The sequence below is a fragment of the Salinimicrobium xinjiangense DSM 19287 genome (genome assembly GCF_000423585.1).
Taxonomy (GTDB): Bacteria; Bacteroidota; Bacteroidia; order Flavobacteriales; family Flavobacteriaceae; genus Salinimicrobium; species Salinimicrobium xinjiangense.
On sequence record NZ_KE384056.1, the window covers coordinates 103,516 to 161,186 of the forward strand.

54 protein-coding genes and 6 tRNA genes (1 of these 60 running past the window's edge) are annotated in these 57,671 nt (G+C 40.8%); 47 read left to right on the forward strand and 13 right to left on the reverse strand.

What is annotated here, in order from left to right:
• The 19 genes from G564_RS0115910 to G564_RS0116000 form a co-directional block, all read left to right on the forward strand.
• Positions 1-459, forward strand: the end of a protein-coding gene (locus G564_RS0115910) for an acyl-CoA dehydrogenase family protein (protein WP_029038528.1). The gene continues 711 nt to the left of window position 1, outside the view; 459 of the gene's 1,170 nt are visible here — the last part of the coding sequence; its start codon lies beyond the left edge, outside the window; the stop codon is at positions 457-459.
• A 228-nt stretch (positions 460-687) separates the two neighbouring features.
• Positions 688-882 carry a 30S ribosomal protein S21 gene (gene rpsU / locus G564_RS0115915; RefSeq protein WP_029035711.1) on the forward strand — a complete coding sequence of 65 codons (195 nt, stop codon included), beginning with the start codon at positions 688-690 and terminating at the stop codon, positions 880-882.
• Positions 883-971: 89 nt separating this feature from the next.
• The gene (locus tag G564_RS0115920; protein WP_029038529.1) at positions 972-1,880 is read left to right on the forward strand and encodes a tyrosine-type recombinase/integrase; all 909 of its coding nucleotides are present in this window, start codon (positions 972-974) and stop codon (positions 1,878-1,880) included.
• Positions 1,881-1,904: 24 nt separating this feature from the next.
• Entirely contained in the window at positions 1,905-2,210 is a 306-nt protein-coding gene (gene hpf, locus G564_RS0115925; RefSeq protein WP_029038530.1) for a ribosome hibernation-promoting factor, HPF/YfiA family, read from the forward strand.
• A 98-nt stretch (positions 2,211-2,308) separates the two neighbouring features.
• Positions 2,309-2,382: transfer RNA gene (locus G564_RS0115930), tRNA-Thr, on the forward strand.
• Between the two features lie 265 nt (positions 2,383-2,647).
• Positions 2,648-2,733, forward strand: a tRNA-Tyr gene (locus G564_RS0115935).
• Positions 2,734-2,810: 77 nt separating this feature from the next.
• Positions 2,811-2,883 (forward strand) — tRNA-Gly (locus tag G564_RS0115940).
• A gap of 169 nt (positions 2,884-3,052) precedes the next feature.
• Positions 3,053-3,124: transfer RNA gene (locus G564_RS0115945), tRNA-Thr, on the forward strand.
• A 58-nt stretch (positions 3,125-3,182) separates the two neighbouring features.
• The gene (tuf, locus tag G564_RS0115950; protein ID WP_029038531.1) at positions 3,183-4,370 is read left to right on the forward strand and encodes an elongation factor Tu; all 1,188 of its coding nucleotides are present in this window, start codon (positions 3,183-3,185) and stop codon (positions 4,368-4,370) included.
• A gap of 61 nt (positions 4,371-4,431) precedes the next feature.
• A tRNA-Trp gene (locus G564_RS0115955) sits at positions 4,432-4,504 on the forward strand.
• Between the two features lie 136 nt (positions 4,505-4,640).
• Entirely contained in the window at positions 4,641-4,838 is a 198-nt protein-coding gene (secE, locus tag G564_RS0115960; RefSeq protein ID WP_029038532.1) for a preprotein translocase subunit SecE, read from the forward strand.
• Between the two features lie 12 nt (positions 4,839-4,850).
• On the forward strand, positions 4,851-5,402 hold the full coding sequence (gene nusG / locus G564_RS0115965) for a transcription termination/antitermination protein NusG (RefSeq protein WP_029038533.1): 552 nt from the start codon (positions 4,851-4,853) through the stop codon (positions 5,400-5,402).
• A gap of 76 nt (positions 5,403-5,478) precedes the next feature.
• Positions 5,479-5,916 carry a 50S ribosomal protein L11 gene (rplK, locus tag G564_RS0115970; protein ID WP_029038534.1) on the forward strand — a complete coding sequence of 146 codons (438 nt, stop codon included), beginning with the start codon at positions 5,479-5,481 and terminating at the stop codon, positions 5,914-5,916.
• Positions 5,917-5,934: 18 nt separating this feature from the next.
• Positions 5,935-6,633: a 50S ribosomal protein L1 gene (gene rplA / locus G564_RS0115975; protein WP_029038535.1), complete on the forward strand. Its 699-nt coding sequence runs from the start codon at positions 5,935-5,937 to the stop codon at positions 6,631-6,633.
• A gap of 12 nt (positions 6,634-6,645) precedes the next feature.
• A complete protein-coding gene (gene rplJ / locus G564_RS0115980; RefSeq protein ID WP_029038536.1) occupies positions 6,646-7,167 on the forward strand; it encodes a 50S ribosomal protein L10 in 522 nt (173 codons plus the stop codon).
• Between the two features lie 57 nt (positions 7,168-7,224).
• Positions 7,225-7,602 carry a 50S ribosomal protein L7/L12 gene (rplL, locus tag G564_RS0115985; RefSeq protein WP_029038537.1) on the forward strand — a complete coding sequence of 126 codons (378 nt, stop codon included), beginning with the start codon at positions 7,225-7,227 and terminating at the stop codon, positions 7,600-7,602.
• A gap of 130 nt (positions 7,603-7,732) precedes the next feature.
• Positions 7,733-11,545 carry a DNA-directed RNA polymerase subunit beta gene (gene rpoB, locus G564_RS0115990; protein WP_029038538.1) on the forward strand — a complete coding sequence of 1,271 codons (3,813 nt, stop codon included), beginning with the start codon at positions 7,733-7,735 and terminating at the stop codon, positions 11,543-11,545.
• An 86-nt stretch (positions 11,546-11,631) separates the two neighbouring features.
• On the forward strand, positions 11,632-15,933 hold the full coding sequence (gene rpoC, locus G564_RS0115995; RefSeq protein WP_029038539.1) for a DNA-directed RNA polymerase subunit beta': 4,302 nt from the start codon (positions 11,632-11,634) through the stop codon (positions 15,931-15,933).
• Positions 15,934-16,026: 93 nt separating this feature from the next.
• Positions 16,027-16,353 (forward strand): DUF3467 domain-containing protein, encoded by a 327-nt coding sequence (locus tag G564_RS0116000; protein WP_029038540.1) that lies wholly within the window; start codon positions 16,027-16,029, stop codon positions 16,351-16,353.
• Positions 16,354-16,372: 19 nt separating this feature from the next.
• Here the strand turns inward: G564_RS0116000 and G564_RS20820 are convergent, their stop codons facing one another.
• Complete coding sequence (locus tag G564_RS20820; RefSeq protein WP_262504850.1) at positions 16,373-16,501, reverse strand: hypothetical protein; 129 nt, start codon at positions 16,499-16,501, stop codon at positions 16,373-16,375.
• Positions 16,502-16,546: 45 nt separating this feature from the next.
• Between G564_RS20820 and G564_RS0116010 the strand changes: the two genes are divergently transcribed.
• From G564_RS0116010 to G564_RS0116035, 6 genes are all read left to right on the forward strand, one after another.
• Complete coding sequence (locus G564_RS0116010) at positions 16,547-18,001, forward strand: Nramp family divalent metal transporter (protein WP_029038541.1); 1,455 nt, start codon at positions 16,547-16,549, stop codon at positions 17,999-18,001.
• A 143-nt stretch (positions 18,002-18,144) separates the two neighbouring features.
• The gene (locus G564_RS0116015) at positions 18,145-18,378 is read left to right on the forward strand and encodes a hypothetical protein (protein ID WP_029038542.1); all 234 of its coding nucleotides are present in this window, start codon (positions 18,145-18,147) and stop codon (positions 18,376-18,378) included.
• Between the two features lie 11 nt (positions 18,379-18,389).
• Entirely contained in the window at positions 18,390-18,575 is a 186-nt protein-coding gene (locus G564_RS0116020) for a hypothetical protein (protein WP_156879275.1), read from the forward strand.
• Positions 18,576-18,616: 41 nt separating this feature from the next.
• The gene (locus G564_RS0116025; RefSeq protein ID WP_029038544.1) at positions 18,617-19,165 is read left to right on the forward strand and encodes an RNA 2'-phosphotransferase; all 549 of its coding nucleotides are present in this window, start codon (positions 18,617-18,619) and stop codon (positions 19,163-19,165) included.
• Complete coding sequence (locus G564_RS0116030; RefSeq protein ID WP_029038545.1) at positions 19,162-19,623, forward strand: GNAT family N-acetyltransferase; 462 nt, start codon at positions 19,162-19,164, stop codon at positions 19,621-19,623. The genes G564_RS0116025 and G564_RS0116030 overlap by 4 nt, the downstream gene beginning before the upstream one ends.
• A gap of 10 nt (positions 19,624-19,633) precedes the next feature.
• On the forward strand, positions 19,634-19,954 hold the full coding sequence (locus G564_RS0116035) for a DUF962 domain-containing protein (protein WP_029038546.1): 321 nt from the start codon (positions 19,634-19,636) through the stop codon (positions 19,952-19,954).
• 74 nt (positions 19,955-20,028) lie between these two features.
• Here G564_RS0116035 and G564_RS0116040 read toward each other — a convergent pair whose 3' ends face one another.
• The gene (locus G564_RS0116040) at positions 20,029-21,618 is read right to left on the reverse strand and encodes a peptide chain release factor 3 (RefSeq protein ID WP_029038547.1); all 1,590 of its coding nucleotides are present in this window, start codon (positions 21,616-21,618) and stop codon (positions 20,029-20,031) included.
• 138 nt (positions 21,619-21,756) lie between these two features.
• Between G564_RS0116040 and idi the strand changes: the two genes are divergently transcribed.
• The 4 genes from idi (at position 21,757) to G564_RS0116060 (ending at position 23,106) form a co-directional block, all read left to right on the forward strand.
• Positions 21,757-22,275, forward strand: a complete 519-nt coding sequence (idi, locus tag G564_RS0116045) for an isopentenyl-diphosphate Delta-isomerase (RefSeq protein WP_029038548.1) — start codon at positions 21,757-21,759, stop codon at positions 22,273-22,275.
• Positions 22,272-22,682, forward strand: a complete 411-nt coding sequence (locus tag G564_RS0116050; protein ID WP_029038549.1) for a 6-pyruvoyl trahydropterin synthase family protein — start codon at positions 22,272-22,274, stop codon at positions 22,680-22,682. Before idi ends, G564_RS0116050 begins: the two co-directional genes overlap by 4 nt.
• A 70-nt stretch (positions 22,683-22,752) precedes the next feature.
• On the forward strand, positions 22,753-23,019 hold the full coding sequence (locus G564_RS0116055) for a hypothetical protein (RefSeq protein ID WP_029038550.1): 267 nt from the start codon (positions 22,753-22,755) through the stop codon (positions 23,017-23,019).
• 13 nt (positions 23,020-23,032) lie between these two features.
• Positions 23,033-23,106, forward strand: a tRNA-Thr gene (locus G564_RS0116060).
• A gap of 214 nt (positions 23,107-23,320) precedes the next feature.
• On the opposite strand, the gene mqo is transcribed toward G564_RS0116060, so the two are convergent.
• From mqo to G564_RS0116095, 6 genes are all read right to left on the reverse strand, one after another.
• The gene (gene mqo / locus G564_RS0116065) at positions 23,321-24,826 is read right to left on the reverse strand and encodes a malate dehydrogenase (quinone) (protein WP_029038551.1); all 1,506 of its coding nucleotides are present in this window, start codon (positions 24,824-24,826) and stop codon (positions 23,321-23,323) included.
• A 133-nt stretch (positions 24,827-24,959) separates the two neighbouring features.
• Complete coding sequence (locus G564_RS0116075; protein WP_029038552.1) at positions 24,960-25,697, reverse strand: DUF4369 domain-containing protein; 738 nt, start codon at positions 25,695-25,697, stop codon at positions 24,960-24,962.
• Between the two features lie 56 nt (positions 25,698-25,753).
• Positions 25,754-27,019 (reverse strand): DUF819 family protein, encoded by a 1,266-nt coding sequence (locus G564_RS0116080; protein ID WP_029038553.1) that lies wholly within the window; start codon positions 27,017-27,019, stop codon positions 25,754-25,756.
• Positions 27,020-27,079: 60 nt separating this feature from the next.
• Positions 27,080-27,892: a Cof-type HAD-IIB family hydrolase gene (locus G564_RS0116085; protein WP_029038554.1), complete on the reverse strand. Its 813-nt coding sequence runs from the start codon at positions 27,890-27,892 to the stop codon at positions 27,080-27,082.
• Complete coding sequence (locus G564_RS0116090) at positions 27,889-28,821, reverse strand: alpha/beta hydrolase family protein (RefSeq protein WP_029038555.1); 933 nt, start codon at positions 28,819-28,821, stop codon at positions 27,889-27,891. Before G564_RS0116090 ends, G564_RS0116085 begins: the two co-directional genes overlap by 4 nt.
• Positions 28,818-29,300, reverse strand: coding sequence for a hypothetical protein (locus tag G564_RS0116095; RefSeq protein WP_156879276.1), 483 nt, complete (start codon positions 29,298-29,300; stop codon positions 28,818-28,820). Before G564_RS0116095 ends, G564_RS0116090 begins: the two co-directional genes overlap by 4 nt.
• A 143-nt stretch (positions 29,301-29,443) precedes the next feature.
• On the opposite strand from G564_RS0116095, the gene G564_RS0116100 reads away from it, so the two are divergent.
• Together G564_RS0116100 and G564_RS0116110 are read left to right on the forward strand one after the other, a co-directional pair.
• A complete protein-coding gene (locus tag G564_RS0116100) occupies positions 29,444-30,223 on the forward strand; it encodes a S1/P1 nuclease (protein WP_029038557.1) in 780 nt (259 codons plus the stop codon).
• Between the two features lie 204 nt (positions 30,224-30,427).
• Entirely contained in the window at positions 30,428-32,629 is a 2,202-nt protein-coding gene (locus G564_RS0116110; protein ID WP_029038558.1) for a tetratricopeptide repeat-containing hybrid sensor histidine kinase/response regulator, read from the forward strand.
• 187 nt (positions 32,630-32,816) lie between these two features.
• Here the strand turns inward: G564_RS0116110 and htpG are convergent, their stop codons facing one another.
• Entirely contained in the window at positions 32,817-34,703 is a 1,887-nt protein-coding gene (gene htpG / locus G564_RS0116115; RefSeq protein ID WP_029038559.1) for a molecular chaperone HtpG, read from the reverse strand.
• A 222-nt stretch (positions 34,704-34,925) separates the two neighbouring features.
• Here htpG and G564_RS0116120 point away from each other — a divergent pair, with 222 nt between their 5' ends.
• The 3 genes from G564_RS0116120 (at position 34,926) to G564_RS0116130 (ending at position 37,705) form a co-directional block, all read left to right on the forward strand.
• Positions 34,926-35,597: a TetR family transcriptional regulator C-terminal domain-containing protein gene (locus G564_RS0116120; protein WP_029038560.1), complete on the forward strand. Its 672-nt coding sequence runs from the start codon at positions 34,926-34,928 to the stop codon at positions 35,595-35,597.
• An 83-nt stretch (positions 35,598-35,680) separates the two neighbouring features.
• Positions 35,681-36,988 carry an ABC1 kinase family protein gene (locus G564_RS0116125; protein WP_029038561.1) on the forward strand — a complete coding sequence of 436 codons (1,308 nt, stop codon included), beginning with the start codon at positions 35,681-35,683 and terminating at the stop codon, positions 36,986-36,988.
• Positions 36,989-37,168: 180 nt separating this feature from the next.
• Entirely contained in the window at positions 37,169-37,705 is a 537-nt protein-coding gene (locus G564_RS0116130) for an EF-hand domain-containing protein (protein WP_029038562.1), read from the forward strand.
• 71 nt (positions 37,706-37,776) lie between these two features.
• Here the strand turns inward: G564_RS0116130 and G564_RS0116135 are convergent, their stop codons facing one another.
• Complete coding sequence (locus G564_RS0116135; RefSeq protein ID WP_029038563.1) at positions 37,777-40,242, reverse strand: S9 family peptidase; 2,466 nt, start codon at positions 40,240-40,242, stop codon at positions 37,777-37,779.
• Positions 40,243-40,368: 126 nt separating this feature from the next.
• Here G564_RS0116135 and G564_RS0116140 point away from each other — a divergent pair, with 126 nt between their 5' ends.
• The gene (locus G564_RS0116140; RefSeq protein WP_029038564.1) at positions 40,369-41,379 is read left to right on the forward strand and encodes a 3-oxoacyl-ACP synthase III family protein; all 1,011 of its coding nucleotides are present in this window, start codon (positions 40,369-40,371) and stop codon (positions 41,377-41,379) included.
• 116 nt (positions 41,380-41,495) lie between these two features.
• On the opposite strand, the gene G564_RS0116145 is transcribed toward G564_RS0116140, so the two are convergent.
• The gene (locus tag G564_RS0116145) at positions 41,496-43,862 is read right to left on the reverse strand and encodes an outer membrane beta-barrel family protein (RefSeq protein WP_029038565.1); all 2,367 of its coding nucleotides are present in this window, start codon (positions 43,860-43,862) and stop codon (positions 41,496-41,498) included.
• 346 nt (positions 43,863-44,208) lie between these two features.
• Between G564_RS0116145 and G564_RS0116150 the strand changes: the two genes are divergently transcribed.
• On the forward strand, positions 44,209-44,571 hold the full coding sequence (locus tag G564_RS0116150) for a CoA-binding protein (protein ID WP_029038566.1): 363 nt from the start codon (positions 44,209-44,211) through the stop codon (positions 44,569-44,571).
• On the opposite strand, the gene G564_RS0116155 is transcribed toward G564_RS0116150, so the two are convergent.
• Complete coding sequence (locus tag G564_RS0116155) at positions 44,551-45,987, reverse strand: sodium:solute symporter (RefSeq protein ID WP_029038567.1); 1,437 nt, start codon at positions 45,985-45,987, stop codon at positions 44,551-44,553. The genes G564_RS0116150 and G564_RS0116155 overlap by 21 nt on opposite strands.
• Positions 45,988-46,092: 105 nt before the next feature.
• Here G564_RS0116155 and recR point away from each other — a divergent pair, with 105 nt between their 5' ends.
• The 3 genes from recR (at position 46,093) to G564_RS0116170 (ending at position 49,504) form a co-directional block, all read left to right on the forward strand.
• The gene (gene recR / locus G564_RS0116160) at positions 46,093-46,710 is read left to right on the forward strand and encodes a recombination mediator RecR (protein WP_029038568.1); all 618 of its coding nucleotides are present in this window, start codon (positions 46,093-46,095) and stop codon (positions 46,708-46,710) included.
• A 205-nt stretch (positions 46,711-46,915) separates the two neighbouring features.
• Complete coding sequence (locus tag G564_RS0116165) at positions 46,916-48,238, forward strand: dihydrolipoamide acetyltransferase family protein (protein ID WP_029038569.1); 1,323 nt, start codon at positions 46,916-46,918, stop codon at positions 48,236-48,238.
• Positions 48,239-48,724: 486 nt separating this feature from the next.
• Complete coding sequence (locus G564_RS0116170) at positions 48,725-49,504, forward strand: 3'-5' exonuclease (protein WP_029038570.1); 780 nt, start codon at positions 48,725-48,727, stop codon at positions 49,502-49,504.
• A 6-nt stretch (positions 49,505-49,510) separates the two neighbouring features.
• Here G564_RS0116170 and G564_RS0116175 read toward each other — a convergent pair whose 3' ends face one another.
• The gene (locus tag G564_RS0116175; protein ID WP_029038571.1) at positions 49,511-51,076 is read right to left on the reverse strand and encodes an Omp28-related outer membrane protein; all 1,566 of its coding nucleotides are present in this window, start codon (positions 51,074-51,076) and stop codon (positions 49,511-49,513) included.
• Between the two features lie 138 nt (positions 51,077-51,214).
• Between G564_RS0116175 and G564_RS0116180 the strand changes: the two genes are divergently transcribed.
• From G564_RS0116180 to G564_RS20220, 8 genes are all read left to right on the forward strand, one after another.
• Entirely contained in the window at positions 51,215-51,694 is a 480-nt protein-coding gene (locus G564_RS0116180) for a TlpA family protein disulfide reductase (RefSeq protein WP_029038572.1), read from the forward strand.
• An 18-nt stretch (positions 51,695-51,712) separates the two neighbouring features.
• Positions 51,713-53,362 (forward strand): DUF6029 family protein, encoded by a 1,650-nt coding sequence (locus G564_RS0116185; protein ID WP_029038573.1) that lies wholly within the window; start codon positions 51,713-51,715, stop codon positions 53,360-53,362.
• An 84-nt stretch (positions 53,363-53,446) separates the two neighbouring features.
• On the forward strand, positions 53,447-54,061 hold the full coding sequence (locus G564_RS0116190; RefSeq protein ID WP_029038574.1) for a fumarylacetoacetate hydrolase family protein: 615 nt from the start codon (positions 53,447-53,449) through the stop codon (positions 54,059-54,061).
• Positions 54,058-54,396: an Hpt domain-containing protein gene (locus G564_RS0116195; protein WP_029038575.1), complete on the forward strand. Its 339-nt coding sequence runs from the start codon at positions 54,058-54,060 to the stop codon at positions 54,394-54,396. The genes G564_RS0116190 and G564_RS0116195 overlap by 4 nt, the downstream gene beginning before the upstream one ends.
• Complete coding sequence (locus G564_RS0116200; RefSeq protein ID WP_029038576.1) at positions 54,396-55,646, forward strand: competence/damage-inducible protein A; 1,251 nt, start codon at positions 54,396-54,398, stop codon at positions 55,644-55,646. The genes G564_RS0116195 and G564_RS0116200 overlap by 1 nt, the downstream gene beginning before the upstream one ends.
• A gap of 1,310 nt (positions 55,647-56,956) precedes the next feature.
• A complete protein-coding gene (rpmB, locus tag G564_RS0116215) occupies positions 56,957-57,196 on the forward strand; it encodes a 50S ribosomal protein L28 (protein WP_029038579.1) in 240 nt (79 codons plus the stop codon).
• 27 nt (positions 57,197-57,223) lie between these two features.
• Entirely contained in the window at positions 57,224-57,406 is a 183-nt protein-coding gene (gene rpmG / locus G564_RS0116220) for a 50S ribosomal protein L33 (RefSeq protein WP_029038580.1), read from the forward strand.
• Between the two features lie 7 nt (positions 57,407-57,413).
• Positions 57,414-57,566 (forward strand): DUF4295 domain-containing protein, encoded by a 153-nt coding sequence (locus G564_RS20220; RefSeq protein WP_084625668.1) that lies wholly within the window; start codon positions 57,414-57,416, stop codon positions 57,564-57,566.
• Positions 57,567-57,671: the final 105 nt, after the last annotated feature.

Here is a 57,671-nt window from a genome sequence, read left to right on the forward strand (position 1 = left end):
CAGCACTTTGCTTTTGAAAGATTGATCATGGGAATAAATGCTCACGCGCGGGCCGAGTTTGCTCTTGATTATACACTACAATATATGAAGGAAAGAGAGGCTTTTGGAACTACCATAGATAAATTCCAGGCGCTTCGACATACCTATGCCGATATGGCCAGTGAGGTGGAGATGGCAAAGGAATTCAATTATTCCATTGCCGAAAGAATGCACCGCGGTGTATACGTGGTAAAGGAAGCCAGTATGTCTAAGCTGCTCTCTACTAAAATTGCAGACGAAGTGATCTATAAGTGTCTTCAGTTCCTTGGAGGTTATGGGTACATGGAAGATTATCCGTTGGCACGGCTTTTACGTGACAGTAGATTAGGGCCTATTGGAGGAGGAACTTCAGAGATCCTGAGGGAGATCATCGCTAAGATGCTTATAGACGGGAAAGAATATAAACCGGCAGCCAAGTAGGTTCAAAGTTTAAGGTTTTAGGTTGCGGGTTGCCAGTTGCGGGTTTCAGGTGGTGGTTATGTCCACTGTCCTCTGACCACTGACCTCTGATCACTGATCAATTGGTGCTTGGAATTTGGTGCTTGGAATTCGATTAGAACTTTTTTCAAAATAAATATTCGAATAATTGTGGGTTTGCAATAATGGATTATCTTTGCACCCTAATTTTTAAAGAAAGGAGGTGACACTATGTTAATTATACCAGTTAAAGACGGAGAAAATATTGATAGAGCGCTGAAGCGTTTCAAGCGTAAATTTGATCGTACAGGAACAATGCGTCAGTTGAGAGATCGTCAAGCATTCACAAAACCGTCAGTAGAACGTAGGGCTCAAATCCAAAAAGCTGCTTACATTCAGCATCTAAGAGATCAGGAAGAGATCTAAGATCAATTCCTAAGCCTGAGTTCTTAGGTATATAATATTAACTGTTGGTAGACTAAAGTTTAATAACTTTGTCTGTCAACAGTTTTTTTATGCCCCAAAACCAATTCGACCCTTTCTTCCAGTACCTGGAACTTGAAAAGCAAAATTCTGCTCATACGATCACTGCATACAAGGCCGATCTTTTAAGTTTTGCTGAATTCATTTCTGCTACTTACGGGCAGGAGGATCTAAAGGAGGTGAATTATCCGCAGGTGCGCAACTGGATCGTTCATTTGGTAGAACAGGGGTTATCCAACACCAGCATTAACCGTAAGACTTCATCTATTAAGGCGTATTACCGGTTCCTTCAAAAGTCCAGACAAATTGAAGTCTCTCCCCTGGCGAAACACCGGTCGCTGAAAACCTCCAGAAGTCTGCAGGTTCCCTTTTCTGAGACTGAAGTAGAGAATGCACTGCAGCAAATCCCGGCTGAGGGTTTTGAAGCCGTAAGAAATAAACTAATGGTCGAGCTATTCTATTCCACCGGAATAAGGCGCAGTGAATTAATCGGGATAAGATTGAAAGATGTGGATCTCTCCACAGGATTACTTAAAGTAAAAGGTAAGGGGAGCAAAGAGAGATTTATTCCTTTACTTGCCGGAGTGACGGGTACTGTAGAAGCATATCTTCAGGAAAGAAAAGGTGTCGAAAATGAGAATTCCGAAGGATATTTATTTTTGACTTCAGCAGGCGTTAAAATGTATGATTCCCTTGTCTACAGAACAATTAATAATTACTTTAGAGGTATCTCGAGTAAGTTAAAGAAGAGTCCGCACATCCTGCGGCATTCTTTTGCCACTCACTTGTTGAACCAGGGTGCTCATATAAATGCTGTTAAAGAACTTCTGGGACATTCCAGTCTTGCTGCCACTCAGGTATACACCCACAACAGCATGGCCGAGCTCAACAAGGTCTATAAAAACGCACACCCCCGGAACAATAAGAAGGGATCTGAGTAATTGTCTAATTAAAATTTAAATTTTATGAAAGTCAACGTCCAATCCGTAAACTTCCAGGCAGATCAAAAACTGATCAATTTCGTTCAAAAAAAGCTGGACAAGCTTGAAACCCATTTTGACAATGTAACGTTTGCTGAGGTATATCTCAAAGTGGAAAATACCAGCTTAAAAGAGAATAAAATTTCGGAAATTTTACTGAGTATCCCCGGGGATGAAATTATTTGTAAAAAGAAAGGCAGGAGATTTGAAATAGGTGTAGATGAATGTGTTAGTTCCCTGGAGCGGCAACTACAGAAGAGGAAGAGAAAATTTAATGTGCAGGTAGCCTAAAAAATATTTTCTCAAATGTTTTGAGAACAGAATTAAATTTATACATTTGCAGTCCGTTAGAAATAGCGGACTTTTTTTGTGAAAAAAGGCAGTATTAGGCCGATGTAGCTCAGCTGGCTAGAGCAGCTGATTTGTAATCAGCAGGTCGTGGGTTCGAGTCCCTCCATCGGCTCTGAAATATTGAAGAAAAAACGCGCGGGCGTAGCAAGATGAACAGCGTTCTGAAGAGCTACAGAGGGACGAGAAGTTTATCCCGAGCGAAAGTCGAGGGGAGTCCCTCCATCGGCTCTGAAATATTGAAAGAATATATTTTTTCGAGTTCTTGAAATTTTGAAAAAAAAGCTTTGTGTGGTAAATTAATTTTCTATTAATTTGCGGCTTCAAAAAAGTAACCATTCGAAGCGATGGTTCTCTGAAATATTGAAAAGGTAAAAATTGGGGAGATACTCAAGCGGCCAACGAGGACAGACTGTAAATCTGTTGTTTTTTAACTTCGCAGGTTCGAATCCTGCTCTCCCCACCACCAAGGTTCAAAGTTTCAGGTTTAAGGTTTCAGGTTTTTTTAACCTTGAACTTTAAACCTGGAACCAGGAACCAAATGCGGGAGTAGCTCAGTTGGTAGAGCGTCAGCCTTCCAAGCTGAATGTCGCCGGTTCGAACCCGGTCTCCCGCTCTAAGTTTTCTTTAGGGAAAACTTGAGTAAGAAAGAAGAATGCTTCTTTAAAACTTTAAGATTCTCACGCTACGGCGTGTTTTTCTGCTAGGAAAAAATAAGTATTTGTTCTTAAGACCTAATTAGTTGTCTCCCCAAAAAGAAAGCTTTGTCGGAGGTGACTTTTTTTGCCGACGTAGCTCAGGGGTAGAGCGTTTCCTTGGTAAGGAAGAGGTCACGGGTTCAATTCCCGTCGTTGGCTCAGAGATTTGTATAAAATTGAACACTAATATATAACTAAGATTAAATAAGTATTAATTATGGCAAAGGCAACTTACGATCGGTCCAAGCCGCACCTAAACATAGGTACGATTGGACACGTAGATCACGGAAAAACAACTTTAACAGCAGCGATTACTAAAGTAATGGCTGATGCCGGTTATTCAGAAGCTAGATCTTTTGATCAGATCGATAATGCTCCGGAAGAAAAAGAAAGAGGTATTACCATCAACTCTTCGCACGTTGAATATTCAACTGAGAGGCGTCACTATGCACACGTTGACTGTCCAGGTCACGCGGATTACGTGAAGAACATGGTTACTGGTGCTGCTCAAATGGACGGTGCTATTCTTGTGGTTGCGGCTACAGATGGTCCTATGCCACAAACACGTGAGCACATCCTTCTTGGACGCCAGGTTGGTATTCCAAGAATTGTTGTGTTCCTTAACAAAGTTGACCTTGTTGATGATGAGGAGCTTCTTGAGCTAGTTGAAATGGAAGTAAGAGATCTTCTTTCTTTCTACGAATATGATGGAGATAACGGACCTGTGATTTCAGGATCTGCTCTTGGTGCTCTTAACGGAGATGAGAAGTGGACAAAGACCGTTCTTGAATTGATGGAAGCTGTTGATAGCTGGATCGAAATGCCGGAACGTGATGTTGATAAGCCATTCCTTATGCCTATCGAAGATGTATTCTCTATTACTGGTCGTGGTACTGTTGCAACAGGACGTATCGAAACTGGTGTTGCTAACACTGGAGATCCTGTAGAGATCATTGGTATGGGTGCTGGAAAACTTACTTCTACTATTACAGGAGTTGAAATGTTCCGTAAGATCCTTGACAGAGGTGAGGCCGGTGACAACGTTGGTATCCTTCTAAGAGGTATTGAGAAAACCCAGATCTCAAGAGGTATGGTTATTACTAAGCCAGGATCTGTAACTCCACACGCTAAATTCAAAGCTGAGGTTTATATCCTTAAGAAAGAAGAAGGTGGACGTCACACTCCATTCCACAACAATTACCGTCCACAGTTCTACGTACGTACAACAGACGTTACAGGAACAATTTCTCTTCCGGAAGGAGTAGAGATGGTAATGCCAGGTGATAACTTAACTATTCACGTTGAATTGATCCAGCCTATCGCTATGAACGTAGGTCTTCGTTTCGCAATCCGTGAGGGTGGTAGAACCGTAGGTGCTGGTCAGGTAACTGAAATTTTAGACTAATTACTGGTTTATTATAAAGTTGAGGTTTCCCGTCCTGGGCGGGAAACCTTGACTTATATTTACGGGTTTAGCTCAGTTGGTAGAGCACTGGTCTCCAAAACCAGGTGTCGGGAGTTCGAGTCTCTCAACCCGTGCGCAAGAGTGGTCTTATAAAAACCTCTTTTTCAAAATATATTGATCAACTACAAGGCCACCGAATTCTTTCCGAAGAAAGGGGGTGAAGACGGAGCCGGCACTTAATTTCAGGTTAAGTGAGAAAAAAATTATACCATGGCAGGAATAGCAAATTACATTTCGGAGTCCTATAATGAATTGAAGAACCACGTAACCTGGCCAACCTGGGCAGAAGCTCAGAGACTAACGGTTTTGGTAGCGGTATTTTCTATCATTTTTGCATTGGCTATCTGGGGTGTAGATACTGTGTTCAGTGGGGTGATAGAGCAATATTTTGAGTGGATCAAATCATAAAAAATTATTGCAATGGCAGAGGTTAAAGATAAAAGCTGGTATGTAGTTCGTGCCGTAAGCGGACAGGAGAATAAAGTTAAGGATTATATTGAGCGGGAGATCGCTCATGAAGGCCTTGAAGATTTTGTTGAGCAGGTTCTTGTTCCAACAGAAAAAGTGATCCAGATTCGCAATGGGAAGAAAGTAAACAAAGAACGTGTTTACTTTCCGGGTTATGTAATGATACTTGCCAGTCTTGAAGGTGAGATTCCTCACATTATCAAATCTATTAACGGTGTTATCGGGTTTTTAGGAGAAACAAAAGGAGGAGATCCTGTGCCTTTAAGAAAATCTGAGGTTAACCGTATGCTTGGTAAAGTGGATGAGCTTTCTGTAAAAGCAGACAATGTTGCGATTCCATTTACTATTGGAGAAACTATCAAGGTAATTGACGGTCCTTTCAACGGATTTAACGGTACAGTTGAAAAGATCAATGAGGAGAAGCGTAAGCTTGAAGTGATGGTGAAGATTTTTGGTAGAAAGACACCGCTCGAGTTAAGCTATATGCAGGTAGAAAAAGTATAATAACTGTTACACTATATATTTTTGGGTAGTTTTAGTATGCTTCCACTAACAAAACTATCATCTTAAAATTAATAAAATGGCAAAAGAAGTAAGTAAGGTTGTTAAGTTACAAGTTCGCGGAGGTGCTGCTAACCCATCACCACCGGTTGGACCAGCTTTAGGTGCTGCCGGAGTAAATATCATGGAATTCTGTAAGCAGTTCAATGCCAGAACCCAGGATAAGCAGGGGAAAGTATTGCCTGTTGTGATCACAGTTTTTAAAGATAAGTCTTTTGACTTTGTGATCAAAACTCCACCGGCTGCAGTTCAGATTTTAGAAGCTGCGAAGGCTAAGAAAGGTTCTGGAGAACCAAACCGTAAGAAAGTAGCTAGTGTTTCTTGGGATCAGGTTAAAGCCATTGCTGAAGATAAAATGCAGGATCTAAATGCATTTACTCTGGAATCTGCAATGAAGATGGTGGCTGGTACAGCTAGATCTATGGGAGTTACTGTAAAAGGACAGGCACCTTTTTAATCCAAAAAGAAATTAAAAATGGCAAGATTGACTAAAAAGCAAAAGGAAGCACAGTCTAAAGTTGAAAAAGGTAAAACTTATTCGGTTGCAGAAGCTTCAGCTTTAATAAAAGAGATTTCTAACGTAAACTTTGATCCATCTGTGGATATCGCCGTTCGTTTGAACGTAGATCCCCGTAAGGCGAATCAAATGGTGCGTGGCGTTGTTACCCTACCACATGGTACCGGTAAAGACGTAAAGGTTTTGGCGCTTGTTACTCCAGATAAGGAAGCAGAAGCTAAGGAAGCCGGCGCAGATTACGTTGGTTTAGACGAGTACCTTGATAAGATCAAAGGTGGCTGGACAGATGTTGATGTGATCATCACTATGCCTAGTGTTATGGGTAAATTAGGACCCCTTGGACGTGTTCTTGGACCAAGAGGTTTGATGCCTAACCCTAAGACCGGAACTGTAACTATGGATGTTGCGAAAGCGGTATCTGATGTTAAAGCCGGTAAGATCGACTTCAAGGTAGATAAGACAGGTATTGTTCACGCTGGTATTGGAAAGGCTTCTTTTGAGGCAGATAAAATAGCAGGAAACGCAAGAGAATTATTAACTACCCTGGTAAAATTGAAACCTACGGCTGCTAAAGGTGTTTACATTAAGAGTATTCACATGTCTAGCACTATGAGTCCTAGTGTTGAGATCGATACTAAAAGGTTCACTGAGCAATAATATTATTGGATTATGACAAGAGAAGAAAAATCAAGAGTAATTGAAGATTTAACTGCCCAGTTAGCTGATAATACCACTATTTATTTAGCAGATATTTCAGGCTTGAACGCTTTGAACACAACAAACTTACGTAGAGCTTGTTTTAAAGCAAACGTAAAGCTTGCGGTAGTTAAGAATACACTTCTGGCTAAGGCTATGGAGAGTTCAGATAAGGATTTTGGAGAGCTTCCTTCAGTATTGAAAGGAAACACTTCAATCATGTTTTCTGAAACAGGAAATGGACCGGCTAAAGTAATTAAAGAATTCAGAAAAAAATCTGACCGCCCTTTACTAAAAGGCGCGTTTATTGAAGAGGCTATATTCATTGGAGATGATAAACTGGATACCCTGGTTAGCATCAAATCTAAAGAAGAAGTTATTGGAGATATTGTTGGATTACTACAATCACCTGCCAAAAATGTTATTTCGGCACTTAAATCTGGTGGTGGTAAGATCGCAGGAATTCTTAAGACCCTTTCTGAAAAAGAAGGATAAACAAGTACGCACTTTTTAACAAACATAAATTACATTACATTTTAAAAACGATAGAAAATGGCAGATTTAAAAGATTTCGCAGAACAATTGGTTAACTTGACAGTAAAAGAGGTTAATGAGTTAGCTGATATTTTGAAAAACGAATACGGGATTGAGCCTGCTGCTGCAGCTGTAGTTGCTGGTGGTGGCGCTGCTGCCGGTGGTGAAGAAGCCGCTGAAGAGCAGTCTGAATTTGACGTAATCCTTAAAGCTCCGGGTGGATCTAAACTAGCCGTAGTGAAATTAGTAAAAGAACTTACCGGTCTTGGCTTGAAAGATGCTAAAGAATTGGTAGACAGTGCTCCAAAACCTGTTAAAGAAGGAGTTTCTAAAGACGAAGCTGAAGCATTAAAAGCACAGTTAGAAGAAGCAGGAGCTGAGGTTGAGCTTAAGTAAGCTAAACCAACACACTATTATAGGTTTAGACCCCGGGATTTGGTTCCCGGAGGTCTAAACCATTTTGCGTATATAAATGTTTCCGTTTATTTCGCACCCATTTTTTAATATAACATAATTCCGTCCATTGATGTTAGCAACGCAAACTGAAAGATTGAGTTTCTCTTCTGTAAAGAACAGGCCTGCTTACCCCGACTTTCTGGATATCCAGATCAAGTCATTCCAGGACTTCTTTCAACTAGAGACAAAATCAGAAGAAAGAGGAAATGAAGGTTTATATAATACCTTCATGGAGAACTTTCCCATTACGGACACCCGTAACCAATTCGTACTAGAATTTTTAGACTATTTTGTGGACCCGCCGCGATACTCTCTTCAGGAATGTATTGAGCGTGGATTGACCTATAGTGTGCCGCTTAAAGCCCGGTTAAAGCTTTACTGTACAGATCCCGAACATGAAGATTTTGAAACTATTGTTCAGGATGTGTATCTGGGGACTATTCCTTACATGACCCCAAGTGGTACCTTTTGTATCAATGGAGCTGAGCGCGTAGTCGTTTCTCAGTTGCACCGGTCTCCCGGAGTATTCTTTGGACAATCCTTCCATGCCAACGGAACGAAACTTTATTCTGCCCGTGTGATCCCATTCAAAGGATCCTGGATTGAATTCGCTACCGATATCAACAACGTGATGTACGCGTATATCGATAGGAAGAAAAAATTACCTGTTACCACACTTTTCCGTGCCATTGGATTTGAGCGAGATAAAGACATTCTTGAGATCTTTGACCTTGCTGAAGAGGTAAAGGTTTCCAAGACTGGACTTAAGAAAGTGCTTGGTCGTAAACTCGCCGCCCGTGTATTGAATACCTGGTATGAAGATTTTGTAGATGAAGATACGGGAGAGGTAGTTTCTATTGAGCGAAATGAGATCATCTTAGATCGTGATACCGTTCTTGAAAAAGAACACATAGAAGAAATAGTAGAAACCGGCTCCAAGACCATTCTTCTTCACAAAGAAGATAATCAAACCGGGGATTATGCTATTATCCATAATACATTACAAAAAGATCCAACCAACTCCGAAAAGGAAGCGGTTGAGCATATATACCGTCAACTTCGTAATGCAGAACCGCCAGATGAGGAAACTGCACGCGGAATCATTGACAAACTCTTCTTCTCAGATCAGCGTTACAGCCTTGGAGAAGTAGGTCGTTACAGAATGAACAAAAAACTTGGTCTTGATGTGACCATGGATAAGCAGGTGCTTACCCGTGAGGATATCATCACCATTGTAAAATATCTTATAGAACTTATTAACTCCAAAGCTGAAGTTGATGATATCGATCACTTGTCTAACCGTCGTGTTCGAACAGTAGGAGAGCAGCTGTCTCAGCAGTTTGGAGTAGGTCTTGCCCGTATGGCGAGAACTATTCGTGAGCGTATGAACGTACGTGACAACGAGGTGTTTACCCCAATCGATTTGATCAACGCGAAGACACTTTCTTCTGTGATCAACTCTTTCTTTGGTACCAACCAGTTGTCTCAGTTCATGGACCAGACGAATCCACTTGCAGAGATCACTCACAAGAGAAGATTATCGGCTCTTGGGCCAGGTGGTCTTTCGCGTGAGCGTGCGGGATTCGAGGTACGTGACGTTCACTATACGCACTACGGAAGACTTTGTCCTATTGAAACTCCTGAAGGACCAAACATCGGTTTGATCTCTTCTCTTTCATCTTATGCGAAAGTGAATTCCATGGGATTCCTGGAAACTCCTTATCGTGAGGTGATAGATGGTAAAGTGAATACAAAAGATGCGCCTCGTTATCTAAGTGCTGAAGAAGAAGAAGGAAAATTGATCGCCCAGGCGAACATCCCTATTTCTGATGATGGTACTATTGAGCGCGAGAGGATTACTGCCCGTGAGGAAGGTGATTTCCCGCTGGTTGAGCCAACAAGTGTTCATTACATTGACGTTGCTCCAAACCAGATCGCTTCTATTTCTGCATCTCTTATTCCATTTTTGGAGCATGATGATGCGAACCGTGCCTTGATGGGATCGAACATGATGCGCCAGGCCGTGCCTCTGTTGAGAGTTGATTCTCCAATTGTAGGTACCGGACTGGAAAGACAGGTAGCTACAGATTCACGAGTATTGATCAATGCCGAAGGAGAAGGAACTGTAGAATATGTTGATGCTCAGAAGATCACTATTAAGTATGACAGAACCGAGGAAGAGCGCATGGTTAGCTTTGATTCGGATTCCAAGACTTATGAGCTGGTAAAATTCAGAAAAACCAACCAGGGTACCTCCATTAACCTGAAGCCGATCGTAAGAGTAGGAGACAGGGTAACTAAAGGTCAGGTACTTTGTCAGGGTTATGCTACCGAGGCAGGGGAACTTGCTCTTGGACGCAACATGAAGGTTGCTTTCATGCCATGGAAAGGTTACAACTTTGAGGATGCGATCGTGATCTCTGAAAAAGTGGTGAGAGATGATATCTTTACCTCTATTCACATTGATGAATACGCTCTTGAAGTTAGAGATACCAAACTTGGTAATGAAGAATTGACAAATGACATTCCAAACGTTTCAGAAGAGGCTACTAAGGACCTTGATGAGAATGGAATGATTAGAATAGGTGCCGAGGTTAAGCCGGGAGATATTCTTATTGGAAAGATCACTCCTAAAGGAGAAAGTGATCCTACTCCTGAAGAAAAACTTCTTAGAGCGATCTTTGGTGACAAGGCAGGTGACGTAAAAGATGCTTCTCTAAAAGCTTCTCCATCTTTGAGAGGTGTGGTAATTGATAAGAAATTATTTGCCCGCGCCATTAAGGATAAACGTAAGAGAGCACAGGATAAGGAAGATGTTGCTGCACTTGAGAAAAAATATGAAGCGAAATTTGCTATTTTAAAGGCAGAACTGGTTGACAAACTTTTCGCTATCATAGGTGGTAAAACTGCACAGGGTGTAATGAACGATCTTGGGGAAGAGATCCTTCCAAAAGGTAAGAAGTACACTCAGAAGATGCTGCATGCAGTTGATGATTACGCTCACCTTACTCAGGGAACCTGGACTACAGATGATCACCTTAACCAGTTAGTTGCAGATCTTCTGCACAACTACAGAATTAAGGAGAATGACATCCAGGGTAACCTTAGGAGAGAGAAATTCACCATCTCTGTTGGAGATGAACTTCCTGCAGGTATTCTTAAACTTGCCAAGATCTACATCGCTAAAAAGCGTAAGCTTAAGGTAGGAGATAAGATGGCTGGACGTCATGGTAACAAAGGTATTGTTGCCAAGATCGTTCGCCAGGAAGATATGCCGTTCCTTGAAGATGGTACACCTGTTGATATCGTGTTGAACCCACTGGGGGTACCTTCACGTATGAACATCGGGCAGATCTATGAAACTGTTCTTGGATGGGCCGGACAGAAGTTGGGTAGAAAATTTGCTACTCCGATTTTCGATGGTGCAACACTTGATCAGATCAATGAATTGACAGATGAGGCGGGCATTCCAAGATTTGGTCACACTTATCTTTATGATGGTGGTACCGGAGATCGTTTTGACCAGCCTGCGACTGTTGGGGTGATCTATATGCTTAAGCTTGGTCACATGATCGATGATAAGATGCACGCACGTTCAATCGGGCCGTACTCATTGATCACGCAGCAACCTCTTGGAGGTAAAGCTCAATTTGGTGGACAGCGTTTTGGAGAGATGGAAGTTTGGGCCCTTGAAGCATACGGTGCTTCGGCGACCCTTCGTGAAATCCTTACTGTGAAGTCTGATGATGTAATAGGAAGAGCCAAGACTTATGAAGCCATTGTAAAAGGTGAGCCAATGCCAGAACCAGGACTACCTGAATCTTTCAACGTGTTGATGCACGAACTGAAAGGTCTGGGATTAGATATTAGATTAGAAGAATAAAAAAGTCACCAGTAGGCAGTAAGCAGTATCCGGTACAATTTACTGAATACTGTTTACTGAAAACTGATTACTACATAAAAAGTATTATGGCTAGAAATAATGATAAGAATACAGTACAGAGGTTCAACAAGATCTCTATAGGTTTGGCTTCTCCTGAGTCGATTCTTGCCGAATCACGCGGGGAGGTCTTAAAGCCTGAAACTATCAATTATCGTACGCACAAGCCCGAGAGGGACGGTCTTTTCTGCGAGCGCATCTTTGGTCCTGTAAAGGATTATGAATGTGCATGTGGAAAATACAAAAGGATCCGTTACAAGGGAATTGTGTGTGACAGATGTGGTGTAGAGGTGACTGAAAAGAAAGTGCGTAGAGATCGTGTAGGGCATATCAACCTTGTGGTTCCTGTTGCACACATCTGGTACTTCCGTTCTTTACCTAACAAAATTGGTTACCTGCTTGGTCTTCCGTCTAAGAAATTAGACATGATCATTTACTACGAAAGATACGTGGTAATTCAGCCGGGTATTGCCAAGAATGAAGATGGGTCTCCGTTGAAGAAAATGGATTTCCTAACTGAAGAAGAGTACCTGAACATATTGGATACCCTTCCGCAGGAAAACCTTTACCTGGATGAAAACGATCCAAACAAATTTATCGCTAAAATGGGTGCAGAGTGTCTTATCGACATCCTGCAGCGTATTGATCTTGATGCACTTTCGTATGAATTAAGACATAAAGCGAACAACGAAACTTCAAAACAACGTAAAACTGAAGCTCTTAAAAGGCTTCAGGTTGTGGAAGCACTTCGTGATGCAAATAAAAACCGCGAGAACCGTCCGGAGTGGATGATTATGAAGGTAATTCCAATCATTCCGCCGGAATTGCGTCCATTGGTGCCGCTTGATGGAGGACGTTTCGCAACTTCAGACTTGAACGATCTTTACCGTCGTGTAATTATTCGTAACAACCGTTTGAAGCGTTTAATGGAGATCAAAGCTCCTGAAGTAATTCTTCGTAACGAAAAGCGTATGCTACAGGAATCTGTGGATTCGTTATTCGATAACACCAGAAAATCTTCAGCAGTAAAAACCGATTCCAACAGGCCGTTGAAATCCCTTTCAGATTCCTTAAAAGGAAAACAGGGACGTTTCCGTCAAAACCTGCTTGGTAAGCGTGTGGATTATTCGGCACGTTCGGTAATTGTTGTAGGACCGGAATTGAAGTTTTACGAGTGTGGTCTTCCAAAAGACATGGCAGCCGAGCTTTATAAACCTTTCGTGATAAGAAAACTTATCGAAAGAGGAATTGTAAAGACTGTGAAGTCTGCAAAGAAAATTATAGATAAGAAAGAACCTGTTGTTTGGGATATTCTCGAGAACGTGTTGAAAGGGCACCCTGTGTTGCTAAACCGGGCCCCAACCCTTCACAGACTTGGTATCCAGGCATTCCAGCCAAAACTTATTGAAGGTAAAGCGATCCAGTTGCACCCACTAGCGTGTACTGCATTCAACGCCGACTTTGATGGGGATCAAATGGCTGTTCACCTTCCGCTGGGACCAGAGGCTATTCTTGAGGCGCAGCTGTTGATGCTAGGTTCACATAACATTTTGAACCCTGCTAATGGTTCTCCTGTAACAGTACCTTCTCAGGATATGGTTTTGGGACTTTATTATATGACAAAGTCCAGAAAATCTACTCCCGAAGTGCCAATTAAAGGAGAAGGCCTTACTTTCTATTCAGCCGAAGAGGTAGTGATTGCCTATAACCAGAAAATGGTTGATCTTAACGCGATCATTAAAATTCGTGCTAAAGATTTCAACGAAGGAGGACATCTGGTAAATCAGATCATTGAGACTACAGTTGGTAGAGTTTTGTTTAACCAGGCCGTGCCGGAAAAAGCAGGTTTTGTGAACGAAGTTCTTACCAAGAAGTCTTTACGTGATATTATTGGAAATATCCTTAAGGTAACCAGTGTTCCTGAAACTGCCGAATTCCTTGATGCTATTAAGGAAATGGGATATGGTTTCGCTTTCCGTGGAGGATTATCTTTCAGTTTGGGAGATATTATTATTCCGGAGGAGAAGCAATCCATGATCGATGATGCTAATGAGCAGGTAGAATCCATTATTGGAAACTACAACATGGGTCTTATTACAAACAACGAACGTTACAACCAGGTTATTGATATCTGGACTTCTACGAACGCCGGCTTAACAGAATTAGCCATGAAGCGTATTCGTGAGGACCAGCAAGGATTTAACTCGGTGTACATGATGCTTGACTCGGGCGCGAGGGGATCTAAAGAACAGATCCGTCAGTTGACCGGAATGCGTGGTTTGATGGCGAAGCCTAAGAAATCAACCTCGGGTGGTGGTGAGATTATTGAGAACCCTATTCTTTCCAACTTTAAGGAAGGTCTTTCGATTCTTGAATACTTTATTTCTACTCACGGTGCACGTAAAGGTCTTGCCGATACGGCGCTTAAAACTGCCGATGCAGGTTACCTGACCCGTCGTCTTGTTGACGTTTCACAGGATGTGATCATCAACGAGGAAGACTGTGGAACATTAAGAGGTGTGGATGTTTCTCCATTGAAGAAGAACGAAGAGATCGTTGAATCTCTTGGTGAGCGAATTCTTGGTAGAACCGCACTTCATGATGTGTATAATCCATTGACTAACGAGCTGTTGGTAACTTCGGGGGTTGAGATTGACGAGGAGATCGTTAAAAAGATCACCGAGGCACCAATTGAGAGTGTTGAAGTAAGATCTGCGCTTACCTGTGAGGCGAAAAAAGGAATATGTGTGAAATGTTACGGCCGTAACCTGGCTACCAATAAAACGGTACAAAAAGGAGAAGCGGTTGGAGTTGTAGCTGCCCAGTCTATTGGAGAACCGGGAACACAGCTTACCCTTCGTACCTTCCACGTGGGTGGTATTGCAGGAAACATTTCTGAAGAAAATAAATTGATCGCGAAGTTCCCCGGAATTGCAGAGATCGAAGACCTTAAAACTGTTAAAGGAGAAGCTCCTGATGGTGGTGAGGCTGAGATCGTAATTTCCAGAACTTCCGAACTTAAACTGAAAGATGCCAAATCTGGAATTGTTCTTAGTACAAGTAACATTCCTTATGGATCGCAGATATTTATTAAGAACGGGGACAAGGTTGATAAAGACGAAGTGATTTGTCAGTGGGATCCTTATAACGGGGTGATCATCTCAGAATTTGCCGGTAAGATCAGGTATGAGAATATTGAGCAAGGGGTGACTTATCAGGTAGAGATCGATGAGCAAACAGGATTCCAGGAAAAAGTTATTTCTGAATCACGTAACAAGAAGCTTATCCCAACTCTTCAGATCCTTGGTAAAAAAGACGAGGTAATTCGTTCTTATAACCTTCCTGTTGGAGCTCACCTTATGGTGGATAATGAGGATAAGATCAAGGTAGGTAAGATCCTGGTTAAGATTCCACGTAAGTCTTCCAAGTCGGGAGATATTACAGGAGGTCTTCCAAGGGTAACCGAGCTTTTCGAAGCCCGTAACCCATCTAACCCTGCTGTTGTAAGTGAGATTGACGGAGTTGTTTCCTTCGGAAAGATAAAGCGTGGTAACCGTGAGATCATTATTGAATCGAAACTTGGAGAAGTTAAGAAGTATCTTGTGAAACTTTCTAACCAGATCCTTGTTCAGGAAAATGACTATGTACGTGCGGGAATGCCGCTATCTGACGGGTCTGTAACTCCCGAAGATATCCTTTCAATTAAAGGACCAAGCGCTGTACAACAGTATCTTGTAAACGAAGTACAGGAAGTGTACCGACTGCAAGGAGTGAAGATCAATGATAAGCACTTCGAGGTAGTTGTGAGACAGATGATGCGTAAGGTAAGAATCGTCGATCCGGGAGATACCATATTCCTTGAGAATCAACTGGTACACAAGGATGATTTCATTATGGAAAATGATGAGATCTTCGGAATGAAAGTGATTGAAGATGCTGGAGATTCAGAAAACCTGAAACCCGGGCAGCTTGTTAGTCCGCGTGAGTTGAGAGATGAGAACTCTATTCTTCGAAGAGAGGATAAGAATCTTGCAACTGCGAGAGACGTGACCCCTGCAACGGCTACACCTGTACTACAGGGTATCACCAGGGCATCGCTACAAACCAAGTCGTTTATTTCTGCGGCATCCTTCCAGGAAACTACGAAGGTACTCAATGAAGCAGCCGTAAGCGGTAAAGTGGATGAACTTGAAGGACTTAAAGAAAATGTTATTGTTGGACACAGAATCCCTGCCGGTACAGGTCTAAGGGAGTACGAACATATCATTGTTGGTTCTAAAGAAGAATTTGACGAAATGCTTGAAAAAAAGCAGGAAGTTAATTATAACTAGAAGGATGCAATAGCACCTTCCTATGAAGAGAAGAATCCCGACCATAACGGTCGGGATTTTTTTGTACTTTTAAATTGAATTAAAAACATAATAATGAGCGACGACAATAACAATCCTAAAAAGCAAAAAAAAGGACAGATCAATATAGAACTTGATGAAAAAGTAGCTGAAGGCACTTATTCGAACCTCGCAATAATCAATCATTCTGTATCGGAATTTGTAGTTGATTTTGTTAGCATTATGCCCGGAACACCCAAGAGTAAGGTGAAATCGCGTATTATTTTAACTCCGCAACATGCAAAGCGCTTATTAAAAGCTCTGGCAGATAATGTCAACAGGTTTGAAAAAGCACATGGTGAAATAAAGGAGTACGACCAGCCGAACATTCCCTTAAATTTTGGTCCCACCGGGCAGGCATAAATTCTCTGGGTTATTTTTTTTAAGAATTAGGATTAACGGGTATCTGGAAAAGAAAATCTCTTTTCGTGCCCGTTACTTTTTTGATGACCTCCCGTATTGCTTCTTTTTCAGAAAAGTTTAGTCTTAGTTTAAGATTATATAATTTCATATAAGACTTATTTTTAAGATTTTAAGAAGGCAAATCTGGTGAAGTATGGCAGAAAAGCAACGAAGAAAAGATTTACCTGAAGCACCAAAAGGAAAAGACAGACTGAAATGGTATGGTCCCGGACTTTTGTGGATGATTTCGGCAGTTGGATCGGGTTCTGTTCTTTTTACGCCGAGGGTGGGCGCCCGTTATGGTTACGAATTTCTTTGGATGGCCCTTATCTTTATGTTCTTTATGTGGGTTATGATCCGGGAAGTGGGTAGATATACTGTAGTAACAGGGAATACAATTTTCGAAGGATACAGAGATATTTCCGGTTCCAGTAACTGGACACTCTATTTCATACTCATTCCCCAAATGGTTGCGGCTGTAGTAACCATTGCCGGGATAGCTGCTCTTGCAGGCAGTACCCTAATGATTGCAGTTCCATGGGCCTATGAGATCTATGCCACGGGCCTTATCCTTCTTTGTTTGGTCCTGGTGATTACCGGCACCTATATTGTAATAGAAAGAGTAACTTCTGTCCTTGCTGCTCTACTGGTAACAGTGGTGATAGTAAGTGCTATAATGGTTTTTCCTGATTCATCTGACTTAATTTCTGGAATACTTCCATCTTTTCCTGAAGATACAGACGTTGAGTTTGTCATCCCATGGGTAGGTTTTATTCTCGCGGGAGCCTCCGGAATCATGTGGTTCTCTTACTGGGTTTCAGCACGAGGCTACGGAGGTGATCTTACCGCTTTGGAAGATGTTAAAACCATCGAACCTAAAGAAAGAAAAAATGAATATAAATCGGCAAAAGAGGACTATAAGGAATTAAAGAGCTGGTTTTCCACCATGAGTGTTACGGCGGCCATTGGGGTAGTTGGAGGAGGTCTTATCCTCATCTCTTTTCTTATCCTGGGTACAGAACTGTTACGCCCGGAAGGTACTATTCCCGAAGGGATAACAGTAGCTGAAGATCTCACTAAACTTCTTTCGGGAATTTGGGGTGAGGCCGGTCGCTGGTTTTTGATCGTGGGCATCATGATAGCCTTATTAGGAACCATTCTGTCCAACCAGGATGGCTATGGACGTATGTTTGCCGATGGAACGGTCATTCTTGCTATGCCATTTCTTAAGAAGAAGGAAATGATCGATCCCGAAATTCCCAGTGCTGCCGAGGAAGAAGCTGAACCTCTCGGGGAACAAAGTAAGTTCCGGAAGAAAACCACCAGTATTTTACTCAATAAAAAATTGCTACGGCTCTTTTATGCCATTGTGTTTGGGGCTGTTCTACCTATCGCCGCCTTTTTTATGGTAAAAGATCCGGTGCATATCCTTAGCATAGCAGGAACCATAGCCGCCGTACATACTCCTGTAGTGGTCTTTCTAACACTGCACCTCAACCGCACCAGGTTACCGGCACCAGTTAAACCAGGGAAGTTCATCACCGGCGCAATGTGGTTGTCCGGAATTTCCTATGCGGCATTTGCAATTTATCATTTTACAACCTTATAATTCAGGAATTCAATGAGGAAAGGCGAAGAAAATAGAGCTTTAAAATGGCCTTTGGATGTCTACTAAAAAAGCTCTAGCTTCTCCTTTGACTAAATTTTCTATATTTATCTTTTCCCTGCTAAACCTGTTCTTTAATTTAGTAAATGAAGCCTGTCAGAACTTTCTTTAATTTCACCCGTATCTTCTGGATTATTTCCAGGCTTACTTTGGGTCTTATTTTTTGTTATTGCGCTATTTTTCTGCTGGAAGCGGCAGATACAATGGATTACATCGCGGCCGGTTTCTTCGGAATAATCGGGATGGTTCTCTTCTGGTGTTTTATCGCCGGACTATTTCGGGGGAGTGCTAATAATGGTTTAGGATTCCCACAGGGATGATCCTGATAATCATGGCAATTGCTATGGCATATTCCACCATAGACGTTTTTGGTGTGAAAGAGGCTGCATTTCTTTTCCTCTTGCCTTTGTGGTTGTTTATGGCTGGTCTTTTTGAATTGATCGGTATTAAAGAGAGAAACAAAAAACCTGATGCTATTACGGAATTGTCAGATGTGCCTGTTAAATTAGGATCATAACCCTTCAGTAATTCTTCTTTATGCAAGCTTTATAGTTGTTCATGGAAAATGAGAAGAAACCTGTATCCAGTAAATTTCTGAGCCTAATTCTCAGACATAGACCAGAGATTGTGGGACTTCAGCTGGATCAGCAGGGGTGGGCATTTGTCGAGGATCTGATTTCTAAAGTTCAAAAGCATGGAAAACAGCTGGATCTCGAGATCCTTCGGGAAATTGTGGATTCAAATAACAAGAAAAGGTTTAGTTTTAACAAGGATGCAACAAAAATTAGAGCAAATCAGGGGCATTCCGTGAAGGTGGATCTGGCTTATGAGCCTAAGGTACCGCCTCCAATTCTTTATCACGGTACTGCTGGAAGAAATGTCTCTTCTATATTAAATACTGGCATTTTGAAACAAATCCGACATCATGTTCATTTAAGCGAAAGCCTTCCCTCCGCTATGGAAGTAGGAGGAAGACATGGGAAACCTGTAGTTTTCGAAGTACTCGCAGGGAAAATGTTTGAAGAGGGTATTGATTTTTTCAGGTCAGACAATGGAGTGTGGTTAACGGATGAAGTACCGGTAAAATTTCTAAAACAAATAGATTGAGTGACCTAAAAATTAAGCACACAACTGCTACAGATCAACATTTCATCAAACTGGTTAAAGAGCTTGATGAAGAGCTGGCTGTTACCGATGGTGAGGAACATTCTTTTTATGACCAATTTAATAAGTTGGATTCCATAAAACATGTTGTAGTTCTTTTCGAGAACGATCTTCCTGTTTCCTGCGGAGCCATTAAGCATTATGATGATAAAACTGCCGAAGTGAAAAGAATGTATACTTCCAGAGAGAGTAGAGGGAAAGGTTATGCTGCAAAAATTCTTGCAGAGCTGGAACAATGGGCGGGGGAACTCGGTTATGAAAGATGTATTTTGGAAACAGGAATAAATCAGCCGGAGGCAATCAGGCTTTATCATAAAACCGGCTATCTCAGATTTCCAAATTACGGGCAGTACACCGGAGTGGAAAAGAGTTTTTGCTTTGAGAAATTATTAAAGAAATAAAAGGAGTTATATGGCAGAGAGAATTCAATCTTACAGGCAGTTTTATCAATATTACCTCACGGAACATCAAAATAAGACCAGCCGGATTTTACATTTTACAGGAACTTTCCTGGTCTTTGTGTTACTATTTGCAGCTATTTTCTTCGGGTGGGGCTGGGAATGGATCTTTTTACCACTGGTTGGCTACGGATTTGCCTGGGTAGGTCATGCTTTTTTTGAAAAGAATAAACCTGCCACTTTCAGATATCCTTTCTGGAGCCTCATTTCTGACTTCAAGCTATTTTTTGAGATCCTCTTAGGGAAAAGAAGTTTTGATTCCCGGAAGGATTAAGATTAGAAAAAAATACCTTTCAAAAATGTCATTTTTGAAAGGTATTTTCAGTACTCAATACTAAAATCTCTATACTACTTAAATTCCGAAACGAAATGGAATTTGATGTGGGGATATTTCTGTTGTGCCATCTGTAGCGAAAAGGCAGAATCGGCAAGAAAAACCAATTGTCCGCGCTTGTCATGAGCCAGGAATTTTGATTTTACTCTTTTAAAGTCTTTGAATTCTTCACTTTTGGGATCTTCAGGATCTACCCAACATGCCTTGTGTACGTTCAGGTTTTCATAAGTACATTTTGCTCCATATTCATGCTCCAATCGGTACTGTATCACTTCAAACTGCAGTGCGCCCACAGTTCCAATTACTTTTCTTCCGTTAAGTTCGAGCGTAAAAAGCTGGGCTACTCCTTCATCCATTAACTGATCAATCCCTTTCTCAAGTTGCTTGGATTTCATGGGATCGGCGTTATTGATATAACGGAAATGTTCCGGTGAGAAACTCGGGATTCCTTTGTATTGCAGTTCTTCTCCTTCAGTTAAAGTGTCTCCAATCTTAAAGTTTCCGGTATCGTGAAGACCTACGATGTCCCCAGGATAAGAAACATCAACAATTTCCTTCTTTTCAGCAAAAAAGGCATTTGGGCTGGAGAATTTGAGGTTCTTCCCGTGTCGTACATGCAGGTACGGCTTATTCCGCTCAAATTTTCCTGAAACAATTTTTATAAAAGCCAGCCTGTCTCTGTGCTTGGGGTCCATGTTAGCGTGGATCTTAAAAACAAAGCCGGTAAAATCTTTTTCATCGGGTTCGACTTTCCTGCTGTCACTTTCCTTTGGGCGGGGAGTAGGAGCAATAGTAATAAAACAATCAAGCAATTCCCGAACTCCAAAGTTGTTCAAAGCCGATCCAAAGAAAACCGGTTGCAGGTTCCCCGCCAGATAAGCTTCTTTGTCAAATTCCGGATATACGCCGTGAACGAGCTCCAGTTCTTCACGTAAAGTGTTTGCTGCTCTCTCGCCAATGAGTTGATCCAGTTCTTTAGAAGCAAGGTCAGAGATCTCCACAGTTTCTTCTATATCCTTTCTTGGATCTCCTGTAAAAAGGTTGACGTTTTGTTCCCAGATATTATAGATCCCTTTGAAATCATAACCCATTCCGATAGGAAAGCTGAGCGGAGTTACCGTAAGATTCAATTTTTGTTCGATCTCATCAAGCAATTCAAAAGCATCTTTTCCTTCACGGTCAAGTTTATTGATGAAAACGATCATAGGAATATTTCGCATGCGGCAGACTTCCACAAGTTTTTCAGTTTGCTCCTCGACCCCTTTGGCAACGTCTATTACAACAATCACACTGTCGACTGCCGTGAGCGTTCTAAAAGTATCTTCAGCAAAATCTTTGTGCCCGGGAGTATCCAGGATATTAATTTTTGTTCCCTCGTATTCAAATGCAAGTACAGAAGTTGCGACCGATATCCCCCGCTGGCGCTCAATTTCCATAAAGTCACTGGTTGCTCCTTTTTTGATCTTGTTAGACTTCACAGCCCCGGCTTCCTGGATCGCACCTCCAAAAAGGAGCAGCTTTTCTGTTAATGTGGTTTTACCGGCATCGGGGTGAGAAATGATCCCGAAGGTTCTTCGTCTCTTGATCTCTTCTGAAAATTTCATATTCTTCTTTAAAGCTGCAAAGATAATTATTTGATCGTGAATTCGCTGCTTAGTCACTTACTCCTTTCCGGCTTTTCTAAGTTGTCAAAAAAGGTAATTTCCCGACTGATTTTGTACATTTGGAGTTCAATTTTTGCAATGAAAGAAGAACAAGTAATCCTGGTGAATGAAAAAGATGAGCAGATTGGGTTAATGCCCAAAATGGAAGCTCATGAAAAAGCATTGCTACACAGGGCTTTTTCGGTTTTTGTGTTCAATGACAGGAATGAGCTCATGATCCAGCGAAGGGCACTCGGTAAATATCATTCCCCGGGACTATGGACCAATACCTGCTGTAGCCATCAACGGGAAGGGGAAAGCAATATAGCTGCCGGAAAAAGAAGACTTCAGGAAGAAATGGGCTTTACTACAGATTTAAAGGAAACGGTTTCATTTATTTATAAAGCCCCTTTTGACAACGGGTTAACCGAACATGAATTTGACCATATTCTTGTAGGTTATTATAACGAGGAGCCCAACTTGAATCCCGAAGAAGCCGATGATTATAAATGGGTAGGTCTGGAAGAGTTAAAGGAGGATATGAAGAAAAATCCTGAGCTTTATACTGAATGGTTTAAGATTATCTTTGATAAATATTATAAACACATCCGGCAATGAAAGTAACGGTCCACAGGAAGGCTCATTTCAATGCTGCTCACCGGTTGCATCGCAGGGACTGGGATGAGGAAAAGAACAGGAAAGTCTTTGGTAAATGCAGCAATCCGCATTATCACGGACATAACTATGAACTTATAGTTGCAGTGACAGGAGAGATCAATGAAGAGACTGGCTTTGTAATGGACCTTAAGGATCTTAAAGAGCTTATATACCAGAAGATCGAACTTGCTTTTGACCACAAGAATCTCAATGAAGAAGTTCCGGAATTTAAGGAACTCAATCCTACTGCCGAGAATATTTCTGTGATAATCTGGAGAAAGTTGAGGTCTGAACTGGGTTTACACCTTGATCTGGAGGTTACTTTATATGAAACTCCCAGAAATTTTGTGACTTACAGAGGGGAGTAATTTTTTTTCAAATTAGTGTTCTTTGAATCGGGAAATAACGTAAATTCGCTGCTGAAAAATTTGTGAAGCGATGGCGAACAGAAGAACATTAAAAAGAGATATCAATTACGTTTTTGGAGATATTATCGAGGCGGCTTACCTGCATCAGATAACTCATCCTAAAGAAGATCCTGCAAAATCTGAAGAGATCGTTGAAGAGGCAATTTCAGAATTTGATGAATTGATCGGTAAGATGAACCAAAAAGATGTTGAGAATAGAAAGCAGCATTTTAAAGGAATAGAAAATGAATTCGAGGCTAAGGCCAGAGATCTTGTAGAAAAAATAAACGCTCTGTAGATACAGAGTCTTTGCCGATGTAGCTCAGCTGGCTAGAGCAGCTGATTTGTAATCAGCAGGTCGTGGGTTCGAGTCCCTCCATCGGCTCAAAAAAAGCTTCCTTTTCGGAAGCTTTTTTTATTCAAAGTTCAAAATTCAAGGTTCAAAAAATTTCTTCCGCTTACTGCCGCCACTATTCACTGCGCGGTTCTTACCGTATCCTAATTAAGAATTAGTTCCGGTTTTTCTGAAATTCTTTTTATTTTTTTAATCTCAAATCTCAAATCTCAAATCTCAAATCTCAAATCTCATGTCTCAAATCTTAATGAAGCACATCAAGTTTCAGAAGTTCTGAAGCTTCTGCCTGTACCTTTTTAAATTCAGTTTCGTAATTACGAATATCTCTGTTCCAAAAAGGGACCATTAGGTCAAGTTTTTTTTGCCATTGGGTGGAAGCCAGTTTTTCAGGAAAAACGATCTCAAGTACTTCCAGCATGATCTTCACCGAAACCGATGCTCCGGGAGAAGCCCCAAGCAGAGCTGTAATAGAACCATCCCTGCTGTTAATAACATCTGTCCCAAATTCAAGAACTCCACCTTGTTCCTGGTCCCTTTTTATGATCTGTACTCTTTGGCCCGCGACCTGCAGCTCCCAATCTTCAGGCTTTGCATCTTTTATAAAGATCCGCAGTTCTTCTATTCTGTCTTGATGGGTCATACTAACCTGTTCAATGAGATATTTTGTAAGGTCCAGATTGTGCCAAAAAACTCCCCACATTGACGGAAGATTGCTTAGGTTGAGAGATCTTGGAAGGTCTGTTCTTGAACCTTCTTTAAGGAATTTTGTACTGAAGCCTGCAAAGGGACCAAACATCAATTCCTTCTTTCCGTCTATATAACGTGTGTCAAGATGAGGAACAGACATTGGAGGCGAACCCACTTCGGCTTTGCTGTACACTTTTCCAGAATGCTGCTTTATAAGTTCTTCGTTTTTACAGAATAACCACTGTCCGCTAATAGGAAATCCGCCGTAACCGTGTTTGGCATCAATTTCTACCCTTTGGAGCAGGGGCAGAGCACCACCTCCGGCACCTATAAATACATTTTTTGCATCATAATAGGTTTTATCCCCGGTATTAAGATCCTGTATTTCTGCCAGCCATTTGTCTTTGCGTCCCGGATCGATGTCCAGAACTTCATGTTCGAGAAGTACCGGAACATCGAAAGTTTCCCGAAGAATGGCAAAGATCTTTCGGGTTAAAGCTCCAAAGTTAACCCCTGTCCCTAGTTCCATTCTTGTAGCAGCCAGTTTTTCGTCTTTGGAACGTTCATTCATGATCAAAGGAAACCAGGATTTCATTATGTCATGGTCCTCTGTATATTTCATGCTCTCAAACATAAAATGAGAGTTCATGGCTTCAAAACGATCTTTTAAAAATTTGACATTTTTTTCTCCGGGCACCCAGGCGTGATGTGGAATACTGTTGATGAATTCATCCGGATTATGAAGCATTCCGACCTTTACAAGATATGACCAGAACTGCTTGGAAATTTCGAATTCCTCAAATATTCTTACGGCCTTAGAGGTATCAATGCTTCCATCTACTTTTCGGGGAGTATAATTCAGTTCGCAAAAAGCTGAATGTCCTGTACCCGCATTATTTTCTGCAGCCGAACTCTCCAGCGCAACTTCATCCAGTTTTTCAAAAATTACAATTTTGAGATCCGGTTCCAGGATTTTCAGCATAAGTGCCAGAGTTGCACTCATAATTCCTCCGCCGACGCATATAAAGTCATACTCCCTGTTAATCTCAAAATTCTTTTTCATGGTTCTGCTTTGCCACAAAATAAGAATTCTGAAAAAAAGGTATTCCTAATGAACTACTAAAGCTGTTTAAAATGCCCTTAAATAAAAATCCCGCCGGGTAGGGCGGGATAATATATTCTGACATCTTTTAGGATCAGGATTCCTGATTGGAAGAAGTTGAATTGCTTTTTTCCATTTCTCTTCTTTCCTCGAGGAACTCCTCAAGACTTTTTCCATAATATGATTCCTTAATTTCCGGGGTAAGTGAGGAATAAATGGTATCAAGATATTTCAAGTTAGCATCAAAAATTTCAGAGATTGCGAGGTAGGGAGCTATCTCCCTGTCATTGTTATTCAGCGCAAAATTCACTGTGTACAGATATCTTCTTTTAATTAAGCTTTCGAATTCTTTATTCGTAGAGTCCAGTGTCTCATTATCTTCGAGCTGCTGGGCTTCAATATTCTTTTGGATAAGCTCAAGATTCCTGGTATTGAAACGCTGCATCATGGCTTCATATTCCATTAGCTTTTTTTGATTCTCGGAACCTTCGACCACAACATCCCCTTCAAAATTTTTGAGAGTGGTATTAACGATCATCTTTCCCGGTTCGGCAAAGAATAAAATTCTGTCATTATAATTACTATTATCCTTTTTATTGAGATACAGGTACATTACCTGCGGGCTTTCAATAAAGGTTTTAAAAGTGAAATTTTCATTCCCTTTTATAATCACGCTGTCAATTGTTACAAGCGTAGTATCTTCTATTTTCTGAAGAAAAATGGTCCCTTTTTTAAGTCCCTGTACCTTGCCCTGTATTTCAAGGTTAGTCTGTTCACCGGAGCAGGCAACAATCAGGGATAGTAAAAGAATAAATAATCCGAATCTTTTCATGTTTTGTGTTGAGGTATAAATGCGCGCAAAGATGCTAAAAATTTAGGTTTTGAAGCTTATCCGCCGGCGGCCATTTGCATAAGAATTGTACTTAATATAGCACCATAGGTTCCTACTACATAGCCAAAGACTGCAAGCAATACTCCCACTGTTGCCAGGGAAGGGTGGAAAGCTGCGGCCACAACCGGGGCAGAGGCTGCACCTCCAACATTGGCCTGGCTGCCTACAGCAAGAAAGAAGTAAGGCGCTTTAATTATTTTTGCTACGAGAACGAGCAGGCCGGCGTGTATTGACATCCACACCAAACCAATAGCAATAAGTCCGGGATTATCAAAAACCATCGTTAGATCCATTTTCATTCCGATAGTAGCTACCAGAAAATATATAAATACACTTCCCAACTTACTGGCTCCCGCACCTTCATATTCTTTTGCCCGGGTGAAGGAAAGAATGATACCAACAGCTGTGGCAATAGAGATCATCCAGAAAAAATTTGATGAGAAGGAGGAGAGAGCAGATTTATTATCGCTGAAGACCTCATAATTTGCAGAAAGATAGGAGGAAATACCATCGGCTCCCCAGTGTGCAAAGCCAACTGCTCCAAAAGCTAAAGCCAGCATAATCATTAGATCTGCAAGGGAAGGATTTCTGGTCACACTTTCGGCATAAGCGGTAACTTTCTTTTTAAGGTTTTCTATTGCTGTATTATCGGCCTGCAACCACCTGTCAATCTTTTCACTTTTTCCGATACCCATAAGCAGTACCGCCATCAAAAGGTTAGCGACTACGATATCAACAAGCACCATTCCTCCGTAAAGGTCAGGATTGTATTCAAATATCTCGAGCATGGCAGCCTGGTTGGCGCCACCACCAATCCAGCTACCGGCAAGAGTTGACAAACCACGCCATACAGCATCGGGACCGACTCCTCCAACCGTTTCCGGAGAAAAAATGGATATAAGAAGAATAGCTAAAGGTCCTCCAATGATAATCCCTATTGTCCCGGTAAAGAACATAATTAGCGCCTTAGGTCCCAGGTTAAAAATTGCCTTAAGATCAATGCTCAGGGTCATTAAAACAAGAGAGGCCGGCAGGAGGTATCGGCTGGCAACGTAATAAAGGCGGGAAGTTTCATCGGAAATAATATTCAGAGAATTAAATATAGCCGGAAGAAGGTAACACATTAATAAAGCCGGTACTACCTTGTAAAATTTATACCAAAACCCTTTCTGTTTGGAAGAGGTAAAGAATACAAAACCAAGAGAAAGCATCAATACTCCGAGTACTATCGCGTCGTTGGTAAAGAGGGGGGGATTTTCCATATATAGCCTTTAAGGCCGGCAAAATACAATTTTTAGCAGTGTCTTAAAAATTTATTAAAATCAGAAAAGGTTAAAAAGTTCCTGCCGGCTAATCGCCACCCCATCTTCTTTTCCGTGCCCGGTGATCTTTTTAGCTATCTTAAGAATTTTCGGTTTGGCATTTCCCACGGCGATACCCATACCAACTGCCTTAAGCATTTCATAATCATTAAAATTATCTCCAAATGCTATACTTTCCTGAAGGTTGAAGTTAAAATGGGAATCCAGTAAAACTTTTATGGCTGTAAGTTTAGATACTTCCTTATTCGCTATTTCAAGGTAAGTGTCTTTCGAACGATACAGGTGCAGGTGGTTTTTATAATTGCTGAAGAGGAATTTTTCAAGTGCATCAATAATATCAGGCTCACCCATAGCCTGAATCTTGTGAGCTCCTTTTCCTGATTTTTTCCAATCCCGGAGAACCTCTCCGACCGGTTTTACCTGCGGAATAACTTTAGTATTGTTCTGTTCTCTTTTTGCCCAAAAATCCATTTGGGGAACATACCATTCAGTATCATTAAAAAGGCTGAGGTGGCACCCGAAATTCTTATTGAAAGTGTGTAATTTCCATATGGTCTCCCATGGAATTTCAGTGGAGCTTACAGTCTCTCCGTTCACAATAACCTGCCCTCCATTATAGCAAATTAGCGGTTGATGACCAATATGCAGTTCCTCCTGCAGGTGTTGCATAGCCTGCGGCATTCGGGATGAAATAAGAACAACGGGTACCTGCTTTTGAAGCTTGCGAATTACGCGCAGGGTTAGAGGAGAAAGCTCTCTGTCCTTGTTTAATAAAGTTCCGTCAATGTCTGAGAATACAATTTTATAATTCATTCAATGCTTCGTACAAATTCTACCAGTTGAGGTATCAATTCCGGGTGCAGGGGTTGTCCCGGTTCATTATAAGACTTATTGTTCATTAGGTCATCCCCCTCTATTTTTCGAAGGATGTGGTTCATGTTTTCAAAAAGTGCCAGTTGTGCTTTGGGATAAGCATGTTTTAGAAGTTCTGCTTCTGTTTCACTGACCTGGAGGTCGTTAGTGCCGTTAATTATAAGTACAGGTATATCAAGACTGGAAATTTCTTCCTGTGGGTGATATTTCATCCAGGACAGGATAAAGGGCTGAACCGAAGGGCGAAAAATAGACTCCAGTACCGGATTATAACTTGAGGTGCTACCATGGCTCCTCAATTCAGAAAAAGCCTGCTGCACATTTTCTTTCAGGCCCGGCAATTGCGCTGCTACCTGTGTTGTCAAAACCGAATCAATGGGTTGGGCAAGGCCGGCGACAGAAATAAAAGCATCTGCACGATCTTTTGCAGCAATCATTCCTACGAGAGATCCCTGACTGTGACCCAGAACTATGATTTTGGAAAAATCAGGTTCAGTCTTAAAATGGTCTATGGCAGTGATTGCATCGGTAACGAAGTCATCAAACCTCATGTCCTGTTCCTTAATTCCCAGCCGCTGCACCTGAAAGATCCTTTTATCATAGCGATAACTCGCAATGCCTTCTTCTGCAAGGGCATGAGCAAGTTTCTTCAATGCGTCGTTTTTTAAAAAAGATTGATTACCATCGCGGTCTGTAGGCCCCGATCCCTGTAAAATTAAGACCAAAGGTGCTTTCTCATTATTTCCGGGAGTAACGAGAGTACCCTTGATATATTCATTAATATCGAGACCGACAGATTGATAGTTGTTTTCCTGTGCTGCACTTATAGAACAGACCAATAATAGTAGGACAAAAATGCTGTTTTTCATGTTTTTCTATATAGGTTAATGATGTCTTCGGCAGCCCGGGGCCGCTGAGTTCCAATGAGAAAGTTTCCGCTATTGTAGGTCTTGATCTGGATGCCATCTGTACCGTAAATATGGTAAGCTTTGTCCATAGTTCCTAATCCGCGAATGCCCCAGCCTCCATATTCTTTTCTGGCATTCACTTTTCGTACATGACATTTCTCTATCTCACTCCAGTTAAAAAACTTTTTGGTGAACCCAAAGGGTTGGAATTGTGTTGTTATCCCTGTTTTATCAATCCTTGTCTCAAGGCGTAGGTATGCGAGTGCGAAAACTACAGGCATGGTGATTGCCAGACTAATGAGGGAAACAATAACCGCCGTATCTTCATGTGCCTTTAAAGTCGCATAATAGGCAGTGCCTACGACAATGACAATTATGGCAAGCATGAACATTAACAACCACCATCTTTTGACAAATTGCTTCTCCTGAAAGATTTTCATAACCTGATTTTAACCTTCGGAAAGTTACAATTTCCCCCGTGTACACACAACTTTCCAAAAATGTAAAAATTAGGCAGGATTTTTGAAAAACACGGAAAAACCTCCTCCTTTTTCTATCTTTGAGGACATAAAAATTTACACACATGAAAATTTACTTTTTGGCTGCAGCCTTTCTTCTTTCTTCTTTCAGTTTTGCTTCTGAAGGTGACTGGGGTAGAACCGGCCATCGTGCTACCGGCGAAGTGGCAGAGCAGCATCTTACAAAAAAAGCAAAACAAAAGGTTCGTGAGATCCTGGATGGACAAAATCTCGCTTTTGTATCAACTTACGCAGATGATATAAAAAGTGATCCTGCATACCGCAAACATAATCCGTGGCATTATGTGAACCTGGAGCCTGGAGAAACCCAATACACTGCTGAAAAAGCAAATCCCGATGGAGATCTTATCTATGCGATTAATAAAAGCATTGAAGTTTTGAAGGATAAAAATGCATCCCGTGAGGATAAAGCTTTCTTTCTTAAGATGCTGGTCCATTTCGTCGGAGACCTACACCAGCCATTGCACGCCGGTCGTGGAGAAGATAAAGGTGGTAATGATATCCAGGTGAGATGGTTTGGGCAAGGTTCTAACCTTCATCGTGTTTGGGATAGCGGTATGATCAATGACTTCCAGATGAGCTACACAGAATTAGCTCATAATTCAGATGAACTAACAAAAGAAGAGATTAGGAGAATTCAGCAGGGATCTGTTCTGGACTGGATGTATGAATCCAAAGCTTTAGCCAATAAAGTCTATGATTCTGCAGAAGTAGGAGAAAAACTTGGTTATGAATATATGTATAAATGGTTTCCGGTAGTTCACGATCAACTTCAGAAGGGTGGTTTAAGACTGGCTAAAATCCTCAATGGTATTTTTGCATAGATTGCTAATTATAAAATATTCTGGAAAGCCTGAACGAAAGTTCAGGCTTTTTCTTTGAGAGTTACTTTTTCTTTGAGAGTTACTGTCTGTAATGATGTTAATAAACTTTTATAAAATTTATTACGATAATCTTTTTTTTCTTGCATAAGACGCTAAAAATAAATAATTTGCAGCGCCCTATGTTACGAACTTAACCGTCATAATTTGAGAAAAAACTACCTCTTAAATGTTATTGGTGTTCTATTTTGTTTTTCAGTGGCGGGCCAGAACCCTCCTGAAACTTACAAAGACAGTACCTATAAATTAGCTAAGGCAGCCGGTGAAGCTCTGGGAAGTTATGATTTCAATAATTCCATTGGGCAATCTCTTCAACTGATAGAACTTGCGTCTAAAAGAGATGATTATCACCAGTTAAACCATGGATATAATCTTCTTGGGATCACTTATGAAATGCTGGAAGATACTATAAGAGCAAAAGAGAATTATCTCAAAGCTCTGGAATATGCACGGTCCAGTCAAAATGATACTTTATTATGGTACGCCTATAATAATCTGGGCAACATTTATTCTTCAAATAAAAATACTGTTAGCAAAGGACTGGATTATTACCAGAGAGCCATTGATATAGTATCTAAAGATCCGGGACAGGCTCAGACCTATACTCCTGTGGTAAATATTGCATGGACCTATCTCGAGAACAATATGGGTGACAGGGCTTTTCCCTACCTGGAAAAAGCATCAAAGATGCTGGAAGAAGAGAAAGAGGTAACTGCAGTTGATCGTAGCAATATTAATACGCTGTATGGTATGTATCACTCAGGTAAAAATGATTTTGCTACCTCGAGAAAATATTTTGATCAGGGAATTTCAATTGCAGAAAAAGATTCCCTTATAGTTGAAGCTTCTTTTGCTTTTGAGGAATTTGCCAAAATGCTTCAGAAGAGTGGAAATTCACATGAGGCATATGCAGCGCTTCAGCAGCATCAGGAGTACAGGGAACAAATATTCTCCATGGAAAAAAATTTGCAGCGGGAGGCAGTATATGAACGTTTTCAAACCGAAGAGTTTAAAAAAGATCTCGAGGCGGCAAGACAGGAGCAGCTGTATAAAGATCAGGTGCTGGAAAAAACCCAGCAACTTTCTGCAATAATGGTGATCTCGCTGGTGGTCATGTTTTTCTTCCTGGTGCTATTATTCCGGAATAACCGGATAAGAAAAAAACTAATAGGACAACTTAAAGACAAGAATATTGAATTAAAGGCAGCGAAAGATGAAGCAGAACGCCTGTCCAGTCTTAAAACCAGATTTTTTTCTACAGTGAGTCACGAGCTGCGGACTCCCCTGTATGGAGTAGTGGGTTTAGCATCTCTATTACTTGAAGAGAATCGCAATAAGGAGCAGGAAGAAGATCTTAGATCCTTAAAATTTTCTGCAGATTATCTTTTGGCGTTGATCAATGATGTTCTTCAAATGAATAAAATGGAATCTAATTTGGTTCACCTTGAGAACAGCACCTTTAATATCAACGATCTTTTCAACGGGATTGTTAAAACTTTTGAGACCACAAGGAATAATAAATGTGTGGATATCGAACTCGATGTTGATCCCAACATACCTTATCTGGTTGGGGATTCGATGAGGCTTTCTCAAATCATGATGAACCTGCTCGGGAACGCCGTAAAATTTACCGAGAAAGGAAAAGTGTGGATCAAGGCAAAAAATCTTTACTGTGAAGAGGGAAGTTGCAGGATTTATTTCGAGGTGGGAGATACAGGAATTGGTATCCCGCAAAATAAAATAGAAGAGATCTTTGAGGAGTTTTCCCAGTTGAAGATACAGAACCTTAGCTATCAGGGAACCGGATTAGGCTTGCCTATAGTGAAAAAGCTTTTAGCTCTTTTCAATTCAGAAATAAAGGTTTCCAGTGTGGAGGGGCAGGGATCTGTATTTAGTTTTGAAATTCTGTTCGAACAAGGTGCAGCAACTGAAAGTATAAAACATCTTGAAGTTGAAGCTCCGAAAAATATACCTTCTCTTGTGAGGAAGGTGCTTATAGTGGATGATAACCGTATTAACCAGGTGGTTACCCAAAGAATTCTTGAGAAAAAAGATTTTGAATGCCAGTTAGCTTCCAGTGGGGAAGAAGCGCTTGAAATTTTAAAAGCTCAGGAGATGGATTTGATCCTGATGGATGTGAATATGCCCGGGATGAATGGAATGGAAACCACCATGAAAATCAGGGAATTCAATCGGGAAGTGCCGGTGATAGCTTTAACTGCCGTAGAAGTGGGAGAAATGAGGGAGGAGATATTAAAAGCCGGAATGAATGACATCATCAACAAGCCTTACGATATACCAAAGTTCTTCAGTACCATCTTCAGGAATATGCTGCAACCGGTAGCGTAGCCGCCTTCGGCCGTCTTGGGTTCAAAGTTCAAAGTTCAAAGTTCAAGATTCAGGATTCAAGATTAAAGGCTCCACCTCATTCTTCTAGACTCATACTTTAACTCGTACTTCTAACTTCTAATTTATCTCAATAAAAAAAGCCGCTTCACCGATTTGTGGGAAGCGGCTTTTTTATAACTATCAAATTTTACTTGATCATCTCAAAGCTTCTCTTAATAAAGGAGGTCAGTTCTTCTCCTTTCAAGAGGTTCTGGGAAAGACGTGCAAGATCGAGGGATTGCTTTATTAATCTTTCCTGTTTCTTTTCGGTTTTGGTGTTGAGGATCTCAGTAATAAGTGGATGGTTGGTATTTACCACCAGGTTATACATCTCGGGCATGTTGCCCATTCCAAACATTCCGCCGCCGCCGGTTTGTTGCATTTCCTTCATTCTTCTCATAAACTCGGGTTGAGTTATAATAAGAGGGGCTGCATTACTATCCATTGATTCCAGTTGGACAGTATATTTTTCTTTAGGAATTACTTTTTCAAAGTCGGCTTTTAGCTTTTCCTTTTCCTCTTCGTTAAGCTTAGAGATCTTCTCTTCATCTTTTTTAATGAGATTGTCTACATGATCTGCATCTACGCGTGCAAAAGATACTTTCTCTTCTCCCATTTCAAGTTTTTGAAGTAGGTGAGATACAATTGGAGAATCCAGAAGCAGTACTTCATAACCTTTTTCCTTAGCTGCCTCTATGTAGCTGTGTTGATCATCTTTATTTGAAGCATAAAGGATCACTCTGTTTCCATCCTTGTCGGTTTGATTATCCTTGATCTTTTCAATAAACTCCTCAAAAGTGAAATAGTTATCATCTACAGTTGGATATAAAGCAAAGTCTTTAGCTTTCTCAAAGAATTTATCTTCAGATAACATTCCGTATTCAATGACGATCTTGATATCATTCCATTTCTTTTCAAAATCCTCACGATTATTGTTAAACAGAGACTTCAGTTTATCTGCAACCTTCCGGGTGATATAACTGGATATCTTTTTTACGGCTCCGTCTGCCTGCAGGTAAGAACGAGAAACGTTCAGCGGGATATCGGGAGAATCAATTACACCGCGTAGCATGGTTAGGAATTCTGGTACTATTCCTTCCACATTGTCTGTGACAAATACCTGATTTTGATAGAGCTGTATCTTATCCTTCTGAATGTTCATATCCTGAGACATCTTTGGGAAATACAGAATTCCGGTAAGATTGAACGGATAATCTACATTAAGGTGGATATGGAACAAAGGCTCTTCGAATTGCATAGGGTAAAGTTCCCTATAGAACTCCTTGTAGTCCTTATCCTCCTGATCTGTCGGCTGCTTTGTCCAGGCAGGATTGGTATTGTTGACAATATTGTCTACCGTCTTTGTTTCGGGTTTTGCATCCTCCGGTGCATCTTCCGGTAATTCAAGAGTTTCTTCACGTGTTCCAAACTTGATAGGAATTGGCATAAACTTGTTGTACTTCACAAGCAGTTGCTCAATCCTGTTCTCTTCAAGAAATTCCTTATCATCTTCATTGATGTGAAGAATAATGTCTGTACCATGCGTTTTTTTGTCGGCCTCTTCCAGAGTAAACTCGGTGGTACCTTCACACACCCAGTGCGCTGCAGGCTCATCTTTATATGATTTGGTAATGATCTCTACCTTGTTCGCAACCATAAAGGCCGAATAGAATCCAAGTCCAAAATGACCAATGATCCCACTGTCTTTAGCAGAATCCTTATATTTTTCTAAAAATTCTTCAGCGCCCGAAAATGCTACCTGATTGATATATTTTTCAACCTCTTCTTTAGTCATTCCAATTCCCTGGTCGCTGATGATTAGTTGCTTCTTCTCCTTATCGATCTTAACTTCGATGACAGGATTGCCATATTCTACCTTAGCCTCACCAATAGTCGCAAGGTGTTTTAATTTAAGGGTAGCATCTGTGGCGTTGGAGATCAATTCCCGTAAAAAGATCTCGTGATCACTGTATAAAAACTTCTTTATTAAAGGAAAGATGTTTTCAACAGATACATTAATGTTTCCGGTTGCCATATATTTTGGTTTATTAAAATTTTACGTTCCCCCAGAGAAGTCAAAAAAAGTACCAAGTCACCGGCGCTGACAAACTGACAGCGATTGGTAATTATTTCGAAGTTTTACCGACTACTTCTGCGACTTCCGATATGTCAGAAAACATTTAACAGGTTATTGTTTAAGTTTTAATACAAAAATATAAACAATATTTGTAGATTTGAAATATTAAAGAAAAAGAAAATGGCCAAAGTAAAGCAGAAAACTCAGAGTAACAATGAACTTTCTAAAGACAGACTCATAGAGCTGTATATGAACTATGTATTGGAAAATGAAGAAGAGCCGGGAACAGTTTACAAATTTTGTAAAGAAAATGATATTACAGAAGCTGAATTTTATAATTTCTTCGGAAGCTTTGACGGGTTGAAAAAAGGGATCTGGGAACGATTTTTTGAACACACTCTCGGTGTGATGCAAAGCAGTAAAGAGTATATGGCTTTTAATAACCGGGAGAAAATGCTCACCCTATACTATACCTTTTTTGAAATGCTCACTGCGAATCGAAGCTATGTGCTGTTTACTCTTAAAAATGAGGGGCCCATGCTCAAGAATGCCGGGCAGTTAAAAGGACTGCGAAAAGAAGTCAAAAATTATACTGCAGAGCTCATTCGCCAGGGGAACGAAGAGAAACAGGCGAAAATTCTTAAAAGATCTGAAACAATATTTTCTGAGGCAGCATGGGTGCAGCTCATGTTCCTTATCAAATTCTGGATGGACGATAATTCCCCGCAATTTGAAAGTACAGATGTGGCTATCGAGAAATCTGTCAATACTGTTTTTGATCTTTTTGAGAACACTCCTTTAGAAAGCGTTCTCGATCTGGGAAAATTTCTCTGGAAAGAAAAGATGGCGTAAAATTAATTCCTGATGCATCAGGATAATGCCCGAGGCCGATTTACCCCCTACTACTCCGGGCCCCGGGCTTTTATAAGAAGCAAATGAAAACTATAGATAAAATTCCTACCGGCAAAATTGGTCGAACGGGAAAGATGGTACAGACCGGAATAAAGGTTGGAGGTAATTACCTTAAGTACTACTCAAAAAAGGCACTTAACGGGGAGCCTTCCCGTGAAGAACTGGATGAAAGTAATGCAGAGGATATTTATAACGGACTAAAAAGCCTTAAGGGAAGTGCGTTGAAAGTTGCGCAAATGCTCTCTATGGAAAAGAGCCTTTTACCTAATGCCTATGTCGAAAAATTCAGTCTTGCGCAATTCAGTGTTCCGCCACTTTCTGCCCCCCTGGTAAGGAAGACCTTTAAAAAATACCATGGGCAATATCCCGATGAACTTTTTGACAAATTTAATCTTGAATCTGTTAATGCAGCGAGTATCGGTCAGGTGCATAGAGCTACCAAGGATGGAAAGGAACTGGCTGTTAAGATACAATATCCCGGAGTGGCCGATAGTATTAGTTCAGATCTTGCAATGGTCAAGCCAATCGCCATCAAAATGTTTAACCTGCAGGGAAAAGATTCTGAAAGATATTTTAAGGAGGTGGAGGGTAAGCTGCTGGAAGAAACAGATTATCTACTGGAAGTGAAGCAGAGCATAGAGATCTCCAAAGCCTGCAGTCACATTCCTCACCTTAAATTTCCTGAATATTACCCGTCCCTTTCCAGCGAAAGGATCATTACCATGGATTGGATGGAAGGCTTGCACTTGAGAGATTTTGCCAGACAGAATAAAGATCAGGACACAGCAAATAAACTGGGACAGGCATTATGGGATTTTTACATGTACCAGATGCATATTCTTAAGGCAGTACATGCAGATCCTCATCCCGGTAACTTTTTAGTGGACGAAAAGACAAATTTAATTGCCATTGATTTTGGCTGTATTAAGCAAGTGCCCCAGGATTTTTACAAGCCTTATTTTGAGTTGGCCGATAAAGATAAGATCAATGATCCTGGAATTTTTAATGCAAAACTCTTTGAGCTGGAGATTCTGAGAAAAGAGGATTCTGAAAAAGAGATCGAATTTTTCTCAGAATTATTTTACCAAATGCTTAGCCTGTTTACAGCTCCTTTTCAGGGGGAAGAATTTGATTTTTCAGATGAAGGCTTCTGGACTTCGATCACTACATTGAGCGAGAAGTACAGCAAAGACCAGGAATTGAGAAAAATGAACGGCAACCGGGGAAGCAAACATTTTCTCTACATCAACCGTACTTTCTTTGGTCTTTTTAACCTGTTGCATGATCTTGGTGCCACAGTGAAGATCAATAACTTCAGGCAATACTCCTGATCGGGTTAAAATTTTCAGAATAAATACACCGGGATCTTACGTCCCGGTTTTTTGTTCCTGTTAGAATTAGTTTAAATTCCAAACCACGCCTGTTAAAAAGATTAAAGTGCTTTAAATCAATGATTTTGCACTTTAAATTGAGGTTCGATTGAAAATGAAGTTGAACTAAAAAATGAAAAAATGAAAACATTAAAAGGAACCTTTTTAGCTTTATGTGTCACTTTCGGAACCGCAGTTTATGCTCAGGACATTAATAATAATTTTAATACCTATGACTCAGACAGGGATGGAAGATTGAACCAAACAGAGTTTAATGAAAGAAATGATCAGCAGTATGATACCTGGGATACCAACAGAGATGGAAATATAGATTCCGGCGAATTTTCAGAAAGAGCCTACCAAAGCTTTGATCGTAATAGAGACGCTTTTATTGATGAAAATGAATGGAATGAAGGAATTAGTACTAATGCAGGTCAATTTTTAAAAGCCCGGGATTACACAGTGTTCGATACTAACAGAGACAGGAGACTGGACACCGAAGAATGGAGTACAGGTTTGGAAAATAGTCCCTGGTTCAATAATTTTGATCGCAACCAGGATGGGTACATCGACAGTGAAGAGTGGAATCAGACAACATTTAGTGATCTCGACCTTAATGATGACAATTTTGTAGATGAAGATGAATTCACAGATAATAATCCATTCCGTAACTGGTAAAATTAAATATAGCAGAAAATGAAAAAAGCCCGCAAATTAGCGGGCTTTTTCGTTGATATACGATCTGTCCATTAATTCTGAAACTCTGGCGTTGTTTGCTGAATATTTGCTTCAGTCTGCTCTCTGTTCTTTACATACTTTTCGAGCCACTGGTCCTGTTCCCATAAAACATGCAGCACAGATTCCTTGGCACTATAGCCATGGCTTTCCTTTGGAAGCATTACCAGTCTTGCAGTAGCACCGAGGCCTTTCAAAGCGTTAAAATAGCGCTCACTTTGCATAGGATAAGTTCCTGAGTTATTATCGGCTTCTCCGTGGATAAGTAGCAGCGGAGTTTTCATTTTGTCGGCATGCATGAATGGAGACATGTTGTAATAAACTTCAGGTGCTTCCCAGTAATTTCTTTCTTCACTCTGGAATCCGAATGGTGTAAGCGTACGGTTATAGGCTCCGCTTCGGGCAATTCCGGCAGCAAAAAGATTGGAGTGGGAGAGGAGGTTGGCTGTCATAAAGGCTCCATAGCTGTGTCCGCCTACAGCAACTCTGTCTCTGTCAATATAACCCATTGCATCAACTGCATCAATAGCTGCCTTTCCATTGGCTACTAACTGTTCTCTAAAGCTGTCATTCGGCTCTTCTTCACCTTCACCAACTATGGGGAAAGATGCGTCATCAAGCACCACATAACCGCGGTTTACCCAATAGATCGGAGAACCGTAATAAGGATAAGTGAAATCATTGGCATTGGATGTATTTTGGGATGCCGAATTTTTATCCTTGAATTCTCTCGGGTAAGCCCAGACGATCATGGGAAGCTTTTCAGGATTTTCTTTATCATAACCTTCCGGAAGATAAAGCGTTCCATTTAGCTCAAGGCCATCCTCCCTTTCATAAGTAATAACTTCTTTTGTGACATTTTCCAGGCTCTTAAAAGGATTTTCGAAATTGGTCACTCTTGTGAGATCTTCTTCATTGTCGATGTCTCTGATAAAGTAATTTGGATATTCGGCCGAAGCTTCAATTCTCACCAGGATCTTTCCTTCCTCCAGGTCGATAGCATCAACAAGGGTTTCTTTTTTGTTATTATAGCTGGATTGGTAGAGTCTCTTTGTGTCTCCGCTCTCAAGCTCCAGACGGTCAATAAAAGGGAACTGTCCTTCAGGTGTAAATCCGGCGCCCATTAAAAAGGCATTATCATTTGACATTTTCAGCACATATTGTCCGTAGTCATTTTTTTCAGTAACAAAATTTCCGGGATCACTGTATTGATCCTGATAGTTTCTGTCAAATAGCACTTCAGGATTCTGTCCGGGATTGGAAGGATCAAAGACGTAAGTACGGGTATTTCTTGTATTCCACCAGTAATCATTTGCGATAGCCGTATTGTCATCTCCCCAGATGATGCCGCTATACCTGTCTTTGGTCTTAAGAATTGATTTTCCTTCTCCTTTAAATGGTGCATCCAGCAGGAACACTTCGTCTCTAAAGGCAACTTCATTTTCGGGATCTCCACCATCAAGGGCTTCGGCATAAACAAGGCTTGCAGGAGCATCGTTTCTCCAGTTAAGGCTTCTTCTGCCTTCCCTTACAGCCATAAAACCTTTAGGAAGATCTTCAATAAGTGGTACATCGTTTACCCTTGTCACAAGCTGGCCATCTCTGGTATAGATGGTAGTTTCTGAAGGGAACCTGCTATAAGGTACCAGGTATGAGAATGGTTTTTTAATGTGATCAACCATGACATATTTCCCATCTGGCGAAAAAGAAATACTGCTGTACATTTTTGGCTCCAGCCATTTTGCTGTACTGCCGTTGAGGTTTACTTTGACCAGTTCGGCACGGGCCAGTTGCTCAAAATTAAATTCATCATTTGGATTTTTCAACAGATCCTGATAGGTCCTGTTCTGGGCCTCCTTTCCATCACTCACAGAAACTGTAGGCCCTGTGGGTACAGCAGTTTCAGGATTAATGAGTTTTTTTCTATCCTGCGGAAGCATCTTCACAAGTATTGCCGAATTATCCCTGTACCAGTTGATCACGTCCCGCATATTTGCATTAAGATTTGGACCGGTTAGCTTTTTGGCTGTTGCTGTCCCAAGATCTGCAACCCAAAGTTCCACACCTTCTGAAGTTGTGTGTGTAAATGCCATTTTTGACTCATCTGGTGACCAGCTGAAGTTAGTAAGGCGTGGATTCTGTGGAAGCCCTTTTACCTGCGTCGGCTGGTCTGCTTTCATATCCTTCACCTGAATATTGTTGAAATATGTAGCACGGCTGCTAATGTTAGTTACAGGATTGATCCTGAGGCCGGCAAGGCGCAATTCTTCTTCACTTAATTCGGCTATAGATTTGTATTGATCTCTATAAAGGAAAACGATTCTTTTTGCATCGCTGTCAATAAGAGTGGAAGGGGCCAAAGGAACATCAACCAGTTCCAGGATCTCCTGCGGAGGTTTTTGATAAGTGAGGTTTTCCTGTCCAATACTTGCTCCGGTAAAGCAAAGAAAGGAAAGAAGGCTTAAAAAGGCTTTTTTCATGATAAAGTAATTTGGTTTATAAATGCGGCAATGTCAAAATGTTAATCTTTCTTATATTGCGCAGCAACTTTTTATTAATTGCCTAAATTTAAGAGAAATAATTTACCGAAGCCTAAAAATTAATAGATGTATCAATCAAAGATAGCGGGTCTGGGATTTTATGTGCCCGAAAATGTGGTCACTAATGATGATCTCGCCAAAATTATGGACACTAATGACGCCTGGATTCAGGAGAGAACAGGGATCAAAGAAAGACGCCACATCAAAAAAGGCGACGGAAATTCTACTGCCGTAATGGGGGTCAAGGCTGCCAAGATAGCCATTGATCGAGCAAATATTTCAAAAGATGATATTGACCTTATCGTTTTTGCGACCTTGAGTCCCGATTATTATTTTCCGGGAGGTGGGGTGCAGGTCCAGGAAATGCTGGATATTCACACCTGCCCTGCACTCGATGTTCGCAACCAGTGTAGCGGATTCATTTATGGACTTTCTGTCGCAGATCAATATATCAAAACAGGAATGTATAAAAACGTACTTCTCATTGGTAGCGAAAACCACAGCGGCGGACTCGATTTTACAACCCGCGGTCGTAACGTATCGGTGATATTTGGAGACGGGGCAGGAGCGGCAGTACTTTCCCGAAGTGACCATAACGGGCAGGGAATACTTTCCACACATCTACATTCTGAAGGAAAACATGCGCTTGAACTTTCTCTAAAAGGCCCAAGCACTATGCATTGGGTTCCGCAGATCATTGAGGAGAATCCTCAGGGGGATGATATCATATATTACCCTTACATGAACGGACAGTTCGTTTTCAAGAATGCGGTGGTCCGTTTTTCAGAAGTAATTAAGGAAGGACTGCAGGCAAACGGGCTGGAGGTCAAGGATATTGATATGCTCATTCCACACCAGGCTAATCTGCGGATCTCACAATTTATTCAGCAGAAGTTTAAGCTGAACGATGAGCAGGTTTACAATAATATTCAGAGGTATGGAAATACTACAGCGGCCTCCATACCTATTGCTTTAACTGAAGCCTGGGAAGAAGGAAAGATCAAAGAGGGAGACACTGTAGTGCTCGCTGCATTTGGTAGTGGATTTACCTGGGCCAGTGCCATTATTAAATGGTAATTTAAAAAATTCAGGAAGCAAGAGACAAGAACCGCGACAGATTTATATAAAGCCTTAAAAATGTAAAAATCCGCAGCTTTTCAGTTGCGGATTTTTTGGCTAATCAAACAAATCTATTAGAACAATCCTCCTCCTGTGTTTGTGTTTTCGTCTCTTTGTTTTCTATCCAAAGCCTTGTTCTTTCCTCCTCCAAAGCTATAGGAGAAGCCCACATAAACATTTTGAGAATCTCCCCGGAAAGTTCCTTTTTGAGAATAGGGGACATCACTGTAGAAGGAGAATTCGCGGGTGTCAAAGATGTCATTAAAGTTTAGGCTTAAAGTAGCTTTGTCGTTCAGAAAGCTGTAGCGTGCGCCGGCATTTACAAAATAGAATTCTTCCGGATTGATCTGCAGCATTTCACTACTGCTTCGGTAAAGACCAAACATTTGCAGTGTGAGCTTTTTAGTCACATTAAAACTCTGATTTAACCTGAAACTGTAAGCGGGGCTCTCAACTTCACGATACACATCTCCCACAACCCCTTTTTCTGTACTGTAATAGTATTCAAAACTTGGATTAATGCTCCACCACCTGAAAGGTTTGTATCTGGCGCTTAATTCCACTCCGTAAGCAGTATTATCATCCCAGTTCTCGAAAGTAAGCAGGAACCTCGAAGGATCTTCGGGATCAATAATCAACACCTGACTGATTTCATCTTCAATTAACCTGTAAAAAACGCCACCGGTAAAACTTCCTTTATTAAAGTTATGGGTGTAGTTCATTTCAAGGGAATTGGTGAATTGAGGATCAAGTTCGGGATTTCCTACTCCTGTAAGACGTGGAGTGGAGAACTCTCTCACAGGGTTTACCTGGTGTAGTCCCGGCCTGTCAACCCTTCTTCCATAGCTCAATTGAAGCGTCTTCATATCATCGAATTTATAGGAAATGAATGCAGAAGGGTATAGTGTTAAATAATCTGTTTCGTAAATACGCTCCCCGTCAAGAATTGCCTCTACATCATAACTTTCAAATCTTGCTCCCAGCTGGTAGGACCATTTTGTGAAATTTTGACCAAAAGTGGAGTAGAAAGAATATATGTTATTGTCGTAATTATATAATGCATTGTCCAGATTTGGATTAGTGGTACGGTAATCATTAGAACTTCTTCTGAATCTTGCTTCTGCTCCCAGTTCAAGTTTTGAAACATCAGATAATGGATTTTCATAATCCAGGTTGAGATTGGTGTTGGTAATGTCATCCTCTACATTATCACGATATGATTGGTATTCACCGGCTCCTTCTCCCGAATATTCAAAGCGGGCAACTTCCGTATCATCTGTAATGCTGTGATTCGCTTCGAGGATTATATTATGTCCTTCTTTATCAAAATCTCTTTTGAATACTCCGTTATAGGTTTGGGTTTTGTTATCATTGATAAGAAAGAATTCCTGAAAAATATTTCCCGTGGCAGGTGAGTCAAAAATAATATTTGCTTCCCCACGAGGTTCTCCGTCATAATAATTTTGATTTGTATAAAATGAGAAAGTGTTCTTGTCATTTATATAGTAATCAAAACCAACTTTAAAAAGATAAGCTTCGCTGTCATTAAAAAGTCCGATGTTTTGAGTGTAGTTCTGGGTAAAGTTCTCAATGATTCCATAGTTATCCCTTTTTCCTCCGTTGGTTCCCAGGTTAGTAAAGAAGTTTACTTTGCCACGGCGGTAGTTCATGTTAAGAGAGCCGTTGTACCGCACGTTTTCGCCCACTGTGACTCCTGTATTTAAATTTCCGTTGAATCCCAGGTTAGAATTCTTATGAAGCACTATGTTGATGATACCACTCATTCCTTCCGGATTATATTTGGCTGAAGGATTGGTGATCAATTCAATACTCTTAATGGAAGTGCTGGGAATTTGTTTCAGGAGCTGTGCCGCAGGAATATTGGTGGGTTTTCCGTCTACCAAAATCCTTACGTTATCATTGCCCCTCATGGAGATATTTCCATCCTGGTCAACTGCAAGACTTGGAATGTTATTCATGATCTCACTGGCTGTAGCTCCTGCTGTGGTAAGATCCTTTCCAACATTGACAATTTTTCGGTCAATACGTTGTTCTATAGTAGATCTTTCTGCAACAACATCTACACTATCCAGCTGAGCTACTTCAGCTTCAAGAAAGATAGTGCCAATGGTAATGTCCCTGTTTCCGCCCGCTACCTTGACTTCTCGTGAAAAAGATTTGTAACCCATGAATTGTACTTTGAAAAGATAAACTCCATCCTTAAGTTTTTCCACCCTGAAACTGCCATCTGCAGAGCTGACTGCTCCGGTGACCATTTCTCCCTGAGGTGTCGTGACGGTAATTGTAGCATAGGGAATTGGTTCCTCAAATTCCTTGTCCATAACCTGGCCGGTTATGTTGCCCAGTTCATTGGTGTTGTTGTTCGCCATGGCAGACAAGGTTCCAACTGTAAGTGCAAGAATTAAAATTAAATGTTTCATTGTTTGATTGATTTTTGATGATGATTGTTTAAAGCCTAATACCTTGCAATACATAATATAAAAACAAATGTTTCTAAAAGTTTGTACTTCAGGGTATATACCTAAGAGACTAGAGAAAGACATAATTGTTACAGAAAGGAATAAACTTTAACCTTTGAGTGAGGCTTTTCCTATAAGTTTCTGATTAAAAAAACCCACACATAAATTATGCATGGGTTTAGCATGGGGCTCTTTTAACACTAACCATCAATGTTTTTTCAAATCGCGCCCATGCGGGAAATATTTCTTATCTTAAAGACTGCAGAGGCGCAGCTTTTGTTACACTTATTGAAAAAATTATTAAGAAATGACGAAAAAAACATTGGTTCTGGGAGCTTCCACAAATCCGGGACGATATGCTTATATAGCCATAAATCGATTACAAAGAGCTAACATTCCTACTGTTGCATTGGGATTAAGAAAAGGAGAGGTGGCCGGAGTGAATATTGAGACCGAAAAGATCCCTTTTGAAGATGTCCATACTGTCACCCTATATCTTGGACCTCCACGGCAGGAGGAATACTATGATTATATCCTGTCTCTCAACCCAAAGCGCGTAATATTTAATCCGGGTACAGAAAATCCTGAATTTTACCGCCTGCTTCAGGAAAATAATATAGAGGTTGAGGTAGCCTGTACTTTGATCCTTTTATCTACGCAGCAGTACTAAACCAAGGAAGGTAAGCAGTCCGTTAAGGATAAGAACAAAAAAGCCAAATTCAAACCCGAACCAAACCAGGCTGTTCATACTAATGAAGTAGGTAAGAACAGGGGAAAGTATTGCCACAATGGGTACAAGTTTATCTCTTACCTGCATTTTAGTAAAAAGTCCGAAGCTGTAAAGACCTAAGAGAGGTCCATAGGTGTAACCTGCAAATACAAATAATTTAGCTATCACGCTTTCATCTCGTATAATATATTTGAAAGCTATGATCACGAGGATAAGTACTATGGATACTCCCACATGAATGATCTTCCTCACCGTTTCCTGTTTTTTAGGAGCGTATCGTTTTTCGATATCCAGGATATCGATACTAAAAGAAGTGGTGAGGGAGGTCAAAGCACTGTCGGCACTACTATAAGCCGCTGCGATCAATCCAAGAATAAAGAAAACTGCTATTCCAAATCCCAGCTCTCCTGATGTTGCTATCACCGGGAAAAGGTCATCCTTTGCTGCGTCAATGCCATTGGCGCGGGCATATTCGGTGAGCAACACTCCTAATGCCATAAAGAAAAGGTTTACAAAGACCAGAACTATGGTGAACCAGAACATGTTTTTCTGGGCATCTCCAAGATTCCGGCAGGTAAGATTTTTCTGCATCATGTCTTGATCAAGACCCGTCATTACGATAGCTATAAAGGCACCAGAAATGAATTGCTTCCAGAAATAATCGGCACTTTTAACATCATCAAAAAAGAACATTTTTGACAGCTCACTATTGGAAATATGGGAAATCAAATTTCCGCCCTGAATTCCGAGATCTTCAGAAACATAATAAATACTTACACCAACGGCAATTAGCATACAGAGGGTTTGTAAAGTGTCTGTATACACAATGGTTTTTATCCCCGATCTAAAGGTGTATAACCATATGAGCAGAATTGTCATAATGACCGTCGCCCAAAAAGGGATTCCTAGGGTGTCAAACAAAATTATTTGCAAGACGTTTGCTACCAGGAATAAACGAAAACTTGCACCAACCACCCGCGAGAGAAGGAAAAAGGAAGCCCCGGTCTTATAGGAATAATTTCCAAACCTGTCTTCCAGGTAAGTGTAGATGGAGGTGAGATTCATCCGGTAATACAGAGGCAGCAGGACAAGACCAATAACTGCATAGCCCACCACATATCCCAATACCACCTGCATGTAACTAAACTGGCTCGCCTCTACCCAACCCGGAACAGAAATAAATGTGACCCCGCTAAGAGAAGCTCCAATCATCCCAAAAGCTACGACGTACCATGGGGATTGTCGATTCGCCTTAAAGAATGTACTGTTGTCTGAATTTTTTCCCGTTAGCCAGGAAATTAAAATGAGCGTAATAAAATAAACGGCAATTAGAAGGAGTATGTAGGAGGGCTGCATGGGCTAAAATTTCGGGAGCAAAATACAAAACTTACCGATATCTGCTGCATAGCTTAAACAGCTACTTTTTAGGAGAATTATTTTAAAAAGAAGTAATTTTGGTATATGGAATTTTCATCTAAATTATTACAGGCTGCCGTAGACGAAATGTCTCAGCTTCCCGGGATAGGCCGAAGGACAGCGTTGAGACTGGTGCTGCACCTTTTAAAACAACCCGAATCTCAAACTGTGGCCCTAAGCAAAGCATTACTCGATCTTAAAACTGAAGCGAAATTCTGCAGCAATTGCCATAACATTAGTGATACTGAACTTTGTGAGATTTGTGCAAATAAAAACAGGCAAAAGGAAATGGTTTGTGTAGTTGAAGATATCCGCGACGTGATGGCTATAGAAAATACCAGTCAGTACCGCGGGCTGTATCATGTATTAGGTGGCAAGATCAATCCCATGGAAGGAATTGGTCCGTCGCAGCTCACTATAAAGTCTCTTATTGAGAAGGCTCGGAAAGGTGAAATTGAAGAAATCATTTTTGCCCTTAGCAGCACTCTTGAAGGGGATACTACCAATTTTTACATTTTTAAGCAGCTGGAAGGTCTTAATATAAGGACAAGTACGATCGCCCGCGGTATTTCTGTAGGTGACGAATTGGAATATGCAGATGAGGTCACCCTTGGGCGAAGTATCACCAACCGAATTCCTTTTGAAAATTCACTCAGGAATTAACCTCTGGAAGTGCTTTTTAAATTTCCATAATTGCTGGCCGATTCCATTACTGAATAAAAATTGTAATTTTACTCCGGAATTCGGCTGAAAATCAGCAGTCAAAACAGATAAGATTTATTTTGCTGCTGAACTTTTATTATTAAAAGAGGTGAATTTTTAGTAAATTCGCAGTCAAATTAATGTAGAACATCTTCGAAATAAGAATATGGCAAAGTTTGAGCTTAAGTTACCCAAGATGGGTGAAAGTGTTGCAGAAGCGACCATTACAAATTGGTTAAAGGAAGTGGGAGATACCATTGAAGCCGATGAGGCTATTCTTGAAATTGCTACCGATAAAGTGGACAGTGAAGTTCCCAGTGAAGTTGATGGGGTTTTGGTAGAAAAGCTTTTTAATGCAGATGATGTTGTACAGGTAGGCCAAACCATTGCTATTATTGAAACCGAAGGAGAAGGAGCAGTAGATGTGACGCCGGTGGCCGATCAACAGGTGCCTTCACCCGAGTTCGAAGAAGCTGTTGCTGCCGCAGAAAGCAGGGTGGAAGAAGCTAAAAGCATCAGTACTTCAGATTATGCCGACAGTAACAGGTTCTATTCTCCATTAGTAAAAAATATAGCCAAAGAAGAAGGAATTTCCTTTGAAGAACTGGAGCAGATCCAGGGATCTGGCAAAGAAGGAAGGGTGACTAAAAATGATATTTTAGGATACCTTGAAAACCGCTCTTCTCAACCTGCTTCGCAGGCACAACAGCCACAACAAACTCAACCTTCTCAACAACAGGCAGCACCACAACCTGCTAAAACTCCATTAAGCGTGAGCGGGGAAGATGAGATCATTGAAATGACCCGTATGGGAAAAATGATCGCCCATCACATGGTGGACAGTGTGCAAACCTCTGCTCACGTACAGTCTTTCATTGAGGTGGATGTGACCAACATCTGGAACTGGAGAAAGAAAAACAAAGATGCTTTCGAAAAGAGAGAAGGAGAGAAACTTACTTTTACTCCAATCTTTATGGAAGCCGTAGCCAAGGCGATAAAAGATTTTCCTTTGATCAACATTTCTGTTGACGGGGATAAGATCATTAAAAGAAAGAATATTAACCTTGGAATGGCAGCAGCCCTTCCTGATGGTAACCTTATTGTTCCGGTGATCAAAAATGCCGACCAGCTCAATCTGGTAGGAATGGCAAAAGCCGTGAACGACCTGGCGAACCGTGCAAGATTGAATAAGCTCAAACCCGATGATATACAGGGAGGAACCTATACGGTGACGAACGTGGGAACCTTTGGGAGCATCATGGGAACGCCGATTATTAATCAGCCGCAGGTAGGGATCCTTGCCCTTGGAGCTATTAGAAAAGTTCCGGCTGTTATTGAAACTCCCGAGGGAGATTTTATCGGTATCCGTTTCAAAATGTTCTTATCTCACAGTTATGACCACCGTGTGGTGAATGGAGCTCTGGGAGGTCAGTTTGTACAAAGAGTAGCACAATACCTGGAGAAATTTGATCCTAAGAGAGACCTTTAATCGGCATTATAAAATGTAAACAAAACCACAGCATTTTCGCTGTGGTTTTTCTTTTGCCATAGATTTTTTTGCCGCGAATTCACGAATAACTACATGATCAGGGAGCAACAGAATTGTAAGACCTGATCTCTTTGTGTTCTTTATTTTTCTTTGTGGTCTCTGCGTGAAATAACATGGAATCTTAAATAAATCCAATTCACAGACTTCTGAAACAGCAATTTCCCATCTGCCGTACCTACGGCACTCTAACCCGAACTGTCACTCCTTCTACCAATCTATCGTTCCTACGGAACTTATATTCCTACGCTCTTAAACCCTTACTACTTCTACTTCCTCCTGATTCTTTTTTCCTGACTTCGGGAGCAAAGCGTCTTTTTTCACACTGCCTGCTTAAAACTACGTAATGCCCACTTCTGATTCTGACCACTGATCACTGACCACTGACCACTACTTTTACTATCTTTACCAAAACTGAATGATATTGTAATGGAGTTGAAGCTTACCAAACCCTTATGTTTTTTTGATATTGAAGCCACCGGAACCAACGTGGCAAAAGACAGGATCGTAGAGATCTCTATTCTCAAGATCTATCCTAATGGCAATCGCGAAAGCAGAACCTGGCTGGTGAATCCTACTGTACCCATTTCAAAAGAAGTAGTGGCCGTACACGGGATCACCAATGAAAAAGTAGCCAATGAGCCTACTTTTAAAGAACTCGCCGGGACAGTGTATGAGATGATCAAAGGCTGTGATCTGGCAGGGTACAACTCCAACAGATATGATATCCCTTTGCTTGCTGAAGAAATGCTGCGGGCCGGTGTCGATTTTGACATGAAAAACTCCCTTGCCGTTGATGTGCAAACCATTTTCCATAAAATGGAGCAACGTACACTTTCTGCTGCCTATAAATTTTACTGTGGAAAAGAACTCGAAGGAGCTCATGGTGCTGAAGCCGATACCTTAGCTACTTTTGAAGTGCTTAAATCCCAGTTGGACATGTATGACGAGAAACTACAGAACGATGTAAAATGGCTTGCAGAATTCAGTTCTCAAAAAAATTGTGCAGACATAGCAGGTCTTATCGCTTTCGACAAAAAAGGTCGGGAAGTATTCACCTTTGGAAAATATAAAGGCAAAAGTGTGGAGGACATCCTGGAACAGGAACCCGGATACTTTGGCTGGTTCCAGAATGCCGATTTCCCGCTTTACACCAAAAAGGTGCTTACGGCAATTAAACTGCGAAAGTTGAATACGAAATTAAAATAGTTTCTTTTATTCAAAATTCACATTGTGTCCCGCCGTTACCTTCTGGGCATTCAAGGCTGTATTATCTGGTCTTGTAATTATCGCAACCACCTCAAAATTGTTAGGGTTGTAAAAATTACCCGGAGCAGAATAAGAAAACTGAGATAGATCAACCGTTCCAAATTTAAAGCTGACTTCTTCCAAAGCTGAAATAGCATTCAGTTCATCACCAAAAACATTTGTGAGAGAGGCCTGTAACACATCGTCATGAATAAAATCTTTTATAGGCTCACCTTTTTGGTACCAGCGACTTTGGGGATCGTTGTTCAGGTAGTTTTCCTGGGGAAAGATCACACCGTTCTGTAACAAATACACTACTAATTTATAGCCTTGAGGTATTTGGACTTCAGAGACAAGTTTTACCTCAATATCAAGCTTATCATTATTCAGTTCAGTATTAATTGCAATACTATAAGGAGATTCTTCTCCTGCAGTATTTAATACGAGCAACAGCTGTTCTTCTTCATCTTCGGGAAAGGGGATCTGCGAAACTCTGTTCAATCTGGCGTGAGGATAAAACTCCACTTCAAAATGTGCCACCAGGTCTTTTGACTCATCTATCATCATTTTATCCTGAAAATGAATGGCAACAACGGCCAGGTCCTCTGTTCTTTCCTTAAGGAGTAAGATAGCATTTGTGACCCTTGGGCACCAGCCGCACCAGGTTCCGGTGTAATCTTCAAACAATGCTTTTCTTTTTGGAGTAAAGACTTCAAAAGTTTTTGGTTCAGTTTCCTCTCCACTTGCAGCTTTAGCGGTTACTTCAAAACTTCCTTCTGTATCAGATTGAAAACTATTCCCATTTACAGCACTTCCATTTACGTAGAAAGTAGCATCTGCTGTAGCATCTTCACCGTTGGATCCAAAAAATTGAAAATTAACCTCCTGGCCTTTTAAAGCTTTATCACGGCTAACAGTCAAATAATTGGATGAAGATACCTGTATGGAAAGTGTGTTACTATTCAGTTCATTAAAACTGGCAATAACGTCGTGCTCACCACCCTGGTTGAAAGTGTATTGATTTCCGCTTATGGTTTCTCCATTTATCTGAATTGTACTTAGAGAGGTATATTCAAATCCATTGTCTCCCAATACCCGGAATATGACATTTTTATTAATATCTGTTTTTGATGATTCAAGGTTGGAGGTGAGTGTGATTGCGTCAGGTTGAGAGGCAATTTGAGGTTTTTTTACATTAATGGAGATCTTATTACTGGTAAGCTTGTTCATCTTTGCGGTGAATTCATGAGTGCCACTCCCGCTAAACTGAAAGCTTTTTCGTTCCAGTGCCTCTCCGGCAAGATAGATTGTACTTTGGCTGGTATAATCCTTACCATCGTTTCCTTCTACTTTGAAGTAAACTGTTTCATTTACAGCTGCAGTACCCGTACTGTTATTTGTGCTGAGTTGTATGGAACCTGGTCCGCTTGTATTACCTCCTTCTCCGGAAGCATCGTCGCTGCTGCAGGAAAAAAGAAAAATAACTGTAATAATTAAACCGGCTAAACTGTTAAATGACTGTGAATATTTCATGACTCCCCCAATTTTGATTTATGAATTTAAACTAAAATTTTATAATAAATTAAATTTTCCTAAAATTATTACACTAATTATTAGGGAGTTAAGAGTTTTATGTATAAATTTCTTTCTTAAATTTTTTAAAAAAAGAGAATGAACAAGTGGTGGAGCCTGATTTTTTGTTTCGTAATTCAATACGGCTTTTCACAGGCCGAGATGCCGCAATTTGTTTTAAAAGATCTTGAGGGAAAGCAGGTTGATCTGCAAAAAATATCTGAAGAGAAAACAGTTATCCTTTCTTTATGGGCTACCTGGTGTGTACCCTGCATCAATGAATTGGAAGCTATTACTCTCCACTATGAAGATTGGCAAAATGAATTTGACCTTCAGCTCTATGCCATTTCTATAGATGATCCACGAACCGTTAACCGGGTACGCCCTATGGTAAGGGGGAAAGGCTGGAAGTACAAGGTGCTGCTGGATACCAATAATGACCTGAGAAGAGCCCTGGGTGCGGCAACTGTTCCTTTAACCCTGGTTGTGAGAAATAATAAAATTCTGTACAAACATTCCGGTTATTCTCCCGGATCTGAAGATATTTTGTATGAAAAACTGCTGGAATTTTCCCGATAACATCATTAGGGACCGGGTATGAGGAAAACTCTTTATTTCGTCATGCTTCTTTACCTGCCATTCCTGGCCTTCTCTCAGGAAAACCTAAACTTTTATGGCAGTCTCGAATCCAATTCTCAATGGTTACAGGATGATGAGGAATTAGAATTCACGGCTCCTCCCGAAAATTTCCGATCAAATAATTATTTCACTTTCAATTTTGAATATCAGGGTTTCACGGCGGGCCTGCAGTATGAAGCTTATCTCCCCACTCCCTTACTCGGTTACGATCCCCGGCTGGAGGGAAATGAAATTGCCTCTTATTACGCAGGCTATAAAAATGAGATTTTGGATGTGACAGCAGGATATTTTTATGAGCAGTTTGGCAGCGGTTTAATTCTGAGGTTTTGGGAGGACAGGCAGCTGGGGATTAATAATGCTATGAAAGGTATAAGATTAGGCTTTAGGGGAATTGAACATCTTGAGCTAACAGCATTATTTGGTGAACAAAGAGTCGGCTTTGAAACATCCGAAGGAACCATTGGGGGCTTAGATGTTAATCTTGATCTATCTTCCTGGGCAGGAGCCGAAGCTTATGATCTCGGTTTAGGTGCAAGTGTGGTAAACAGATTCCAAAATGCAGGAGAATTTGAAAATGTACCTGCTTCTGTCACCGCTTTTTCAGGAAGAGTGAATTTTAATTTCGCTAATTTCTTTTCTGAATTGGAAGCAGTATATAAACAGCCTGATGTTTTGGTGTATAACCGGTCCATAACTAATCAACGGGAAACTTTTGGAGGATCTGCCTGGCTTCTGAATTTTGGATATGCAATTCCCGGCTTCGGAATTAATGCGACTTTAAGAAGACTGGAAAACTTCAGTTTTTATTCAGACAGACTGGCCGAGGGCAATCAATATAACCGCCAGCTTATAAATTATGTTCCAGCCCTCACCAAACAGCATGATTATCTGCTCAACAACATATATGTTTACAGCTCCCAACCACGACTCTTGCTTTTAACTTCTCAAAGACAGGCGGGAGAGATTGGAGCTCAAATAGATCTATTTTTTTCTCTGCCTAAAAAGTCATTTTTAGGCGGGAAGTATGGAACTAAATTTGAATTCAATTATTCAAATTGGGCCGGACTGGACTCAAAATTTGACATTCCTGATAATACCTATACTTCGGAATTTTTTTCCAGAGGAGAGACCTACTTCAGGGAAGTGGGCTTTAGTGTCAGAAAACGATGGAATAAGGAATGGAGCGGGATATATTCCATAACAGATATTAAAATTGATGAGGGGGTAACTATAGGTAGTCCGCTGGGATTTTATTTCATCAATGCCGGTATTGGAGTAATTGAAAACACCTATAGATTAGGAAGAGGTAGATCTGTACGGCTGGAACTTCAGCATCTCTGGACAAAGAATGATCGTGGAAATTGGGCTGGAGGCTTATTGGAATATAATTTTTCCCCAACAATTGGAATTTATGCAGCCGATTCGTGGAATTACGGCGGGGACCCCGCTTTTCATTACTACAATTTTGGAGGAAGCTATTCGCATGGAAGTGCGAGAATAGCATTTAACTATGGAAGGCAAAGAGGAGGGCTTATTTGTATTGGCGGCGTATGCCGTTATGTGCCGGAGAATACCGGTCTCTCTGTGAATCTTCAGTTAAGCTTCTAATGCAGGTCCTTAAAATTTATATCTTTGAAACCGGGAACCAAAAATCCCAGATGAAATAACCAAAAACCTCTATATTTTTCTTTAATGAAAATAATCTGTATTGGCCGCAACTACACCGAACATATCGCTGAACTTAAAAACGAGCGGCCAGAGGAGCCGGTGATATTTTTAAAGCCCGATTCCGCAATTCTTCTTAAGAAGCAACCTTTCTTTATTCCTCCGTTTTCGAACGACATTCATTACGAGGTAGAGTTGCTGGTAAGGATCAACAAGATCGGGAAACACATTCAGCAGAAATTCGCACATAAATATTATGATGAATTAGGACTGGGAATTGATTTTACTGCGAGGGACCTTCAGAAGAAATTAAAGGAAAAAGGTTTGCCCTGGGAAAAAGCCAAGGCTTTTGACGGTTCGGCTGTAATAGGAGAAAAGTGGATCGAAAAATCCCATTTTAAAGACCTTAACAACATTAACTTCAGTCTTGAGAAGAATGCTGAGGTGGTGCAAACAGGCACAACTTCTCACATGTTATGGAAGATTGACGAAATAATTGAATATATTTCGCAGTATTTTACGCTGAAGATAGGGGATGTGATTTTTACGGGAACTCCCGCAGGAGTAGGACCGGTGGCGATAAATGATGTACTCACCGGGTTTATAGAAGACAAACAAATATTTTCAATACAGGTAAAATGAGCAACTACAATTTAGAAGGTGTCGAGGAAATGGCCGGTGGCGACCAGGATTTTGTCAAAGTCGTGGTACAGACCTTTCTCGAAGAAATCCCGCCAGATCTTGAAGGGATGAACCAGGCTATCATTGAAGGCAATGCACCTCAGGCTTATCAATACGCACACAAAATGAAGCCCAATTTTCAAATGTTCGGGCTGGGTCTCATGCCTCAGATAAAAATTATTGAAGAATGGTCAAAGGCCGGAAAAAATGAAGCTGAAGTTCATGAAGCCGGTCGTATTATTACAGATAAATACAAAAAAGCAGAAAGAGAACTGAAGGAAGATTTTGACTTGTAATGACTGCAGAAATTATTACCATTGGAGATGAAATACTTATAGGACAAATAGTAGATTCCAACTCCGCTTTTATTGCAAGGGAGCTTAACCTTATAGGTATTTCGGTTTGCCAGATCACTTCAATTCAGGATGAAAAGCAGCATATTTTAACAGCTTTAAAAGAAGCTTCGGGCAGGGCAGACATAATCATTCTTACCGGGGGTCTTGGCCCCACCAAAGATGACGTTACCAAATATACTTTTTCCGAATATTTCGATGATGAGCTGGTGGTGAATGAAAAGGTGCTGGCGCATATCGAAGAGCTTTTTAAAAAGTATAAGAAAACCCCGATTTCCGATCTCAACCGGGAACAGGCCATGGTCCCGTCAAAAGCCAGGGTGCTTCATAATAAATATGGTACGGCACCGGGAATGTGGATGGAAATGGGAAATAAAGTTTTTATCTCCTTACCCGGCGTGCCTTATGAGATGAATAATCTCATGGAAGTGGAGGTGATCCCAAGGCTTCAGGAAAAATACCACCGACCTTTTATTTATCACAAGACCATTCTCACCAGGGGAGAAGGTGAGAGCGCTATAGCCAATAAGCTTGCCGCTTACGAAGAGAAATTACCCTCACATATCAAACTTGCGTACCTGCCCGATCTCGGAAGTGTTCGTTTGCGTCTCTCGGGAAAGGGGAAAAATGAAGAAGAACTCATTAGTTCTGTAGAAAAACAGGTGGAGGGACTTTATGAATTGTTAGGGGATCTTATCGCCGATGAGCAGGAGGAAGATGAAAAAATCGCGGTGCAGATAAGCAAACTGCTTAGCTCCCGGAAAGAATTCCTTTCGGCAGCCGAAAGCTGTACCGGCGGGGCCCTTGCAGCCGAATTTACCACACACCCCGGAGCATCGGCCTGTTTTAAAGGAGGGATCGTTTCTTATGCGACTCAAATTAAAATAGAAACTCTGGGAGTAAGAAAAGAACTGATTGAAAAATTTAGTGTAGTCAGTGCTGAAGTGGCCGAAGCCATGGCAAAAAATGCCAGAAAACTCTTTAAAACAGATTATGCACTTTCCACTACCGGAAATGCAGGACCTACAAAAGGAGACAGCGAGGCCGAAGTAGGCACAGTATATATAGGTCTTGCCACACCCGAAAAAGTATATTCTAAAAAGTTCCTTTTTGGGAACAGCCGGGATCAGGTGGTGAAACAGACTGTACAAAAATCCTTCGAGATGATCCTGAAGGAAATTACCAAGGATTAAAAGTATTCAAGATTTAAAATTCAGGATTCAAAATTAGTGTTGACGGGAAAAGAATCAGGATCTCTGCGCTGCCAGAATCAAGGATCAAGATTTTCCTTAAAATACCGGGTCAACTCTACTATAGAAATTTCAGTTCTCGAAAATATATAGAAAGAGAGGAAGCCAAACCTGCAAGGTCTTTTTTTAGTCCTTGTAGGTTTTTCTCTTTAAAACACCGATACAAAGATATTTTCTAATTTGCCTGGGAAACTAATATAACCCTGTCAGCGGCTTGAAGCCCTGACAGCGGTTTATTTGGTGGACCGGTTGACGAAAAAACAAAAACAGGTCATTGGAAACGGACTAACCTGCAAGGGTCTTTTTAGTCCTTGGAGGTTTTCTCCTTAAGCCACAGATGCACAGATATTTTTTCAGTAGAAGAGGAAGTTGATGTCTACCCTGTCAGCGGCTTGAGGCCCTGACAGTGGTTTTGCCTTCTGCAACTTTAGTCTGGATTTAACCCTGTCAGCGGCTTGAAGCCCTGACAGCGGTTTAAACAAAAAAATCTGTTCTTCTTCTGAAACCAAGAATGGTCTTTTGGCCTCAAAAATGTCATACTTCATAGGTCTTTACCTGTTCCATTTTTATATTCCGTACCTAAAGGCACGGTTATCACTACGAAAATTTAAATTCTACCGATATGTTGTCCCTAAAGGGACAGGAAAATATGCATTAATCATTATTTTAATTATTTCAGGATAAAAGAATTCAGGTGCTTTAACCAGATTTGTAGCTTGGTATTTTAAAATTTCCCATAATATAAAAAAGTCCCATAGGTTAATATAGGTAGAGGGAAATCGGCCAGTTGGAACCTGTGCCTTTAGGTACAGAATTTAATATTCGACAGGTTTGAATAACTAAGGTTTATCAAATTCAGGTTTATGGGTGATATTTGAAATCCTATTGAAAAAGCAAATCTTCAAATCAGCTCATCTTCAAATCATTTCAGCAATTCTCCTGGCTCCTGGTTCTAAATTTAACCCTGTCAGCGGCTTAAAAGTCCTGACAGTGGTTGGATATAAAAAAACCTATTCTTCTTCTGCTTCAGGCGTTTTGAAAATGCTTCAGGAGTCGGCTTCAGAATTTTTTTTCTTTCGAAGAAATATAAAAGCTTCAGGAAGAGGTGTCAAAAGTGCCATTTTTGGGAGGTTTTTCCGAAGCAATGTTAAAGAGGAGTTTCAAAAAATATTTTTTGTTTCCTTATTGGCTATTAGGTAAAAAAATCGTTAATTTGCAGCCTGTTTTGAAATAACGAGTTAAAGTATAGAGCAATGTCAAGAGTTTGTGAACTTACAGGTAAGAAAGCAATGGTAGGAAACAATGTTTCCCACGCGATGAACAAAACAAAACGTAAATTTGACGCCAATTTGGTTAAAAAACGTTTTTATATCCCTGAGGAAGATAAATGGATCACTTTGAAAGTATCTACTTCTGCAATTAAGACAATTAATAAAAAAGGAATTGCTGCAGTAATTAAAGATGCCCGCGCAAAAGGCTTTTTAAACAAGTAGTAAATCTAATATCTAAGACGCAGTAAAATGGCAAAGAAAGGTAACAGAGTTCAGGTTATATTAGAGTGTACAGAACACAAGACATCCGGAAAACCGGGTACTTCAAGATATATTACAACCAAAAACAAAAAGAACACGCCAGATAGAATGGAGTTGAAGAAATTCAATCCTATTCTAAAGAAGATGACGGTTCATAAAGAAATTAAATAAGTAGGTCATGGCAAAGAAATCAGTAGCAACATTACAGACAGGGTCAAAAAGGTTAACTAAAGCCATTAAGATGGTAAAGTCACCTAAGACCGGTTCCTATACATTTGTGGAAGCTATTATGGCTCCTGAAATGGTAAATGACTTCCTGAATAAAAAATAAGTTATTTCGAATTATTTTAAAGCCGTCCCGGTAGCTATCGGGACGGCTTTTTGTTTTTGTGTATATTTACCTCCGGTGAGCTTCTCTTGCAGGCGGTACCGGTTT

What these genes read in the sequence shown, in the direction of transcription:
- secE (WP_029038532.1), top strand. Translation starts at nt 4,641, where the DNA reads ATGGCAGGAATAGCAAATTACATTTCGGAGTCCTATAATGAATTGAAG.
- rplL (WP_029038537.1), top strand. Translation starts at nt 7,225, where the DNA reads ATGGCAGATTTAAAAGATTTCGCAGAACAATTGGTTAACTTGACAGTA.
- G564_RS0116120 (WP_029038560.1), top strand. Translation starts at nt 34,926, where the DNA reads ATGGCCAAAGTAAAGCAGAAAACTCAGAGTAACAATGAACTTTCTAAA.
- G564_RS0116055 (WP_029038550.1), top strand. Translation starts at nt 22,753, where the DNA reads ATGGCGAACAGAAGAACATTAAAAAGAGATATCAATTACGTTTTTGGA.
- G564_RS0116050 (WP_029038549.1), top strand. Translation starts at nt 22,272, where the DNA reads ATGAAAGTAACGGTCCACAGGAAGGCTCATTTCAATGCTGCTCACCGG.
- G564_RS0116095 (WP_156879276.1), bottom strand. Translation starts at nt 29,300, where the DNA reads ATGAAAATCTTTCAGGAGAAGCAATTTGTCAAAAGATGGTGGTTGTTA.
- G564_RS0116075 (WP_029038552.1), bottom strand. Translation starts at nt 25,697, where the DNA reads ATGAAAAGATTCGGATTATTTATTCTTTTACTATCCCTGATTGTTGCC.
- G564_RS20820 (WP_262504850.1), bottom strand. Translation starts at nt 16,501, where the DNA reads ATGAAATTATATAATCTTAAACTAAGACTAAACTTTTCTGAAAAAGAA.
- G564_RS0116135 (WP_029038563.1), bottom strand. Translation starts at nt 40,242, where the DNA reads ATGAAAAAAGCCTTTTTAAGCCTTCTTTCCTTTCTTTGCTTTACCGGA.
- tuf (WP_029038531.1), top strand. Translation starts at nt 3,183, where the DNA reads ATGGCAAAGGCAACTTACGATCGGTCCAAGCCGCACCTAAACATAGGT.
- G564_RS0116185 (WP_029038573.1), top strand. Translation starts at nt 51,713, where the DNA reads ATGAGGAAAACTCTTTATTTCGTCATGCTTCTTTACCTGCCATTCCTG.
- G564_RS0116195 (WP_029038575.1), top strand. Translation starts at nt 54,058, where the DNA reads ATGAGCAACTACAATTTAGAAGGTGTCGAGGAAATGGCCGGTGGCGAC.
- rpmB (WP_029038579.1), top strand. Translation starts at nt 56,957, where the DNA reads ATGTCAAGAGTTTGTGAACTTACAGGTAAGAAAGCAATGGTAGGAAAC.
- G564_RS0116015 (WP_029038542.1), top strand. Translation starts at nt 18,145, where the DNA reads ATGAAGCCTGTCAGAACTTTCTTTAATTTCACCCGTATCTTCTGGATT.
- G564_RS0116100 (WP_029038557.1), top strand. Translation starts at nt 29,444, where the DNA reads ATGAAAATTTACTTTTTGGCTGCAGCCTTTCTTCTTTCTTCTTTCAGT.
- hpf (WP_029038530.1), top strand. Translation starts at nt 1,905, where the DNA reads ATGAAAGTCAACGTCCAATCCGTAAACTTCCAGGCAGATCAAAAACTG.
- G564_RS20220 (WP_084625668.1), top strand. Translation starts at nt 57,414, where the DNA reads ATGGCAAAGAAATCAGTAGCAACATTACAGACAGGGTCAAAAAGGTTA.
- G564_RS0116150 (WP_029038566.1), top strand. Translation starts at nt 44,209, where the DNA reads ATGACGAAAAAAACATTGGTTCTGGGAGCTTCCACAAATCCGGGACGA.
- nusG (WP_029038533.1), top strand. Translation starts at nt 4,851, where the DNA reads ATGGCAGAGGTTAAAGATAAAAGCTGGTATGTAGTTCGTGCCGTAAGC.
- rpoC (WP_029038539.1), top strand. Translation starts at nt 11,632, where the DNA reads ATGGCTAGAAATAATGATAAGAATACAGTACAGAGGTTCAACAAGATC.
- rplJ (WP_029038536.1), top strand. Translation starts at nt 6,646, where the DNA reads ATGACAAGAGAAGAAAAATCAAGAGTAATTGAAGATTTAACTGCCCAG.
- G564_RS0115920 (WP_029038529.1), top strand. Translation starts at nt 972, where the DNA reads ATGCCCCAAAACCAATTCGACCCTTTCTTCCAGTACCTGGAACTTGAA.
- G564_RS0116035 (WP_029038546.1), top strand. Translation starts at nt 19,634, where the DNA reads ATGGCAGAGAGAATTCAATCTTACAGGCAGTTTTATCAATATTACCTC.
- G564_RS0116040 (WP_029038547.1), bottom strand. Translation starts at nt 21,618, where the DNA reads ATGAAATTTTCAGAAGAGATCAAGAGACGAAGAACCTTCGGGATCATT.
- mqo (WP_029038551.1), bottom strand. Translation starts at nt 24,826, where the DNA reads ATGAAAAAGAATTTTGAGATTAACAGGGAGTATGACTTTATATGCGTC.
- G564_RS0116125 (WP_029038561.1), top strand. Translation starts at nt 35,681, where the DNA reads ATGAAAACTATAGATAAAATTCCTACCGGCAAAATTGGTCGAACGGGA.
- rpsU (WP_029035711.1), top strand. Translation starts at nt 688, where the DNA reads ATGTTAATTATACCAGTTAAAGACGGAGAAAATATTGATAGAGCGCTG.
- G564_RS0116170 (WP_029038570.1), top strand. Translation starts at nt 48,725, where the DNA reads ATGGAGTTGAAGCTTACCAAACCCTTATGTTTTTTTGATATTGAAGCC.
- G564_RS0116020 (WP_156879275.1), top strand. Translation starts at nt 18,390, where the DNA reads ATGGCAATTGCTATGGCATATTCCACCATAGACGTTTTTGGTGTGAAA.
- G564_RS0116130 (WP_029038562.1), top strand. Translation starts at nt 37,169, where the DNA reads ATGAAAACATTAAAAGGAACCTTTTTAGCTTTATGTGTCACTTTCGGA.
- G564_RS0116090 (WP_029038555.1), bottom strand. Translation starts at nt 28,821, where the DNA reads ATGAAAAACAGCATTTTTGTCCTACTATTATTGGTCTGTTCTATAAGT.
- G564_RS0116025 (WP_029038544.1), top strand. Translation starts at nt 18,617, where the DNA reads ATGGAAAATGAGAAGAAACCTGTATCCAGTAAATTTCTGAGCCTAATT.
- rpmG (WP_029038580.1), top strand. Translation starts at nt 57,224, where the DNA reads ATGGCAAAGAAAGGTAACAGAGTTCAGGTTATATTAGAGTGTACAGAA.
- htpG (WP_029038559.1), bottom strand. Translation starts at nt 34,703, where the DNA reads ATGGCAACCGGAAACATTAATGTATCTGTTGAAAACATCTTTCCTTTA.
- G564_RS0116175 (WP_029038571.1), bottom strand. Translation starts at nt 51,076, where the DNA reads ATGAAATATTCACAGTCATTTAACAGTTTAGCCGGTTTAATTATTACA.
- G564_RS0116200 (WP_029038576.1), top strand. Translation starts at nt 54,396, where the DNA reads ATGACTGCAGAAATTATTACCATTGGAGATGAAATACTTATAGGACAA.
- G564_RS0116000 (WP_029038540.1), top strand. Translation starts at nt 16,027, where the DNA reads ATGAGCGACGACAATAACAATCCTAAAAAGCAAAAAAAAGGACAGATC.
- recR (WP_029038568.1), top strand. Translation starts at nt 46,093, where the DNA reads ATGGAATTTTCATCTAAATTATTACAGGCTGCCGTAGACGAAATGTCT.
- G564_RS0116180 (WP_029038572.1), top strand. Translation starts at nt 51,215, where the DNA reads ATGAACAAGTGGTGGAGCCTGATTTTTTGTTTCGTAATTCAATACGGC.
- G564_RS0116080 (WP_029038553.1), bottom strand. Translation starts at nt 27,019, where the DNA reads ATGGAAAATCCCCCCCTCTTTACCAACGACGCGATAGTACTCGGAGTA.
- G564_RS0116190 (WP_029038574.1), top strand. Translation starts at nt 53,447, where the DNA reads ATGAAAATAATCTGTATTGGCCGCAACTACACCGAACATATCGCTGAA.
- rplA (WP_029038535.1), top strand. Translation starts at nt 5,935, where the DNA reads ATGGCAAGATTGACTAAAAAGCAAAAGGAAGCACAGTCTAAAGTTGAA.
- G564_RS0116165 (WP_029038569.1), top strand. Translation starts at nt 46,916, where the DNA reads ATGGCAAAGTTTGAGCTTAAGTTACCCAAGATGGGTGAAAGTGTTGCA.
- G564_RS0116145 (WP_029038565.1), bottom strand. Translation starts at nt 43,862, where the DNA reads ATGAAACATTTAATTTTAATTCTTGCACTTACAGTTGGAACCTTGTCT.
- G564_RS0116140 (WP_029038564.1), top strand. Translation starts at nt 40,369, where the DNA reads ATGTATCAATCAAAGATAGCGGGTCTGGGATTTTATGTGCCCGAAAAT.
- rplK (WP_029038534.1), top strand. Translation starts at nt 5,479, where the DNA reads ATGGCAAAAGAAGTAAGTAAGGTTGTTAAGTTACAAGTTCGCGGAGGT.
- rpoB (WP_029038538.1), top strand. Translation starts at nt 7,733, where the DNA reads ATGTTAGCAACGCAAACTGAAAGATTGAGTTTCTCTTCTGTAAAGAAC.
- G564_RS0116085 (WP_029038554.1), bottom strand. Translation starts at nt 27,892, where the DNA reads ATGAATTATAAAATTGTATTCTCAGACATTGACGGAACTTTATTAAAC.
- G564_RS0116155 (WP_029038567.1), bottom strand. Translation starts at nt 45,987, where the DNA reads ATGCAGCCCTCCTACATACTCCTTCTAATTGCCGTTTATTTTATTACG.
- G564_RS0116010 (WP_029038541.1), top strand. Translation starts at nt 16,547, where the DNA reads ATGGCAGAAAAGCAACGAAGAAAAGATTTACCTGAAGCACCAAAAGGA.
- idi (WP_029038548.1), top strand. Translation starts at nt 21,757, where the DNA reads ATGAAAGAAGAACAAGTAATCCTGGTGAATGAAAAAGATGAGCAGATT.